The 47,243-nt window shown below is 49.1% G+C and carries 44 protein-coding genes and 1 tRNA gene (1 of these 45 only partly in view); 27 read left to right on the top strand and 18 right to left on the bottom strand.

Annotated features, from left to right (window positions below; translation table 11 throughout):
- The first annotated feature begins 574 nt into the window (after window positions 1–574).
- The 3 genes from IM638_18725 (at window position 575) to IM638_18715 (ending at window position 2,768) form a co-directional block, all read left to right on the top strand.
- On the top strand, window positions 575–1,090 hold the full coding sequence (locus IM638_18725) for a hypothetical protein (GenBank protein ID MCA6365072.1): 516 nt from the start codon (window positions 575–577) through the stop codon (window positions 1,088–1,090).
- An 83-nt stretch (window positions 1,091–1,173) separates the two neighbouring features.
- Window positions 1,174–1,614 carry a DUF2147 domain-containing protein gene (locus IM638_18720; GenBank protein ID MCA6365071.1) on the top strand — a complete coding sequence of 147 codons (441 nt, stop codon included), beginning with the start codon at window positions 1,174–1,176 and terminating at the stop codon, window positions 1,612–1,614.
- A gap of 2 nt (window positions 1,615–1,616) precedes the next feature.
- A complete protein-coding gene (locus IM638_18715; GenBank protein MCA6365070.1) occupies window positions 1,617–2,768 on the top strand; it encodes a hypothetical protein in 1,152 nt (383 codons plus the stop codon).
- A 234-nt stretch (window positions 2,769–3,002) separates the two neighbouring features.
- On the opposite strand, the gene IM638_18710 is transcribed toward IM638_18715, so the two are convergent.
- Window positions 3,003–3,075, bottom strand: a tRNA-Pro gene (locus tag IM638_18710).
- Between the two features lie 185 nt (window positions 3,076–3,260).
- Here IM638_18710 and IM638_18705 point away from each other — a divergent pair.
- From IM638_18705 to IM638_18655, 11 genes are all read left to right on the top strand, one after another.
- Window positions 3,261–5,639 carry a TonB-dependent receptor gene (locus IM638_18705; protein ID MCA6365069.1) on the top strand — a complete coding sequence of 793 codons (2,379 nt, stop codon included), beginning with the start codon at window positions 3,261–3,263 and terminating at the stop codon, window positions 5,637–5,639.
- Between the two features lie 5 nt (window positions 5,640–5,644).
- A complete protein-coding gene (locus IM638_18700) occupies window positions 5,645–6,514 on the top strand; it encodes a DUF4249 domain-containing protein (GenBank protein MCA6365068.1) in 870 nt (289 codons plus the stop codon).
- 146 nt (window positions 6,515–6,660) lie between these two features.
- Window positions 6,661–8,310 carry a T9SS type A sorting domain-containing protein gene (locus tag IM638_18695; GenBank protein ID MCA6365067.1) on the top strand — a complete coding sequence of 550 codons (1,650 nt, stop codon included), beginning with the start codon at window positions 6,661–6,663 and terminating at the stop codon, window positions 8,308–8,310.
- Between the two features lie 107 nt (window positions 8,311–8,417).
- Window positions 8,418–9,371, top strand: coding sequence for a thioredoxin-disulfide reductase (gene trxB / locus IM638_18690; GenBank protein MCA6365066.1), 954 nt, complete (start codon window positions 8,418–8,420; stop codon window positions 9,369–9,371).
- 90 nt (window positions 9,372–9,461) lie between these two features.
- Window positions 9,462–10,196 carry a hypothetical protein gene (locus tag IM638_18685; protein ID MCA6365065.1) on the top strand — a complete coding sequence of 245 codons (735 nt, stop codon included), beginning with the start codon at window positions 9,462–9,464 and terminating at the stop codon, window positions 10,194–10,196.
- A gap of 96 nt (window positions 10,197–10,292) precedes the next feature.
- A complete protein-coding gene (locus tag IM638_18680) occupies window positions 10,293–12,056 on the top strand; it encodes a hypothetical protein (protein MCA6365064.1) in 1,764 nt (587 codons plus the stop codon).
- A 50-nt stretch (window positions 12,057–12,106) separates the two neighbouring features.
- Window positions 12,107–12,607 (top strand): dihydrofolate reductase, encoded by a 501-nt coding sequence (locus IM638_18675; GenBank protein MCA6365063.1) that lies wholly within the window; start codon window positions 12,107–12,109, stop codon window positions 12,605–12,607.
- Window positions 12,594–13,739, top strand: a complete 1,146-nt coding sequence (locus tag IM638_18670) for a porin (GenBank protein ID MCA6365062.1) — start codon at window positions 12,594–12,596, stop codon at window positions 13,737–13,739. The genes IM638_18675 and IM638_18670 overlap by 14 nt, the downstream gene beginning before the upstream one ends.
- A gap of 62 nt (window positions 13,740–13,801) precedes the next feature.
- Window positions 13,802–14,017 (top strand): hypothetical protein, encoded by a 216-nt coding sequence (locus IM638_18665; protein ID MCA6365061.1) that lies wholly within the window; start codon window positions 13,802–13,804, stop codon window positions 14,015–14,017.
- Between the two features lie 228 nt (window positions 14,018–14,245).
- A complete protein-coding gene (locus tag IM638_18660) occupies window positions 14,246–15,739 on the top strand; it encodes a SpoIIE family protein phosphatase (GenBank protein MCA6365060.1) in 1,494 nt (497 codons plus the stop codon).
- A gap of 98 nt (window positions 15,740–15,837) precedes the next feature.
- A complete protein-coding gene (locus tag IM638_18655; GenBank protein ID MCA6365059.1) occupies window positions 15,838–16,821 on the top strand; it encodes a gliding motility-associated C-terminal domain-containing protein in 984 nt (327 codons plus the stop codon).
- 67 nt (window positions 16,822–16,888) lie between these two features.
- Here the strand turns inward: IM638_18655 and clpX are convergent, their stop codons facing one another.
- The 3 genes from clpX to tig all read right to left on the bottom strand — a co-directional run bounded on the left by clpX (window position 16,889) and on the right by tig (window position 20,396).
- Window positions 16,889–18,136: an ATP-dependent Clp protease ATP-binding subunit ClpX gene (gene clpX / locus IM638_18650; protein MCA6365058.1), complete on the bottom strand. Its 1,248-nt coding sequence runs from the start codon at window positions 18,134–18,136 to the stop codon at window positions 16,889–16,891.
- An 86-nt stretch (window positions 18,137–18,222) separates the two neighbouring features.
- Entirely contained in the window at window positions 18,223–18,912 is a 690-nt protein-coding gene (clpP, locus tag IM638_18645) for an ATP-dependent Clp endopeptidase proteolytic subunit ClpP (GenBank protein MCA6365057.1), read from the bottom strand.
- Between the two features lie 134 nt (window positions 18,913–19,046).
- On the bottom strand, window positions 19,047–20,396 hold the full coding sequence (gene tig, locus IM638_18640; GenBank protein MCA6365056.1) for a trigger factor: 1,350 nt from the start codon (window positions 20,394–20,396) through the stop codon (window positions 19,047–19,049).
- 242 nt (window positions 20,397–20,638) lie between these two features.
- On the opposite strand from tig, the gene IM638_18635 reads away from it, so the two are divergent.
- Window positions 20,639–21,058, top strand: coding sequence for a hypothetical protein (locus IM638_18635; protein MCA6365055.1), 420 nt, complete (start codon window positions 20,639–20,641; stop codon window positions 21,056–21,058).
- A gap of 65 nt (window positions 21,059–21,123) precedes the next feature.
- Here the strand turns inward: IM638_18635 and IM638_18630 are convergent, their stop codons facing one another.
- The 5 genes from IM638_18630 to IM638_18610 all read right to left on the bottom strand — a co-directional run bounded on the left by IM638_18630 (window position 21,124) and on the right by IM638_18610 (window position 27,476).
- Window positions 21,124–23,649 (bottom strand): TonB-dependent receptor, encoded by a 2,526-nt coding sequence (locus tag IM638_18630; protein MCA6365054.1) that lies wholly within the window; start codon window positions 23,647–23,649, stop codon window positions 21,124–21,126.
- Window positions 23,650–23,759: 110 nt separating this feature from the next.
- On the bottom strand, window positions 23,760–24,146 hold the full coding sequence (apaG, locus tag IM638_18625; protein MCA6365053.1) for a Co2+/Mg2+ efflux protein ApaG: 387 nt from the start codon (window positions 24,144–24,146) through the stop codon (window positions 23,760–23,762).
- A gap of 162 nt (window positions 24,147–24,308) precedes the next feature.
- Window positions 24,309–25,607 (bottom strand): DUF5103 domain-containing protein, encoded by a 1,299-nt coding sequence (locus IM638_18620; protein MCA6365052.1) that lies wholly within the window; start codon window positions 25,605–25,607, stop codon window positions 24,309–24,311.
- A 49-nt stretch (window positions 25,608–25,656) separates the two neighbouring features.
- Window positions 25,657–26,385: a DUF2807 domain-containing protein gene (locus tag IM638_18615; protein ID MCA6365051.1), complete on the bottom strand. Its 729-nt coding sequence runs from the start codon at window positions 26,383–26,385 to the stop codon at window positions 25,657–25,659.
- Window positions 26,385–27,476, bottom strand: a complete 1,092-nt coding sequence (locus IM638_18610) for an acyloxyacyl hydrolase (protein ID MCA6365050.1) — start codon at window positions 27,474–27,476, stop codon at window positions 26,385–26,387. The genes IM638_18615 and IM638_18610 overlap by 1 nt, the downstream gene beginning before the upstream one ends.
- Before the next feature lie 66 nt (window positions 27,477–27,542).
- On the opposite strand from IM638_18610, the gene mazG reads away from it, so the two are divergent.
- On the top strand, window positions 27,543–28,355 hold the full coding sequence (gene mazG / locus IM638_18605) for a nucleoside triphosphate pyrophosphohydrolase (protein ID MCA6365049.1): 813 nt from the start codon (window positions 27,543–27,545) through the stop codon (window positions 28,353–28,355).
- Here mazG and IM638_18600 read toward each other — a convergent pair.
- Window positions 28,345–28,788: a (4Fe-4S)-binding protein gene (locus tag IM638_18600; protein MCA6365048.1), complete on the bottom strand. Its 444-nt coding sequence runs from the start codon at window positions 28,786–28,788 to the stop codon at window positions 28,345–28,347. The genes mazG and IM638_18600 overlap by 11 nt on opposite strands.
- Window positions 28,789–28,910: 122 nt before the next feature.
- Between IM638_18600 and IM638_18595 the strand changes: the two genes are divergently transcribed.
- On the top strand, window positions 28,911–30,032 hold the full coding sequence (locus tag IM638_18595; protein ID MCA6365047.1) for an acyl-CoA desaturase: 1,122 nt from the start codon (window positions 28,911–28,913) through the stop codon (window positions 30,030–30,032).
- Between the two features lie 59 nt (window positions 30,033–30,091).
- Here IM638_18595 and IM638_18590 read toward each other — a convergent pair whose 3' ends face one another.
- On the bottom strand, window positions 30,092–30,469 hold the full coding sequence (locus IM638_18590; protein ID MCA6365046.1) for a hypothetical protein: 378 nt from the start codon (window positions 30,467–30,469) through the stop codon (window positions 30,092–30,094).
- A 112-nt stretch (window positions 30,470–30,581) separates the two neighbouring features.
- A complete protein-coding gene (locus tag IM638_18585; GenBank protein ID MCA6365045.1) occupies window positions 30,582–30,785 on the bottom strand; it encodes a hypothetical protein in 204 nt (67 codons plus the stop codon).
- Window positions 30,786–30,947: 162 nt separating this feature from the next.
- Between IM638_18585 and IM638_18580 the strand changes: the two genes are divergently transcribed.
- From IM638_18580 to IM638_18560, 5 genes are all read left to right on the top strand, one after another.
- Window positions 30,948–31,787 carry an arsenite methyltransferase gene (locus IM638_18580; GenBank protein ID MCA6365044.1) on the top strand — a complete coding sequence of 280 codons (840 nt, stop codon included), beginning with the start codon at window positions 30,948–30,950 and terminating at the stop codon, window positions 31,785–31,787.
- Window positions 31,788–31,843: 56 nt separating this feature from the next.
- Entirely contained in the window at window positions 31,844–33,292 is a 1,449-nt protein-coding gene (locus tag IM638_18575) for a hypothetical protein (protein MCA6365043.1), read from the top strand.
- A 105-nt stretch (window positions 33,293–33,397) separates the two neighbouring features.
- The gene (locus IM638_18570; protein MCA6365042.1) at window positions 33,398–34,741 is read left to right on the top strand and encodes a hypothetical protein; all 1,344 of its coding nucleotides are present in this window, start codon (window positions 33,398–33,400) and stop codon (window positions 34,739–34,741) included.
- 36 nt (window positions 34,742–34,777) lie between these two features.
- Window positions 34,778–35,155: a group III truncated hemoglobin gene (locus tag IM638_18565; protein ID MCA6365041.1), complete on the top strand. Its 378-nt coding sequence runs from the start codon at window positions 34,778–34,780 to the stop codon at window positions 35,153–35,155.
- 91 nt (window positions 35,156–35,246) lie between these two features.
- Window positions 35,247–35,720 (top strand): hypothetical protein, encoded by a 474-nt coding sequence (locus IM638_18560; GenBank protein MCA6365040.1) that lies wholly within the window; start codon window positions 35,247–35,249, stop codon window positions 35,718–35,720.
- Between the two features lie 40 nt (window positions 35,721–35,760).
- Here IM638_18560 and IM638_18555 read toward each other — a convergent pair whose 3' ends face one another.
- From IM638_18555 to IM638_18540, 4 genes are all read right to left on the bottom strand, one after another.
- The gene (locus tag IM638_18555) at window positions 35,761–36,465 is read right to left on the bottom strand and encodes an alpha/beta hydrolase (protein ID MCA6365039.1); all 705 of its coding nucleotides are present in this window, start codon (window positions 36,463–36,465) and stop codon (window positions 35,761–35,763) included.
- A 130-nt stretch (window positions 36,466–36,595) separates the two neighbouring features.
- On the bottom strand, window positions 36,596–38,728 hold the full coding sequence (locus IM638_18550) for a carboxy terminal-processing peptidase (GenBank protein ID MCA6365038.1): 2,133 nt from the start codon (window positions 38,726–38,728) through the stop codon (window positions 36,596–36,598).
- Between the two features lie 87 nt (window positions 38,729–38,815).
- A complete protein-coding gene (locus IM638_18545; GenBank protein MCA6365037.1) occupies window positions 38,816–39,316 on the bottom strand; it encodes a TlpA family protein disulfide reductase in 501 nt (166 codons plus the stop codon).
- Window positions 39,317–39,318: 2 nt separating this feature from the next.
- Window positions 39,319–41,406, bottom strand: a complete 2,088-nt coding sequence (locus IM638_18540; protein ID MCA6365036.1) for a tungsten formylmethanofuran dehydrogenase — start codon at window positions 41,404–41,406, stop codon at window positions 39,319–39,321.
- 148 nt (window positions 41,407–41,554) lie between these two features.
- Here IM638_18540 and IM638_18535 point away from each other — a divergent pair, with 148 nt between their 5' ends.
- Complete coding sequence (locus IM638_18535; GenBank protein MCA6365035.1) at window positions 41,555–41,893, top strand: carboxypeptidase-like regulatory domain-containing protein; 339 nt, start codon at window positions 41,555–41,557, stop codon at window positions 41,891–41,893.
- A 183-nt stretch (window positions 41,894–42,076) separates the two neighbouring features.
- The gene (locus tag IM638_18530; protein ID MCA6365034.1) at window positions 42,077–42,547 is read left to right on the top strand and encodes a toxin-antitoxin system YwqK family antitoxin; all 471 of its coding nucleotides are present in this window, start codon (window positions 42,077–42,079) and stop codon (window positions 42,545–42,547) included.
- Between the two features lie 60 nt (window positions 42,548–42,607).
- On the opposite strand, the gene IM638_18525 is transcribed toward IM638_18530, so the two are convergent.
- Window positions 42,608–44,251 (bottom strand): aldehyde dehydrogenase family protein, encoded by a 1,644-nt coding sequence (locus IM638_18525; protein MCA6365033.1) that lies wholly within the window; start codon window positions 44,249–44,251, stop codon window positions 42,608–42,610.
- 63 nt (window positions 44,252–44,314) lie between these two features.
- A complete protein-coding gene (locus IM638_18520; GenBank protein ID MCA6365032.1) occupies window positions 44,315–44,923 on the bottom strand; it encodes an NUDIX domain-containing protein in 609 nt (202 codons plus the stop codon).
- A gap of 7 nt (window positions 44,924–44,930) precedes the next feature.
- Here IM638_18520 and IM638_18515 point away from each other — a divergent pair, with 7 nt between their 5' ends.
- The 3 genes in view from IM638_18515 to pruA are tightly spaced (at most 32 nt apart) and all read left to right on the top strand, a layout consistent with a single transcriptional unit that may run on beyond the window.
- Window positions 44,931–45,572 (top strand): orotate phosphoribosyltransferase, encoded by a 642-nt coding sequence (locus IM638_18515; protein ID MCA6365031.1) that lies wholly within the window; start codon window positions 44,931–44,933, stop codon window positions 45,570–45,572.
- A 15-nt stretch (window positions 45,573–45,587) separates the two neighbouring features.
- Window positions 45,588–45,992 (top strand): hypothetical protein, encoded by a 405-nt coding sequence (locus IM638_18510; protein MCA6365030.1) that lies wholly within the window; start codon window positions 45,588–45,590, stop codon window positions 45,990–45,992.
- A gap of 32 nt (window positions 45,993–46,024) precedes the next feature.
- A protein-coding gene (pruA, locus tag IM638_18505; protein MCA6365029.1) for an L-glutamate gamma-semialdehyde dehydrogenase crosses the window boundary here: on the top strand, window positions 46,025–47,243 show its 5' portion. 407 nt of this gene lie beyond the right edge of the window; 1,219 of the gene's 1,626 nt are visible here — the first part of the coding sequence; it begins with the start codon at window positions 46,025–46,027; the stop codon falls past the right edge of the window.

Here is a 47,243-nt window from a genome sequence, read left to right as displayed (position 1 = left end):
TTGATTTTACAGGATTTTTTGGCCGATTGAGGCGCTTTTTGAGTCAATACCTGTCCCGACAGTATTGTCGGGATTGGCGAAAAAAGCAACGAAGAGCGGTCAAAAAAGACGCAAAATCATTAGTAAGAAAAAATCCTAACAAGCTCTGAATAAAGGTTGTTCGGAATGTAACAGGCAGAAAAATCAGCTCTGATTTCGCACGGGGCGGGGGCAAGTAAATGGAGAACTTGATCCAGCTGCACCTGCTAAGCAGGCCATGATGGCGGCCGTGAATACACTTACGCCCAAACGAAAGCTTGGCTTGAAGCTGTATAATCACTTGGGTAATGTGCCGGTGACGGTGTCCGATCGGAAGTTGGGTAAGCTGTTGGAGGCTACTCCCACGGTGCTTTTAGCGTTTGCCGGGCCGTTTTCTCCTTGCGTTCACCTTCCACCTTCGGTACATACTTGTAAAACGTACTTAGTACATTAAACAATTTCCCGGCCCGATGCAGTTGGAAAAATATCCTCAAAAGCGCATTAAAGCTATATTGAGTGTAGCATGATCATGTCCGGGATTTTAATATATTGCAGCATGAAAAAAATCGGTTACACCTTAATCTTGCTTTTTGCTGCTGTATTCGCTGGCTGCGGTGGTGGTGGTGAAAAAACAACATACAAAATTGAGAACGTTGAATTTACGCTGAGCGGACCTTTGTTTGAAGGTTCAAATCCTGCGCAATACACGTACGCAGTTGATTTAAAGTCTATTCTTGGCGACAAATACGCTGACGGTTCAGAAATTACCGGTGCCGTGCTCAAATCTGCTCAAATTACAGCTGCAGACTCTGCAAATTTTAATGGTATCAATTCTTTTGTAGTAAGTCTGGCAGGTGATAATCCAGAACTTAAAATGGTGGAATTGGCAGTGCTCAATCCCATTGCGCCGGGGTCAACGAAGGTAACTTTAATCCCTTCTTTGGAGGCAAATGCCGATGATTATTTTAAGGAAAAACAATTCTACATCGTGGTGGACGCAGGTCTGGCAGCGGATATGGAGGGTGACATCACCTTTAAGGGTACGTTCGAATTTGAACTTACTTACCACTAAACGAAATTTGGGAATACAATTTGTATAACGGATCTTATTCGTCAAACTAAAATCCAACAAGAATGAAAAAGTTTATTGTAGTCATGGTCCTTATTCTCTTCGGAGGATTGTTTTCGGGATTTGTACAAGACACGAAAGAAGGAGATCGTCTTTTAGGTGTTTGGGAACCCAGTAACGGACGTGCCCGTGTGAAAGTGGAAAAAATCGGTACGAAGTATTACGGGAAAATAGTGTGGCTAAAGGAACCAACCGATCCGGAAACCAAACAGCCCAAAACAGATAAAAACAACCCTGATCCGGGCTTGCGTAATGTGCCTTTGAAAGGTTATCGTATGCTGAAAGACTTCGTGTACAAAGGCAAAGACGAATGGGCTGACGGAACCATTTACGATCCGCTGAACGGCAGTACCTACAGTTGTACGATTAAAATGACCGACGAGAATACTTTGGAAATTCGCGGTTATATCGGTGTTTCAGCTTTGGGACGTACCGACATTTGGAAACGATTGGTCGTTAAGAAATAGTCATGATGTTAAAACGCTACTCAGTCCTCATCACGCGTACGTGGTGTGCCGCATTATTGGCATTGTCCTGCACTTCGCTTCATGCACAAGTTGATACTACTGCTGGTGCCGCGGACGATGAAGATTACGGTCAGTATGATAACGTTGGATTTGCCGACGATGGCGCAAAGCGTTTCTGCAGTCCGAAAATAGAAGGTTTGAGCCCGGCGAAATTAATTTCCGTTGGTTACGATTACCAAATGGGTTATCAAATGATCGCAGACTCTTTGCGGTCGCAGTCGCCCTTTGCTCCCTGGGGAAATTTTAATCCCGATACCGGCGAAGTAGCTTATTCGCATGGCTTGCGTTTAGCCTGCAACATACCGGTAGTTTCCAAAACAAGTCTGGTTTGGCAATTGGGCGCGAACTATTGGGAGCAGCAATACGAATTTAAAGATGGCAATTCGTTAAGCAATCCGATGTTGACGGCCTTGCGCGATAACGGCTTGCGCACCATGGGCATAAACACCACCGTATTTAAACCACTTAACGACAAACAGTTTTTGTTGTTTCAAGGATCTGCGGATATGAGCGGTGATTTTCAGTTATCGAAATTAATGCCTGCCAGATATTTAAAATATTCTGTTGCTGCGATTTGGGGAAAACGACCTACAGAGCGGAAGCAATGGGGGATTGGTGTATCCAGAACGTACCGGGTCGGGGAATTGAATTATATCCCGATTGTGTTATTCAACTGGACCGATGCTTCCAACAAATGGGGCACTGAAATTTTATTCCCGGCCCGTGCACATGTGCGCAGAACCATCAACAGTCGTAATATGGTGTTTGCAGGCTACGAACTGGAAGGACAGAGTTATCGTTTGTATCGCAATAATGACCCGTCAGCGAATTTCGATATGCGACGTGAAGATCTGGAAATTCGTCGCGGTGAAATTCGTTTACGTTTGGTGTATGAATTTTCCCTGAAAGGTTTCGTTTGGATGTCGGTGCAAGCCGGCTATCGCATCAACTATCGTTATGATGTGGATCGTTTAACAGACGGCGCTGAAATTTACCGTGGCTTTGGCCTTGTAAGCGACGCTCCTTACGTGATGGTGAACCAATTGACCAATCCGCTTTATTTTAATATCAGCTTGAATCTGGTAAGTCCCTAGTAACTGTCAGGGTTCTTCTTTTTTAAGCTTCTGTTTTTTAACCCGCTCTTCGTTTGCTTTTGCAGCTGATCCTCTTCAGGGATCAGCTGCTGAAGTTTTATTAATAGGGTAAAAAAACTTCAAAATCAAAGCAAAACAAAAAAGCTAAGAGGTTCTTACCAAAAGAAAGAAAGCAGATACCCTAAACCGGGGCTGGACAAAAAAAAGAAAGGCCCGTAAAGGCCTTTCTAAAAGTCGGGGTGGCGAGACTCGAACTCACGACCCCCAGCACCCCATGCTGGTACGCTACCAACTGCGCTACACCCCGATTTTAATTCCGCCAGCCTGTAAACATTTTACCGTTTCCAACGTCTTAGCGGGAGTGCAAATGTAAGAACTTTCTCTTTTCACACAACTTTAACACATTTTCACTACTATAAAAATGTGTAAAAAGAGAACAGCACATTGGCTTTCAGTAGCTTTGCAGCGCAAAAAAATGCCTAAAAAGGGGTTATGGTTAGATTTTTTCTGTTTCTATGCCTTTGTGCGGCCGGTTTTTCACTTTCGGCCCAAAATGCGCGTCCGCGGTGTACGCTAAGCGGCTACGTAAAGGAAAACGCTACAGGCGAGGCTATTATTGGTGCCACTGTTACCCTGCGCAACCCGCTGGCCGGCACAACTACCAATACTTACGGCTTTTACAGCATTACCGTTGATACGGGGACTTATACGCTTCAGGTGCAGTATCTCGGGCTTGAAACATACACGCAAACCCTGCGCCTTACACAGAATACCACACTCGATGTAAAGCTCAAGTCAAAGACCACCGACATGAAAGAGGTGGTGATTACCGACCAGAAAGCCGATGCCAATGTGCAGGACGGACAAATGAGTGCGGTAAAGCTGGATATGAAGCAGGTAAAGCAGATCCCGGCTTTTATGGGTGAAGTGGATATTCTGAAAACCATCCAGCTTACGCCCGGTGTAAAAGGTGCGGGCGAAGGAAATTCCGGCTTTTACGTGCGCGGTGGCGGGCCCGACCAGAACCTCATCCTGCTCGACGAGGCTACGGTATATAATGCCGGGCACCTGTTTGGCTTTTTCTCGGTGTTTAACGGCGATGCGGTAAAAGATCTCAACCTGATTAAAGGCGGTATGCCCGCGCAATACGGCAGCCGTTTGGCCAGTGTGCTCGATATTTCCATGAAAGACGGAAACAGCCAGCGGTTTGATGTGGACGGCGGCATTGGTGTAATTGCCTCGCGTCTGACCGTGCAGGGGCCGATTAAGAAAGACACTGCATCTTTCATCATCTCGGGCCGGCGAACTTATATTGATGTGCTGGCTGAACCATTCATTAAAGATGATTCGCCGTTTAAAGGCTCGGGCTATTATTTCTACGACCTGAATACGAAGGTAAACTGGAACATAAACAGCAAAAACCGGGTGTTTCTGAGTGGCTATTTCGGACGCGATGTGTTTACCTTTTCCAATGCGGAAGATGATTTCTCGGTGAATATTCCCTGGGGGAATGCCACCGGTTCACTGCGCTGGAATCACCTTTTCGGGCCACGGCTGTTTATGAATGCTACTTCGGTGTTCAGCGATTACAAGTTTTCGTTTGAGGCCGGGCAGGACGGGTTTGCCTTTAAACTCTTTTCGGGCATCCGCGATATTAACCAGAAGCTCGATTTCAGCTGGGTGCCCAATACCAAACATTATGTGCGTTTCGGTGCAAACTACACCTGGCACACATTTACACCCAACAACGCGTCTGCACGGCAGGATGATATTGAATTTGACCTCGGCGGACTCAAGCAGCAGTTTGCGCACGAAGCGGCCATTTACATCAACGACGACTGGAACATTACCGACCGCCTGCTTGTAAGCATCGGGCTGCGTTACTCGTATTTTGTGCAGGTGGGGCCGTTCGACAGGTTTGTGCAGGATGTAACGCAAACCATTGTGGATACCGTTACTTACGGACGCGGCAAAAAAGTGGCCGATTACGGCGGACTGGAACCCCGTGCTTCGCTGCGCTTTCTGATTAACGAAAAATCATCCATCAAGGCATCCTTCACGCAGAATTATCAGTACGTGCATCTTGCCACGCTTTCGCCCATTTCGCTTCCCACCGATATCTGGGTGCCCTGCTCTGATGTGGTGAAACCGCAGCTCGGCTACCAGTATGCCGCCGGATACTTCCGCAACTTCTATAAAAACATGTTCGAAGCTTCGGTGGAAGTGTATTACAAACAGATGTACAACCAGATTGAGTTTGCTCCGTCTGCTTTGCCCGAAGACAACGTAAATAACAATACCGATAACAACTTCGTATTCGGTACCGGCGAAGCTTACGGCGCTGAATTTTTCTTCAAAAAACGCGTGGGCAAACTTAATGGCTGGATTGGTTACACGCTTTCGTGGACCTGGCGCTATTTCCCCGACATCAGCGCCGAGCGTTTCCCGGCACGGTACGACCGCCGTCATGATCTTTCGGTAGTGCTGGTATATGATCTTAACGAACGTCTCAGCTTTGGCGGCGTGTTTGTGTATGGCACAGGCAATGCCATTACGCTGCCTGTGGCGCGTTACCTCATCGAAGGTATTATTGTAGATGAATACGGCCCGCGAAACAGCTTCCGCATGGCTCCCTATCACCGGGCCGATGTGTCGGTAACATACACCTGCCGCAAGAAAACATTGTTTGGCAAACTGCCTTACCAAAGCAACTGGAATTTTGCGGTGTATAATGTCTATAACCGCATGAATCCGTTCTTCATCTATTTCGATAATGAAGGAAGCATTCAGGAAGGCAATCTTGATATTTCGGCCAAACAGGTTTCGCTCTTTCCCATTCTTCCCTCCATTACATGGAACTTTAACTTCTAAGCGCGATGAATACACGTATTTTCCTCCCGCTCGTTTTTACAGCCGCTCTGTTTGCCGGCTGTACCAAAGAGATTACCATCGACCTGCCCGAAGTGCAATCGAAAATTGTGGTGGATGGCGGCATCTTTACCGGCGAATTTGCGCAGGTAACTCTCACCAACAGCGCCGGTTATTTTGATCCGGTTGACTCTGCTTCACTGGCCGGTTACCTCATTTCAAATGCCACCGTTACACTGACAGATGGCACACAGACCGATACACTCCGGCCGACGATTGATTTTACCATGCCCATTCCGTTTGTGTATCGCGGCTCGGTTATTCAGGGGCAGGTGGGCCGAACCTATACACTTACGGTGGTGGCCAACGGACAAACCGTAACCGCAGTTACTACTATTCCCCAGCCCGTTGCGCTGGATAGTTTGTGGTTTGAACTCGATGGCGGCAGCGACAGTCTGGGCTTTGTCTGGGCCAACCTCAATGAACCTGCCGGTTTGGGAAATGGCTACCGCTGGTTTGCCAAACGGGTGGGGCGCGACGATCGTTTCCTGCCGCCATTTGGCTCGGCATTTTTTGATAAGTTTATCGACGGGCAGGATTTTGATTTTGGCTACACCCGGGGCATGGAGCCCGGCAGCACTGCGCCTGATGATGATGGCCCTGAGCGCGGTCGCTTCAGGCTGGGCGATACGGTAGTGGTCAGGTTTTGCTCCATTGGTCCGGCAGAAGTGGAGTTTTTCCGCTCTTACGAAAGTATTGTAAGCAACCAGGGTAATCCGTTTGCCGCGCCGGGGGTGGTAGAAACCAATGTGCAGGGAGGGCTGGGTATATTCTGCGGCTATTCGCCTACGCTTGATACGCTGGTGCTGAGGCCGTAATTTTCATTCTACGAATTTACATTTATTGGCTTCGAATATCCGCTGAGCATAGCCGGATATCCATTCTTCATGCAATAGCTTTTCGGGTGAATTATATTTAGTAAACGTGCAGCTCATGCACAACACGTTTACTAAAATTTAAACCCATGAAACTACATTTTACACCCGCAAAAGCGGCCGGGCTGCTGATGGCGGCATCCATGCTGCTTTCTTTCATTGGCAACGCACAAACGTATAATAATTTCTACCCCGAATCGGCAGGGAATATGTGGAGTACAGGACAGGCCCGTTCGCTGGTTTCGCATAATGCGGCCTGCGCCATGACTAGCACCGGAACTGGGTTTGATCCGAATATGTCGGCCGATGTATTGCTCACACAAATAAAGCCAAGCGGACTTCACCATGCGTCGTGGCGGTTCGGGCAGGCAGGTGAAGACGAATACGGCAATAGTGTATGCCAAAGCATTGTAAATGCAAATGAGTTTATTATTTGCGGACGAAGTTCCAACTACCAGATGCTGGTAATGAAAGTAAACAGTTCGGGATCAGTAATCTGGTCGAAAGAAATTACTTTCCCTTACGCAATGGTAGAAGGTGTGGTGGTTGCCTCTTTCAATAATTCACCGTCGAACAATGGCTACATTATTTCGGGCTATGCCAATGCGTTAAACGGCAGCGCCGCACTGGTGGCTGTGCGTATATCTGAAAACGGAACTGTGGTGTGGAAATTTGAATACCCGGTTGCCGTAAAGGTAATTGTTACCGATGCTATTGTTCGTCATTACATGGGCGACCGCATATTCAGTATGACCGGTTACGAGAATACCGGGAATGTGTTTTATGTAAATATTTCCACAATAGACGGATTGCTTTTTTCGTATTGTCCGGGAGCACGTTATAATATTTCCACACCGGCCTCATTAGGGGCGGTGCGCATGACCGAGTATAAGAAAAATGGCATTCCCCAGCTTGCGTTTACGGTAGCGCGGGGATCGTTTCCAATGGCTGTGCTTGCATTTGGTGTAGATGATTCATACGCTTCGGTAACACCAATCTGGAGCTATACCTATGCTGCCAGCACACAATATGATTATCACGTATCAAGCATCATCAATTTGAGTTCATCACGCCTTTGCATTCTTGTAAACAGATCTCCTGCTTCTACAATCGGGAATGCGGTGGCCATGCTCATGGAACTTGATTACAGTGGTGGTTTACTTGGTGCAACCAGCTATAATGCTGCGCACGAAGTTACTTCTTCGCTTATCGAATCGTGCGGAACGGGTTATCCCACCTATTCAGCAGCCTATCTCACTCCGAATGGACGTTGGGTGCAACGTGTGGTGAAACGTTCGGGCGCTGCCCAGCCTGGTTGTGCTACTGCATTCAGTCTCACCGCAACCAGTGTAAACATGACTACGGCGCAGCTTTCCATTTCGCAGATTGTATCAGGTGTGGAAAGCAATTATCCGGTGCAGGCCACAAGTGTATCTGCTTCCGCATACAACTGTTTGGGCAACCCGCTGCGTTTGGCAGCTCCGCAAACCGGTGATGAAACGGAAGTGCCGGTTTCCGGTATTGCTTACCCCAATCCGGCCCACGACTTTGTAACCATTCAGGCCGGCAGCGAACCGGTAACTGTAGAGTTGTATGCCATAAACGGGCAGCTCCTTCTGAGCCGTCAGTTCACGGGTACATCGCAGCTTTCACTTGAAGATGCGGAGCCGGGCGTGTACATTTTGCGTAAAGTACATGCCAATGGCAGCGCGGAGGTTGAAAAACTTATTGTGGAGTAGGGTAAATACTTTTGTGGAGCGGGGCAAAGGTGACAGGTGTCACATACAGTTAAATACTTGTTTGTACCTTTGCCCCGCACAACACAAAACGAACATTACCACACTTTATGAGCAATACTCCCGAACACCACCGCTGCCTGATTATCGGTTCAGGCCCCGCCGGTTACACGGCAGCAATTTACAGCGCCCGTGCCGATATGAAACCTGTAATGTACATGGGCCCGGAGCCTGGCGGACAACTTACTATTACCACCGAAGTTGAAAATTATCCCGGGTACCCCAAAGGCATTCAGGGGCCTGAAATGATGGAGCTGTTCAAAGCACAGGCTGAGCGATTCAATACCGATATCCGCTACGGCTGGGTATCAAAAGTTGATTTCAGCGGTCCGGTGCATAAAGTGTGGGTGGATGACGGCAAAACCGAAATTCATGCCGATACGGTGATTGTGGCTACCGGTGCTTCGGCCAAGTGGCTGGGCATTGAGTCGGAGCAGAAATTCCGCAGCATTGGCGGCGTTTCGGCCTGTGCCGTGTGCGATGGATTCTTTTACCGTGGTAAAGACGTAGCCATTGTGGGCGCCGGCGATACTGCCTGTGAGGAAGCTCATTACCTCTCCAAACTTTGCCGGAAAGTATATATGATTGTGCGCCGTGGCGAAATGCGTGCCTCAAAAGCCATGCAGCACCGTGTAGAAAATACCCCCAACATTGAAATTCTCTGGCATTCAGAAACCAAAGAAATTCTCGGTGATGACAGCGGGGTAAATGGCGCCATTATTCTCAATAGCCAGACAGGCGAGGAGCGCAAAATTGATATTTACGGTTTCTTCGTGGCAATCGGGCACAAGCCCAATACCGATGTGTTTAAAGGCTGGCTGGATATGGATGATCAGGGCTACATTGTTACCACTCCCGGCACCAGCAAAACCAATATTGAAGGGGTGTTTGCCGTGGGCGATGCGCAGGATAAAACCTACCGTCAGGCCGTTACGGCTGCCGGCAGCGGCTGCATGGGCGCACTCGATGCCGAGCGTTACCTTACTGCTAAAGGCATTCACTAAGAAGCTGTTCATTTTTATTGAAAAGACAGCCACAGCCGGAGCAACCTCCGGCTGTGGCTTTTCGTACAAAAGCCCAAACCGGAATAGTTCATGCGCCCACTGTTAATTGCCGTTTTACTTTTGCCACTGCATTTGTTTGCCCAGCTCGGTAAACAAAAAAATACCAAACTGTATTACACCCAGGCACAGGTCTATGATTCCACACTGGGCATAGCCATTTACGAAAAACTCAATGCGGCGCTCGGCGGCGATTCTGTACGCAACGGCTTATCCGGCTATGCGGCCACAAACTGGTGGCAGGATTTTTATACCAACGGCCAGCTCCTGCACGAAGGCTTTTACATGGAAGGACAGCTGCGCATTTACAAAAACTACTTCGAAAGCGGCAAACTCGAACGCCATTTCCGTCATACCGACAATAATCACTGCCAGATGACCATTTACTACGAAAATGGTCAGATCCGCTCCGATATTATCTATTATCAGGGTGAACCTGAAACCACCTACGAATACTTTGAAGACGGAAGCCCGGAGTTTATTGAGGAAAATGCAAAAAAGAATGAATATCCGGTAATCCGCAAATTCTATTACGGCAAAGACCGTCCGCAAAGCCTGCTTGAACTCACCGATAAAAAGAAACTCCGCTACACCTATGTGTCGTATTTCGAAAACGGAAAAGTAGAAGAAGAAGGCCCCATGCAGTATAACGCCGAAGTGAGTGATGTAATGAAAGAAGGCACCTGGAAAATTTACGACGAACAGGGCAAGCTTATTGCCGTTCGCGAGTTTGTGCGCGGGCAAATGGTGGAAGAAAAGAAAATGTAAACCGTAATTTACCGGCTTATGATACAGCTATTTCCAGCTACACAATACGGCATCTGACGTATTGTTTTTCTTGTCGTAAAAGCGGTAATTTATCGTATGAAATCCTTTTTGTTTTCCCTGCTGTTTTTGTTTACAGGCCATTTTTGTATGGCACAGGCCACCACCGCACAACGCCTTGAGTATGCGGTAAAAATGTACAACCGTATGCGTGATACGGTAGATACGTTTAAGCCGAAAACGTTAAGTGAGAATCAGATTGCCTATGTAGAGCAACGTACTGCTGCGGGCGTTATCGTTTTGGACTCGCTCATGCGGGTGCTTCCTGAAAGCAGCGAAGAACGCCGTGTTGCCCGCTATTTCAGAGCCAATTTCTATTATCAGCAGGCTTTCGTGTACGGGATGAAAGGGCGCAACGAGGATGCCTATAAAATTATGACGGATATCGAGAATGATTTCGACTACTTTGGTAATCCCTCGATTTTTCCGTTGAGATATGTATATGACGGAAAAAACTACTCCATCAAATATGATAATTTTCAAGGCACATATATCGAATTTTATACCGGTTTTGGTGAAGTGTGTGCCAATACAAGCCGTTCAGAAAAATCGCTTGCCTGTTCGCGTAAAACGGTGCAGATGACGCAGGGGAATTCATCTTACAGCTGGTACCGCTATATTGCCATTACAAAAGTGATCGGCGAGAAGAAAAAACTCAATCAGCTTGATAAGGAAATGCTCGAAATGGCTTATCAGCTTGCGGTGGAATATTCGCAACTGGATTCCAGTTATCGCCGCACCATCAAAGAGAATAATTACCCTACAATTATTACTGCTTACAACCGCATCAACGATGTGTTTGCGGCAAACCCTTCGCTCATTGGTAATGGAGAAATTTATGCGAAAGCGGCTGCCGTTTTTCAAAAGGAAAATGACTTGGGTAAAGCAGAGGAATATTACACAAATGCCTTTCGTTACAATTATCCCTACACCAAATCCGAACTTGAAAAAGTAGTCGCATTGGCCGACAGGCGCGGCAATAAATCGCTTGGTCTGGATGCGGCCATTGCGTATCAAAAACTTCTTTCTGCCTCAGATTGTGAGGGCTGGCGTACTGTGGCGCGTTATTTCGAGATGTTTGATGATAACGCCCGCAAGAATACAGCCCTTGAGCAAGCCAAAAGTTGCGATAAAGCCCGCGCAGAAGAACAACGCCGACGCGAAAAAAACGACCGCCGCCGGAGCGGGGGATTCATGATTTATGCGGCCACTTATCCGCTTACACTCATCACCCGATACAACGATTATCGTGATTACGGACTGGCTGTGGGAGTGGGCAATAACCGCTTTCAGATTGAAGCTTCGTACAAAAAGATAAACCGCAATCTTGTGCTGCAGGAAGATCTTGCATTCCGCAGTATAGATAATGAAGATGGCAATCTGTTCTGGGATGGTTACCGGGCTCATGTGTCGCTGCGGTTTATCTCAAAGGCGCAGTCTTCTTCGTCGCCGTTTTATGTTGGGCCGACTTTCGAAATCGTAAACCGTAATCTCTTGCCGGTTTGGGCCAATGTAAACAATGCGGCCGGGCAGTTTGTGGCTTCTGAATATCGCTTCAGTCCTACGGATAAAGCCTATACGGCTTATCTGAACTACGGCGTGTTTTCGGCCAGGAAGTTTTTGTATTTCGATTTTTTTACCGGCGTTGGTTTGTATTACGCACAGTTCAGCACGGGAACGCCGCAGTATGAGGGCGATGAGTATGTGATTATGCATTCGCTGCTCGAAAGCCGCAAAGCCACACGTTTTGGTCCGGCGGTGCGCATGGGCATCACACTTGGTTTCAGCACCCGCCGCCACTAACTGTATTTGGTTTGTGGCCGGAGTGTGGCGGAGGCTTATCTTTGCTTCGTATGTACATCACACACATTGTAGCAGTGGCCGAAAACGGGGCCATTGGTAAAGATAACCGCCTGCTCTGGCGCCTGCCCGATGATATGAAGTTTTTCAAGGAACAAACTTCCGGGCATTGCGTGGTTACCGGGCGTCGCAATTACGAATCCATTCCGGTAAATTTCAGGCCTTTACCCGGTCGCACCAATATTGTGGTTACGCGGCAGCAGGATTATCCGGCCCCCGGGGCGCATGTGGTGCAAAGCATTGAGGCGGCGGTAGAACTTGCCCGTTCGCTGGGCGAAACTGAGCTTTTCATTATCGGCGGCGGCGAAATTTATGCGCAAACACAGCATATCGCCAATCGCATCTGGCTTACCCGCGTTCATGCAGCACTGGAAGCCGATACTTTTTATCCCGCACCCGACGAAACACACTGGAAAAAAGTATCCGCGTTGTATCATCCAACCGATGAAAAGCATGCCTACGCCTTTACATTTATCTGTTATGAAAAAGTATAGTCTTGTGTTTGCCCTGCTGGCCTCGTTTTCACTGGCCGCACAAAGCTTTTCGCCCGGATTTTCTTTTTACGCCGAGGCTTATGCCGGTTTTGATCCTGATCAGCCGCTTTCGCGCGTGCGTGCGCCGTTCATGTATAACCACCACCGCCTCAACGAAGCTTCGTTAAATCTTGTGCAGGCTGAGTTTGCCCATCTTTCGGCCGAAGGGCGGGTACGTGCCAAAATCGGGCTGCAGGCCGGTACCTATGTGGAGCGGAACCTGGCCGCCGAACCGCCCGCACTCCGATACCTCAGCGAATCCTTTGTGGGCTTTTGTACACCCAAACAAAAACTCTGGATTGACATGGGCATTTTCAATTCGCATATCGGATTTGAAGGTGTAAAAGGCATCGATAATGATATGCTTACCCGAACACTCATGGCCGAAAACTCGCCCTACTACGAAGCCGGTGCGCGTGCATTGTACAAAGGCTCCAAAGTGGATCTCGGCCTTTATTTACTCAACGGCTGGCAGCAAATCCGCAACAACGGTGCAGTGCGCACGGGGCCTTCAATTGGTACGCAGCTGCAATGGAAAGCCGGCCGACTAACATTCAATTCATCCGCATTTGCCGGCATTCTCGCTCCGCGTCCGGTATTTATTTACCGCATCTTTCATAATTTCTGGATGAATTATACTTCGGCCAGCCAGAAACATAAGCTCACATTTGCATTCGACGCCGGCTATCAGGTGTTTGAAAATGCCTTTATTACACGTACCGCTTTCTGGAATGTGCAATCGCTTGTGTACCGGTGGAATGTATCACAACACTGGTCGGCCACGGCCCGTATTGAACATTTTCACGATCCCGAAGGGGTATTTATTACCCAGCCGGTCAATTTTGCCTTTGGCGGACGTGTACTGGTGGGGGCATTGGGGGCCGAATACCGTGTTCACGATGATTTCTGCGTCCGCGCCGAAGCCCGTTACATGAAAGCCGATGAAAAGTTCTTCGAACACTCATCGCCGGGCTCAGCAACCACCCTGCCCCTTGTCCGTTATGCCGATCATTCTATTTCCGGCGTTTTTGCCATTTGCTACCGTATTCCGCCCATTCAGGTAGTGAAAGAAAAGCAGGTACCACAGCAATAATTTCTCCCTTTTTAACAACCGCTTCATCCGGCTTTACGTACCTTTACTCAAACTCATTTCACATGAACCGTCTCCTCATCACTTCATTCCTCGTATTCGTGGCGCTGGCTGGCAGCATTACCGCCATGGCATACACCGGCAGCAAAGCCGAATGCAAAGAAACCGGCTCCTGCTGTAAGAAAGAAGCTGCCGTTTCCGGCAATAATAATTCATGCCACAGCAATGCAGAAATGCAGGCAGGCACAGGCGAAGCAAAGCCCTGCTGCAAAAAGAAATAATTCAGCCTTTAAAGGTTTGAATACACACCGCAGACTGTTCCGAAAACCGGAACAGTCTTTTTTTATGTCTTTCCGTTCACTGATTTACGGGTTTATACCGGTGAAGATTTAGCGAAGTATATTTAGTGTAAGTGATTAACTTTAAAAAGATTAAAGCTTTTTAATTCTATTGCCAAATCCAATCAGCCAGTTTGTCGTATATAAATTGAAAATCCTTGAATTCCCGGTATGAGTAGTTTGTTGCGATTAGCATTCCGAAACGCCACCACACGTGTGCTTATTCTTGTATTCGGTGCAGGAATACTGCTTGTGATTTATTTCCTTGTTAATTCCTATTTCAGCTTACTCAATGCGTATGAAGAAGGCGAACTCAATAAACTCAAAGGCATTATTTACACACTGTCGCCCCGCATCAGCGGCGATTATCACGAGTGGCTTACCAATACCTATCATCATAAAGATGATTTGAAAAGGGCCGAAGATGACTCTGTCTATCTCGCTATGCAGAATCAGATGAAAGAAGTTGTGCAGTCGAACATGCTTCCGGCCGATGCGATTTATACCATGATGTATGATTCCATAAAAAAGGAATTTGAATTTGTGGTTTTTTCAAGCGGCTGCTACTGGCTGCATAAATGGGAAAAATTTCATCCCGAGCATGTAAAGCTTTATTCAACCGGCGGCGTTGTACCTACCTATACCGATGAAAATGGCACCTGGCTTTCGGCATTTGTTCCTATCCGCAACCGGACTGGAAAACAGGTGGGAATTATTCAGGTTGATTCACGGTTTGATGGTTTTATTGCGCGCACACGCAAGACAATTTTCTACAATTCGCTCATTACCATTTCTGTGGTGTTGTTAATTGGGATCTTTCTCTGGTTCACCATCCGCAACTTGCTGCTGGCCGAAGAAAAAGCAGCTTTTGAATTGCGCGAGGCCCTGCAAAAAGTAGAAACCAGTAACCGCGAAACACTGGAAAGTATAGAATATGCGCGGCGCATTCAGGATGCCATTCTGCCCGGCACGCGCAGGCTCTCGCAGGTATTCCCGCAAAGTTTCGTACTCTACCATCCGCGCGATATTGTGAGCGGTGATTTCTTCTGGATGGCCGAAGAAAATGGCTGGGCCTACATTGCAGCGGTTGACTGCACCGGCCATGGTGTGCCCGGTGCGTTCATGAGTATCATCGGCAGCACGTTCCTTGCCGAAATCACGGGGAGCGAACACCGTCAGACACCTTCGCAGATTCTCGACAAACTGGAAAAGAAAATTACTGCGGCCATGAACAAAGACGGTAATTTTAACCGCGATGGCATGGACATCGGGCTTGCTGCTGTGTGCCTTTCCACGCGGGAAATAGAATTTGCAGGCGCACTCCGCCCCATGGTGATTACCGGCCAATCCGAATTACAGGAAATACGGGCCAATCGTTTCCCCATCGGAGGAGGTACCGACATTCCCAAGTCCGGGTTCACCAATCACAGCATACAGCTCAATTCCGGCGACTCCTTTTATCTTTTTACCGATGGCTATGCCGACCAGATTGGTGAGACCAAAGGAAAACGTATGGGGACCAAACGGCTTAAGCAGGAGTTACAATACATTGCATCTATGTCGCCCGCCGAAGGCAAAGTACATCTCGAAAAGTTCTGGCAGGACTGGCGCGGCAATACTGAGCAAATGGATGATGTATTGCTGATCGGGGTGAGGGTGAGTTGATCTTATCAAGTTGGAAAAATGAGCTATATTCGGCCTCAAAATTATAATGTGGCTAATGCGTAAATGCGTGTTATTTGATAATATATTGCTGACTTCCAATGAAAAAAGCCTGTACTCTTCTACTTATCCTGTTTACACAAATCGCTTATTCCCAGAATTTGGTTGTAAATCCCGGATTTGAAGATTACAACCAATGTCCCTTCACTTATGGTGAACTTTATCAGTGTGTCGGCTGGTTCCAAACCACAAGTGGCTCGTCAGACTACCTGAACACCTGCATGGTTACACTTGCACCAGCCAACTTATGGGGCTATCGTTGGCCCAGAACCGGTAATGGTTATGCCGGTTTTTATACATATGCCAACTATAATTTAAATTACCGTGAATATATTTCCGGGCAGTTGTCACAACCCTTAGCTGCGGGCCAATTATACTGTTTCGGATTTTATTTGTCGTTAGCAGATTCAAGCAATGTTTCTACCAGTCACATCGGTATTTATTTTTCGAATACTTCCCCACTTTTATTGACGGACAGCCTAGGGAATTTAATGGAGTCAAATTTGCCGCATATTCCTCAATATGAAGAATTGCAAGCGGTTACCAACCGACCGGGTTGGTTTTTTGTAACGGGAGCATTTATCGCCTCGGGTGGTGAGGCTTATCTGACCATTGGCAATTTTCGTGATTCGGTGAATTCAGTATTGGATACATCAGGATCCCCATTATCCTGGCCCTCTCAATATATATCCTATTATTATATAGATGATGTTTTTGTTGAGGCTTGCCTTACACCTCCATATAAAGGCTCTTTCGTAAATGTTCCCAATGTATTTACTCCTAACGGAGATGGTGTTAATGATCTTTTTGTTGTTGAAAGTCAGCAAATAAAAACGTTTGAGTTAACGATTTACAATCGCTGGGGGAACAAAGTATTCAGCTCACAATCGGCAACAACGCACTGGGACGGACTTGATGAGTCAGGTAAGGACTGTATGGATGGGAATTATTACTATACAATCAGTGCGGAAGGGAACGATAATCAGGTGTATCGAGTAAGCGGGTATCTGATGTTAATCCATTAAGGTTAACACAAAAAAAGCAGAGAAGCGATTACCACTTCTCTGCTTTTTAAATTTAGTCCGGTGCAAATTACGCCACGCGCAAATTATCCATCTTGGCCTTGCTCAGTTTTTCCTGTGCGTAATCAAGTGTAATGTTGAGGCGGCGGATGGTGTTGTCGGAAGGAATTTCAAACATGGCATCAATCATAATGGCTTCGCAAATGGAGCGGAGGCCGCGTGCACCGAGTTTGTATTCCATGGCTTTGTCCACAATGTGCTCAAACACGCCGTCGTCAAAGCTTAGCTTTACATTATCCATTTCAAACAGGCGCAGATACTGTTTAATGAGTGCGTTTTTGGGCTCGGTAAGGATGCTGCGCAGTGCCTGACGGTCGAGCGGATTGAGGTGCGCCAGTACGGGCAAACGGCCGATGAGTTCGGGAATAAGTCCGAAGCTCTTCAGGTCTTGCGGTACTATATACTGAAGCATATTATCCTTGTCGAGCTCGGCGTTTTGCTGTCCGGCCGTGTAGCCAATGGTTTGCGACTGCAGACGGCGTGCAATTTTACGGTCGATACCATCAAACGCACCGCCGCAAATGAACAGGATGTTTCGTGTATTCACCTGAATCATTTTCTGCTCAGGATGTTTGCGGCCACCCTGAGGCGGCACATTCACCACATTGCCTTCGAGCATTTTCAGCAACGCCTGCTGTACACCCTCGCCCGATACATCGCGCGTAATTGACGGATTGTCGCTCTTGCGGGCAATCTTGTCAATCTCGTCAATAAACACAATGCCGCGCTCGGCAGCATTCACATCGTAATCGGCAGCCTGAAGCAAACGAACGAGGATGCTTTCCACGTCTTCCCCCACGTAACCGGCTTCAGTGAGCACAGTAGCATCGGCAATGCAGAAAGGTACATTGAGAAGTTTGGCAATGGAGCGGGCCAGCAGCGTTTTGCCGGTTCCTGTTTCGCCTACAAGGATAATGTTGGATTTCTCCACGTCAATATCCTCTGTTTTGCGTGCGGCAGGTTTCTGGGCAATTCGCTTGTAGTGGTTGTAAACCGCCACGGAAAGCACTTTCTTGGCCTGATCCTGACCAATTACATACTCATCCAGATGACGTTTTATTTCCATCGGTTTGAGCAGCGTCAGCGCCGTGCTCACATCCTGTGATTTGCGCGAATCCTGTTCTTCCTTTACAATACGATATGCCTGCTGTATGCACTGGTCGCAGATATGCCCCTGAATGCCGGCGATCAGCACCAGTGTATCCTGTTTATCGCGTCCGCAAAATGAGCAGTGAATGTGCGGTTCTTTGTTTGCCATTGAAATAGATTGTCAAAACTGACAAAAAAGCATTCCGTAACGCTACGGAATGCTTTTCAAATGTAGGTAAAATATACGTGGAAAGCTTACTTACTGCCTTTGCCTGAAAGGATTTCGTCAATCATTCCATACTCCTTGGCTTCGGCGGCAGTCATCCAGTAATCGCGGTCGCTGTCGGCCCAAACCTTTTCATACGTCTGGCCGCTGTGTTTGGCAATGATTTCATACAGCTCTTTTTTGAGCTTCTGAATCTCACGGGCGGTGATTTCGATGTCAGATGCCTGACCTTCGGCTCCACCAAGCGGCTGGTGAATCATGATGCGTGAGTGGGGCAGAGCGGTACGTTTGCCTTTTGCACCGGCGCACTGAAGTACGGCACCCATTGAAGCGGCAATACCCGTACAAATTGTAGCCACATCAGGCTGCACAATCTGCATGGTGTCGTAAATGCCTAAACCGGCATACACTGAACCTCCGGGAGAGTTCATGTAGATCTGAATATCCTTCTTCGAATCCACTGATTCGAGGAAGAGAAGCTGCGCCTGCACAATATTGGCCACCTGATCGTTGATGCCTGTGCCGAGGAAGATGATGCGATCCATCATCAAACGCGAAAACACGTCCATTACGGCAATGTTCATCTGGCGCTCTTCAATGATGTTGGGGGTGAGTCCACGGGGCATTGACGTAATTGACGAGGCGTAGCTGTCGAACGTCATGCTGTTGATTCCGTGGTGTTTCACGGCATATTTGCGGAATTCGTTGTGATCGAACATACGTTAGCTGTTTTATACGTTGAGGTTGATTCTTTTCAAGATCAGTGCCAGCTTTTTCAGGCTGTCAGTTTGGCATTAGGCCGCTAACACAAACCGCCGTTCAATTCAATGACGGCGGTTTGCGAACAGGTCGTTTATTTCACTCCGGCCAGGAAATCATCATAGCTCACTTCCTTCGAAGTAATGCTGCAGGCCGTGCGGTAAAGTGTCATCAGTTTTTGCTGGTAGAGGTTTTCAAACACCTTGCGTGCTTCTTCCTCTTTGCCCAGTAAACGCTGTGCATTGGCGGTGAGTTCCGCATCAGGCACTTCATCGGGATTCATGCCGTACTGGCGGTAGTTGTTACGGAGCAATTCCTTTACATGCTCGGTAGCTTCTTCGGCTGTAACCTGAATGTTATTGTCTTTGATGATCTTGTTTTCGATAAGCTGCCAGCGGAGCTGACGGGCATAAAGATCATATTCGGCATCTACCTGCTCGGGTGTGATGGGCTTTTCGTTGGCGGTAAGCAGCCAGCGTTTCAGGAATGCATCGGGCAGGCTGAGGTTGGTGCGGCCAATGAGTTCAGTGGCGATATCGTTTTGCAAACGCTTTTCGGTATCGTTGCTGAACATGCCGCTGAGTTCGGTGGCAATGCGTGCGCGGAATTCATCCACTGAGTTGACAGCCCCCGGGCCATAAATTTTATCGAAAAATTCCTGGTTCAGCTCGGCGGGCTGCAGGCGGCTTACCTGTGTAACGGTAAACTGGAAGCTGCTGTTCAGGCTTTCTGCGGCCTGGGGTTCAATGCCCAGTTTCTGTGCCAGTGCAGTCTTGTCGCTGTCAATCTGAGCCGCAGTAAGCACGATTTTATCATCCACTTTGGCACCTTCGAGCGATTTGTGCTCGTCGCGCACCGGAGTGTCGAGGAACATGGTGGATGATTTGAAAATGCCGCCGGGCAGAATTTCTCCGTTGGCATCCAGTTCTACAAAAGTACCATAGAGAAGATCACCGGCCTGAGCACTTTCCGAAGGAGCAATGCTGCCATAACGACGGGTAAGGTCGCTCACATAACCGTCAATGAGCTTTTCGTCAATAGCTACTTTGTATTCGGTAAACTGCATGTCGCCGCCCAGTTTCAGGTCAAACTTGGGAGCAAGTGCCATGTCAAAGCCAAACTCAAATTCCGACTGTGTTTCAATGTCCACATTGTCGTTTTGAGGCTGGGGCAGGGGATTACCCAATACGTCGAGTTCTTCGGCGCGGATGTATTTGTAAAGTTCGTCGGAAAGAATCTTATTGAGTTCTTCGGCCAGAACCGATTTGCCGTACATTTTCTTCACCAGCGAGGCGGGCACTTTACCCGGACGGAAACCGGGCATGCTTACCTGCTTCTGGTAGTTGCGCAGGGTCTTTTCTACGCGGTCGGCATAATCATCCGGACCGATTTTAACTTTCACAACGGCGTTAAGCTCGTCAATGTGCTCTTTGGAAATGTTCATGATGCTTAGTCAGCTTTTCAGGAGCCCGTTTTGCCCGGGCTCCGGCTTTTTGTAAAACGGATGGCAAAGATAAGTCAAAATCAGCCTTTTCCGACGAAAAACACGGGTAAAAATGAAATACCGCCTGTCGGATTAAACCGCCCGCCTGTATAGCCGGAAGCGCACCCTGCGTATATGATTGTTCACAGGCTGATTTGCAGCATTACTTTTGCATTACCCCTTGAAACAAACTGCATCGGCTGATGCATATTTACATGGCAAAAGAAGCGTTAACATCCACCATTCGACTTGAATACCGGGAAGACCGGATTTTGCGTATTACTATTTTACCTAATTCACGTATTGATATTCAGCAGGCCCGCCAGAACTGGGAAACCGCTGCACGCCTGATCGGAAGTATCCGCGTAGCTGTACTTGTAGATGCCACGGCCGATCACCAGCTTACCCGCCTTGCACAGGAATACGCTTCCGAACAGTCGCACCACCGTGTGGCTATGGCGGTGGTTACCCAAAGCACCATTACCCGCCTGCTTACCACACTTTATGTGGCCATTTTTCGTCCGGCCGTTCCCGTAAAGCTCTTCTCCAGCATTGCCGCCGCCGAAAACTGGCTTTCGCAGCAATTGCTTGATGAAGAGATGCAGCAGCGTATTGCCGGATAGGTTTTCCGCCTTTTCCTTTTCTTCTCACCCGATTTCACTGATGGCGCTGCATGCGCGGGTTTGGGTTAAAACATTCCGCCACCACCGCCATCATCCATGCTTTGCTGCTGACGGTTGTTGCGGCGCTGCTGGGGATTTTCGTCGGCTTTGCCGAAACGCCAGGTAAACGTAATCATCAGAATACGGCTTTCGCGTTTGCGGCGGGCGGTAAGTTCATAGCCGGTTAGTTTGTTGGTAAGGCGGAATTCTTTGGTGTCGAAAATGTCGCTCACGTTTGCAGTAAACTGTCCACGGCCTTTAAATACATCCTGCCGCACACCGATGTCGAAACCGCCTACCATCATAAACTGCCCGGCCGGCTGAATAAACGGCGAGTTGTAAAAACCGGTGAGCTGGAGGTTGGTGCCCGGAAGTACGCGGTAGTTCACGGTTAAACGTCCTGACCAGTTCAGCGCCTCACTTTGCAGTCCGGCTTCAATGTTATCGCCGTTTATCTGGTTTCGGAAGCCGTTCATGGTGAGCATGATATTGCCACGGCGTTTGGGCAGCGGCATACGGAATACGCCTTCAATACCCAGGTTGTTGCCCGAGGTATAGTTGATGGGGCGTACGAGCGCAATGCCGGTGCTTATGTTGTAAATACGCACCATCGAAATCAGGTCGGTAGTGTAGCGGAAATAGGCCGTACCGCTTATGCTGATGCCGTTTTCAAAAGCGCGCGCAAGGTTGAGTTCGGCCGAGTTGATGTATTCGGGGCGGAGAAACGGATTGCCCGAACGGAGGTTGATGGAGTCGCTGATGTCCACAAACGGGTTCAGCTGGCCGTTTCCCGGCCGGTTGAGGCGGCGGCTGTAGCTTACCTGCCATTCATAGCCTGGTTTTACCGTGTAGCGAACCGATACGCTGGGGAAAATGCCGAGGTAGTTATTTTTAAAATCGGCTGTAGTCGAGCTTGAGGTGCCGGTAAGCTGCGTCTGTTCCGCACGCACGCCGGCCTGCATATCGAATTTTCCTCTGTGCATTGCGGCCTGCACGTAAGCCGCATAAATATTTTCGTTGAAAATGAAATTGTCGCTGTAGCGCGTATCCGTGATAAAGCCGCCATATCCGTCGGTAAAAAGCACCGCCTGGTTGTTGTCGTAATTACGAAGCGAATATTTAAGACCGGTTTCAAAGCGCAAACTATCGTTTACCGGATGGTTATAGTCGATTTGTGCCACGCCGGTGGCAAATACATTGTCGGCATTGTTTTTCTGGTAGGGCGCTTCATCGGCCAGCGAATTACGGAACTCGTTGCGGTCCTGCCGGTCGATATAGGACAGCGAAGCAGAAGCGGTGAGTTTGCGCTGGCTGCCGGGGAATGCTTTGGCGAAATCAAGCGCCAGGTCGCTGCCAAGTGTTTTCTGCCGTTCGGCCACAATACGGTCAAAGCCGCTGTAAAACGTCCGGTCAGCATCGAGGAAAGCGTAGCTGATGCTGTCGGCATTCCGGCTGGTGCGGTAGTTAAAGCCGCCCGAAAGCGAAAGCGTGTTATAGGCATTGAGGTAAAAATCGGCGCCAATTTTGCCAAAGTGTGAAGCATCGTTGCTAAGGCCGCGCCCGCCTGTGAGAAAGTAAAAGTTGGTATCGGCGGTAAGCGTGTGCTGTTCGCCCTGGCGGGTAAACCAACGGTCTTCGGTGCGCCAGTTGTAGTTGGCAAACAGGTTTACTTTCTTCATGCGGTTGTTGAGGTTTACCGCGCCGTTGTATTTTCCGTTGGAGCCCTGTCCGAGCGTAACCGAACCGTTCAGTCCCTGTTTCGCGTCTTTTTTGGTAATGATGTTGATGATTCCCGCCATGCCCTGCGCATCATAACGCGCCGAAGGATTGGTGATTACCTCAATGCGGTCGATAATGCTGGCGGGCACCTGCTGAAGCGCCGCCTGCCTGTCGCTTCCGGTAATACCCGATGGACGGCCGTCAATGAGAATAGTCACGTTTTCCGAGCCGCGTAAACTCACTTTCCCGTCCATATCTACCGCCACCGACGGAATGTTTTGCAGAATATCCGTGGCTGTGCCGCCTGCGTTGGTGATGTTCTGGTTTACGTCGTACACCTTTTTGTCGATGCTGTTGGTGTAGTCGGCACGGGCGTCTGATACTTCAACCGTGTTCAGCTGCTGAGCGCCGGTGCTCAGGTAAATGCGGCCCAGATCGGCCTGTGTGGCCTGCGGGGTAACCGCAAAACTTTTCGTGAAACGGGTATTGTAGCCGATAAATGAAACACGCAGGTAAAAACGCCCGGCCGGAAGCGGTATCTGAAACTGTCCGTTTTTATCGGTTATGCCACCGCCGGAAAACATGCTGTCGGGCAAACTGTAGGCGGTAAGTGTAACGTATTCCAGCATTTGTCCGTTTGCGGTATCCATTACAATACCGATCACTTTACCAATTTGCGGTTTAGCCTGCTGAGTCTTTGCTGCAGGCGGCTTTGCTGCAGGCGGTTTTGCCGCAGGCGGTTTGCTGCGCGCAGTATCAACCCGTGTTGGTGTTTGTGCAATTGCCGCCACGTTCAGAAGCAGCAAAGCGGTAATAAGTAATGTGAAACGCATTTCGGCTGAATACAGATTTAGGGCGCAAATTTACCTTAAATCTGTGGCTAATGCGGTTTTAATGTGCCCGATCCACGTTAATAAAGGTGAATGCAGCAGAATGAACCGGCTCAGTTGAGGCGATGCGTGGCAATGAGTTCAAATTTGGGAATCTGCACTTCAAACAGATAGCCGTCCACTTCGCGCCGGAAAAGATAAGCGCCGTGCATGGTGCCCATTTCGCTGGTCAGGTTACAGGCTGAGTCGTATGAATAGGATTCACCCGGTTCCAGCACAGGCTGCTGACCAATTACACCTTCACCTTCCACCTCGTGCCGCATTCCGGCCGAATCGAAGATAAACCAGTGGCGACGCAGCAACTGTACGGTGTATTCACCATTGTTTTCAATACCAATCTGGTAGGAGAAAAAGAAATGCTGCTGGCCCGGGCGCGAATGCGCTTCTTCATAGCGACTTTGCACCGAAATTTTTATGCCGTGAGTAACGCGGGTAATCATGCGGCCTTGGGTTTAGTTCAACAAGTTTACAAAACTGTTAACCATATAAACAAGAAATCTGCACAAAGGTTACATTATTTAACACTATCAACCAGTTAAATACTGGTTAATACCTGATTGTGAAACATTTCTGTTGAAAACCGGGCGGGTTTTTCCACAAGATTATTGCGGACGCGAGGAATAGCGCTTTATACCTACCAGTCTGTCGTAACGTGCCCCCGGTTTGCGCTGATAGACGTAGATTACGTAGGTGTTTTCAGTTTCCTGGTGCATGCCTTCCACAAAATAATCGTCGGCTGCGGGTGTATTGTCGCGGCGCAGTACAAACTCATAATTGTAATAGCCTTGTTTGAGCAGGATGCGGGCCTCGTAACCGCGGCGTTCGTAATTGTATGTCATTTTCATTTCCGGCTTAAACTGCCAGTCGCTGAGTGCGCCAAACACATACACATCGCCTTCATCGGTAGGTAATTCCCATTTCAGGAAAAAATGCACATATACATAATCCGCTTCGGTGATGCTGTCGCCACCATCGTACGAATTAATCATGAAACGTCCGTTCAGATCAGGATTATTCAGGTAACGTTTGTAAGTACGCTTTTCATCGGTAATCAGATACACATGTTTGCGTCCGTCTTCACCCATTTCAATCTGCTGCACACGTTCCGACTGTAGTCGCAAGGTGCGTGTATCAAACCACCTGAATTCATTACCTCCTTTAAATACATTCACATCCTCATAATCATACGTAATCTCGCTGCCGTTTACAAACTGGGGTTGAAGATTTAGTACCGCATTATCCCAGCGACCGTTTTGGCGGATGATTGGTTTTAGTTCGGTAAACGGATTGCTCACTGCCGATCCCGTATTGATTTTGAAATCCACTTCCTGCTTAAAGTTGCGGTCGCCCACAATGGTGGCCGGATGCACACTTCCATTAATACTTACTAATTCTTCTGTAACAATAAACCGGCGTGTAATAATCAGTTTTTCGGGATCATTATCGCGATAAATTTTCAGCAGGTAATTGCCCGAGAGCAGCAGCTTGAAGTTATCGTGCGGGAAACTGGCCCGGTAATTTGTAAACTTCTGGAGTGTGTTGCGCGAAAAACGGTAATCCGTAATCGGCTGATCCATGAACCCGTCAAGAAAATCGCCGGTAGAAAGGTTGTTGCTGGGCTGCCAGTCGTAGGTGCAGTGCTGCACGGTGTAGCTGTAGTTTTTAAAATCCCCGTCCAGGTCATCAAACAACAGGTAAAGCACATCGTCGGTACCGAGCCGTATGGTGGCGTCGCTCAGCGAGCCGGGGTTGCTGCTTAAAATAACAGTGTGTATGGAGGGTTCGTAAATATGATCCTCGTAGCGAATGGATTTATCGGAAAAATAATCAATGGTAGTATCTGGTGCAGCCGCCTGGGAAAAAAGAGGGAGCAGGAGAAACAGAAACAAGAGTTTTTTCATCAGTTAAAAATCAGATTTAAAGGACGTAAGCACAAACATAATGCCTTATTTATTGTACGCGGAGAATCTGGCCCGATCCGGTCACTTTATCGCGCACTAACGCAGGATTTCCGTAATACATAATATTTCCAATGCTGGTGAGGCTGTAAATGATCTGCTGGCGCGCGTTAAGCACACAGTCGTTTTGCGAGCCGTTGTCGGCAATGGCAAACTCCGCCTGCAGGTCTGAGGCATCCACACGGGCCAGCCCGGCATTCCAGAATTTAAGTTCGTTTACCTGCCCGTGCAGCACAAGTTGTCCGCCCACCGGATTGTTCCAGTAATAAAATACGGTGCAGTTCAGTTTCAGATCCACATCCATGGTGCGAGCCTTGTTTACAACGCCGATTTCGTAACCGGTAAGCGGTTCGGGGGTGCGGATGCTGCACGTTTCATACACGTTGATGAGTTTGATAGCCGTAACGTGTATGTACAGGCGGGTATTGGCTTCACGCGGGTGAAACATTTGTCCGTTGCCGCGTGTGTCGATGATTATTTTTCCGTCTTCGGTTTTCAGATCAGTTTTGTTTACCACCCGTTCAGGACCGTTTACCACAATTTTGTTGACGGTGTCCTGAATGAGGATGATTTCATAGACACCTTCAATTTGCAGTGTGTCGATGCTGGCATAATCGTACGTTTTGCTCACGAATCCTTCATACGGATCGCCTTTGCGGCAGGCCGAAAGTATGGTGAGCAGGGCGATACAGAGCAGTGGCAGTAACTGTTTGGTGCGCATTATCGGAACGTATAGCCTACACCGATTTCAGGAAAATCGAGAATGTAGAGGTGAGATTTCATGGATGCGTTTACAAAGAATGCGGGCGTAATATGCCAGCGCACCATGGCCCGGTTGTACATGAAATAGTTGTTCAGCTTATCACGCAGGCCAATGTAAAAGCCTTCCTGCACGAGCAGCGAAAACCTGTTGTAAATAAATTCCTGCGTGAAGTGTATGCCGGTCATAAATGCATACTGCGATTTGTATTCGCGGTTCTGCCGCACCATCTGATCTTCTACCGAAGCATCGTAGAAGAAGTCGGCACCGGCGCCAAAGGCAAATTTATGACCGGTGCGGCGGCTTGCGTTAAACGAAACCGAGAAAGCGGGGTATTTAAACGATTCAAACGTGCGGGTGTGCTTTACGCCGCCGGTAACCATTACATGGTAATTCATTTCGGGCTTAAATGCAGGAATGCTGTCGCGGCGGAAGGTTTTCTGCTGGCCCACAGACCAGGTCAGGCCAGTGTAAGCGGTAGCGAAGTTCAGGCCCACATTGGGTTCGCCGAGGTTGGCGTTTGAAATGTGGTTAAATGCCAGGCCTGCATTGGCGCCCAGTCTGCCGGTGAGATTTACATGCAGCAGCAGGTCGGCGTGATAGTGTATGTTGAGGTGTGTGGCAATAGCCACGTTCATGAAGTTGTTATCCTCATTGTAAGTGCGTGTGGCGTAGGAGAGGCCCACACCCATCTGATAGCTGAGGTTTACACGCCGCCGGCCGGCAATGTGCAGGCGGTAATACGGATAAATTGTGTACTGATCGCCAAACTGCGAGGCGCTGCCCATGCTGCTGTAAAAAAAAGCTACGCCCCAGGCCGGGTAGCGGTAAAGCTGCTGCCACATATTTTCGCCTGTGGTCTGATGCAGAATATTGATTTCCGCGCCACGTATATAATCGTCGGCAATGTAATTCATAAAGCCGTACTCAGGCAGCAGCAGCCCGTAATGCGCATTGGCGCGCACAGTCCACGGATAGGTAGTGCGCGGGTCGAATGCGCGGGCATTGTGCACGAAGCCGCAGAGCAGACAAAACAGCAGCAGTTTTTTCATAGCGTTCAGCGTGTATAAAGATAGCAGTTCGGCCGGGGATTCGCATTAACTTTGCATGATATGAACATGGCTAATTCTACTCCCGAGCAAAAGCAGCAGGCTTTCGGCCGTTTGCTTACCATTATGGACGAACTGCGTGCGCAATGCCCGTGGGACAAAAAGCAAACCATGGAAACCCTGCGGCACCTTACCATTGAAGAGATGTACGAGCTGGCCGATGCGATACTCACCGGCAACCTGCAGGGCGTAAAAAAAGAACTGGGCGATGTGCTGCTGCATATTGTATTCTACGCCAAAATCGGCAGCGAAACCGGCGATTTCGATATTGCTGATGTGATTCATGCACAGTGTGACAAGCTCATTTCACGCCACCCACATATTTACGGCGACGTAAAAGCCGAAACCGAAGAGCAGGTGAAGGAAAACTGGGAGAAAATAAAACTCAGGGAAAAAGACAGCATCACCGGCGACGGTTTCCGCTCGGTGCTGGCGGGTGTGCCGCTCGGGCTGCCGGCGGTGGTGAAAGCCACCCGCATTCAGGAAAAAGCGCGTGCCGTAGGTTTCGACTGGGAAGAGCCGCAGCAGGTTTGGGATAAAGTGCTGGAAGAACTTAATGAATTTAAAACCGAGTGCGACCACAAAGCTGAAAAAGCAAGGCTGGAAGATGAATTTGGCGATGTAATGTTTGCACTCATCAACTATGCCCGCTTTCTGGGCATCAATCCCGAAGATGCGCTCGAAAAAACAAACCGCAAATTCATAGCCCGCTTCCAGTATCTCGAACGCGAATCACAAAAAGATGGCCGCAAACTCGAAGAAATGAGCCTGGCCGAGATGGATGAATACTGGAACCGCGCCAAAAAACTGGCTAACCCGTAAAACCCGCACTACGATGCGATCCGTCGCAGTAAGGCTTATTACCCGATGCTCCGCAGCGGCAAAAAGCAGTGATATTGCTCTTACGCACCTCATTGCCTTCGGCATCCTTCACAATAATTTCGCCCCGCACCAGCAACGGCCCATTGGGCGATACTTCAGCCACACACAATTCGTAGGCCTGCTTTTCTTCTTCTGCCTTATTGTTCATCGTATAACTTATTGCGCCCGAAGGGCATTTCTTTACCTGGGCAATAATTTCTTCAGCTGTGGCTCCCTCCACATTGATCCACGGACGTTTTGTGGGATCAAACACATTGCGCAGCTGAGTCCAGCAAATTCTTGAGTGAATACACACTTCCGGTTTCCAGTGAACCGTAATTTCGTCGGTTGAATATTTTTTCTCCATTTGTGGAATTAAAGTTAAACAAAACATCAATCTGCAAGTTATCTGACGAGAATCATCTGTGTTTGGTCGAAAAATGAGTGTTAATAGTTGCTCATCAGGTACGAGGAGGAGGAATAAACCGTAACTTGCAGCCACATTAAAAGGAACGAATGGAACTGAACCAAATCCGATTTAACAATCGCCTCAACGCAGATTTTGTAAAGGAACTTCGCCTCGCTGTCGATCAATACTTCACCACCCGTAACATTTCCACATACGCCAACACGGCAATGGTTATTAAAACCATTTGCATGGTTGCACTGTACGTGGTGCCCTACATTCTTATCATGTCCGGTAATTTCGGTGCATGGGCATCGTTGGGACTGGCACTACTTATGGGGTTGGGTGCTACCGGTATTGGCTTCTCCGTGGCGCATGATGCTTTGCATAATGCCTACTCAAAGAACCCGCTGATCAATAAACTTATCGGCGTGTCATTCAATTTTCTGGGAGCCAATGATTATTTCTGGAAAATTAAACACAATGTGCGCCACCACACCTTCACCAATATTCACGAAAAAGACGAAGATATTGATGCTCCGGTAAATATTCTCCGCCTTACCCCGCAGGTGCAATGGAAGCGTGTGCACCGTCTGCAGCCCTGGCTGGCTCTTCCGCTTTATTCGATGCTTTCGCTGAGCTGGGTGTTTTATACCGATTTCAACAAGTTGTTTACCTATAACGGAAACGGAAGTCCTAATCCCGAAATTAAACACCCGTTGAAAGAAGTGATACGCCTGTTTGTGTACAAGTTTATCTATCTCTTCCTCACCATTGCGCTGCCCATTATGGTGCTGCCTTTTGCCTGGTGGCAAATTCTTATCGGATTTGTAGCCATGCATATGCTTATGGGTATTATCCTCTCAGTTGTTTTTCAGCTGGCACACATTGTAGAAGAAACTGAGTTTCCTGCACCAACTGAAAAAGGTAATATCGAAAATTCATTTGTAGTTCATCAGCTTACTACTACTGCCAATTTTGCAGTACGCAACCCGGTTATTACCTGGTTTGTGGGCGGGTTGAATTTTCAGGTTGAACACCATTTGTTTCCGCACATCTGCAGCATACACTATTACAAGTTAAGCCGTGTGGTGGAAGCAAAGGCACGTGAGTTTGGTATTACCTACCACAACCATCACTCACTCATTTCTGCAATTCGTTCGCATTTCCGGACCCTGCAACAGTTCAGCCGGCCCGACGATTTAAGTACTTCTGCAAACGCCGCAGCATAACCAGTATGCATAAAAAAAACGCCGGAATAGATTCCGGCGTTTTTTTTATGCTGTAACTTTTATTCAGTAATCGAAAGATCTTCTTTCTGGACTTCTTTCCGGTCTGTCCATTTTATTTTTACCGGCATTCCGCCTTTCACGGGTTCATTTACTGAACTGTCGAATCCTACGCCGTATATGTAGTAATGGCCATAGCGTAAATCAGGAATTTCGGCATAGCCGCTGGCGTTTGCAGTTACCGATGCATCATATTTCGAGACATCTTCGCCCGGAAAATCTTTTGCACCGTATTTAATGTAAATGCGCGTACCCGGAATTGTTGCCCCGTGATGTTTTGCCGTAATGCCTAGTGCGGCGTCGCCGCCGGTACCGTCTTTATTGCAGCCTGTAAGCCAAATACTTCCTGCAAGCAGTGTAATGGTCAGAATAGGTTTCATTTGCCTGAATGATTTACATAAAGGTACAATGCGTTGGTTGGATACATCAAAAAAATAAACAACCGGACAGGTTTATTCCATATCCGGTTGTTTTGATGTATTGAACAGGCTCTTAGTGATCCAGATTTTTGTAAATCCAGTAAGTCAGGCCACCCAGCATCAGCATCGCCACTCCCAGAATAGCGGCTTCGAAATTATGCCCTGATGTAACGCAATAAGTAAGCCCGCTGAGGTAAACAACCAGTGCTCCGCTGGCAAATAAACGAAGTGCGCGGCGACTGATTCTTAAAGGTTGGTGCTGATTGTTGATTTCCATGTTGAAGTGATTTATGAAGTCCAAAAGTCGGCCAACGGCAAACGGAAGTGCAGGAGCAATGTCATTTTATTAGCTGATATTCATCAGATTAATAAAATAAGGGTGTTGTGATTTGTTTTTTGAGTTCGATATTATCGTAATATTGCGATAAATCAAACTCACATGCAAAATTCAGACGAACTCAAGGCGCTGGTCCGGGAGAAATACAGCGAAATTGCTTTACAGGATAAGAGCACCAACGCCTCATCCTGCTGCGGAGCCACCACAAGCTGCGGCGATCCGGTTTACAGCATCATGTCAGACCAGTATGATGCCCTCAAGGGATACCAGCCCGAAGCTGATCTGGGACTTGGGTGCGGACTTCCCACGGAGTTTGCCAAAATCAGGCCCGGGGATGTAGTCATTGATCTGGGCAGCGGAGCCGGTAACGATTGTTTTGTAGCCCGTCACGAAACCGGTGCTACGGGTAAGGTAATCGGCATCGACTTTACGCCGGCCATGATTGAGCGGGCCCGTGCCAATGCCGAAAAACTTGGTTTTCACAACGTGGAGTTCAGGCAGGGCGATATTGAAAAAATGCCCGTTACGGCTGGCATTGCCGATGTAGTGGTGAGTAACTGTGTGCTCAATCTGGTTCCGGATAAAGCCGCTGTATTTGCTGAAATCAATCGTGTGCTTAAGCCCGGCGGGCATTTCAGTATTTCCGATATCGTGCTTGAAGGGCACCTCACCAACAGTGTGCGCAAAACGGCTGAACTGTATGCCGGCTGTATTTCAGGAGCCATACAGAAAAGTGAATACCTGGGATTGATTGAAAAGGCCGGTTTTACAAACATTACCGTGCAGAAACAGAAAACCATTGAGGTGCCGGAAGAAATACTCAGCAGCTACCTGAGCGCGGAGGAAATTAATGCCTTTCGCGAATCGGGCACTGGTATTTACAGTATTACGGTGTTTGGCGTGAAAGACAGTAGTTGCACTCCCGGTTCGGGATGCTGCTAACTTATTTGCCCGGATGTGCGTAAAAGGCTAATTTGCACCCCAACGCAAGGCCTTTTATGCACATCCGTTTTATTGCTCTGTTTGTTCTGGCCTCTTCTTTAAAAGGGCTTTCCCAGGATTTTCCCGGATACAGCGCCTCCCCGTATGCAGGTGCTGCCGGGCTTTGGTTTAACCCGGCTACAGCGGCTGATAACAATTACAGTCTTGATATCCTGCTGGCAGGCGCCAGTGTGGAAGCGGGCAACAATTATGCAGGTATCCGCAGGGCTGATATTCGTAAGCCAACGCTTGGTCTTGAAGACCTGAAGCTGCGCAACATCAATACAAAAAAAGCGGCTTTTGTGCGCGGCACAGTGCTCGGCCCCGGCATCATGCGGTCAAACGAAAAGTCGGGCTGGGGCATTAACCTGAACATGCGCAATTATGTGAATGTGGATGGTGTTAACCGCGATCTGGCCCGTCTGATTGCCTATGGCTTTGATAATCCGCCGCAGTTTAATGCGAACTACACCAATAACCGGTTAAGTGTAAATGCCATGAGCTGGGCCGAGGTGGCTTTTACCTATGCCGCGGTGCTTCGCAATGGTGCCGAGCATTACCTTGCTGCCGGTGTGCGGCCTAAGTTGCTTTTCGGGCTGGCGGCCGTGCATGTGGATTTGAGCGATGCCAACTATACGGTGCCCAACGACAGTGTGATTCAGCTGTATCGTGGCGATCTGCGTTTTATGCACAGCGACCAGATTACATTTAACAGTGCGCTCACCCCTTCGTGGGGCTTTCGTACCAGTCCGGGACTGGGCCTCGATGCCGGTCTCATTTACGAATTCCGCCCCGAAGTGATGCAGAAAAAGCCCGACCAGCGCCGCGTGTGGCCCGGACTGCGTGGCGAGCGGGCAATGTATAAATACCGCATTGGTCTGGCGCTGCTCGATGCCGGAATTATTCGTTTTCGTCGCGGCGAACTGAGCGATGAATATGCGGTGAGCGCCGGCTACTGGAACACCAACGGCGAACCCATTAACCAAACAGCCCCGGCACCGGTGTACGGCACATTCGAGCTGCGCAACGGTGGTGCCGATGCAGGCAATGCCATGTGGATGCGTTTGCCGCTGGCACTTAACCTGCACGGCGATTATCAGTTCCGTCAGGGCTTGTTTGTGGGCGGCAATGTGTATTCGGCGGTTTACCTGCGCGGCTCACGTATGGCGCGTGTACACGAGCTTACCCGCGTAAGCATAACCCCGCGCTACGAAAACGAGTGGTTTGGTGTGTGGGCCCCCGTGTCGTTTTCGCGGCTGGGTGTGGCGGCGGTGGGCGGCGGCGTAAGGCTGGGGCCGCTTTCGCTGGGAACCAATGATATTCTCGGTTTACTTTTCCCGCGCAAGTATAACTTTAGCGCCGATGCGTATTTCGTGCTCAAACTCCCGCTTTTCCCCCTTCCGCATCGTGCCGGAAAAGCCGGTAAAGCACAAAAAGGCGGCAAAGTGGACGAGTGTGCCGACTGATTTTTTGCCTCCGGTACAACATGGCACTGATCTTGCACGTTAACTCATAAACCACCATCAAGAAGTTTATGAAACACGCATACACTCACCAATTCCTCAGTAAGTATGCGTTACGTGGTTTTCCTTCTGCTTCTGGCTTTTCCCGCCGCGCTGTCTGGCGTTGAATACACCGCTGTGTACACCATTAAAAACGGCAACAGCTCGTTGCGTGTGCTTCGTTTGCGAAGCGATAAGGTGTATGAATACCTCTCCTACACAAAGAAAAAAGCCACACGCGATACGGGTATGTACGAACTCAACGGACGCAAGCTCGAACTGAAAACAACCATGAAACGGCACGGGCCCAACCCCATGCTGCGCAAAACATTTTTTGTTTCGCCGAAAGGGCTCTACGAAAAACGCCGTGATGTGTGGTTGGGACGCCGTCCGAAAATGGCCGCCGCCGCCAACGATGCCAGCCTTACCCAGCACTGGCTGGTAAACCCGCTCACCCGCGAAACATTAACGGCCAACGGTTTTACAGCTGTGCCCGAACTGAAAAAGCCTGCCGTAAAGCCCAAACCTTCTTCGGCCACGTATGTGCAGCCCGCCAATGCCGGTGATCTTGCAAAGCGGTTTTACATTCAGACTGCCAGCCGATACACAAAAGGCTACGACAACATACTTTCCCAAAGCTATTGCGGCCCCGACTGCTATTACCATGTAATAAATGATTCGCTTGTAAAACCGGTAATCGATACGGCCGAAGCAAAGTTGTTCTCCGATTTTGAAACCGTGATACATGAATCGGTGCACATGCACAACAAAGGCGGCTACCTCATCATTCCGGGAATTTATATTGATGTGCCGCGCACAAGGGCTTACAAAACAAGTTTATTTACTCCGGTTGTCCCTGCAGATGCACGCGAGAAAATTTTCCGCTACAAAACCTATGTCGATTCCTCTTCGCATGTAAGTGCAAATATATCGGGCATTTATGGTTTGCTCGACGAATATTCGGCCTATTTTAATGGTGTACACGCTTGTCTGCAGGGCGCAAAACAAGCACTCAAAGACGGCGATACCACACGCGCGGCAAAGTTTATGAGTATGGCTTCGGGCACTGCGCAGGCGCACTACGAATTCAGACTTTTTATTGCCTGGTATGTGCATTATGCCAGCCTGAAGGAAAAAGAGGCGTATGAAGGTATGATGGGAAACCAGAACCTGCGTGTGGTGTTTACACTGCTTGATAATGAATTCAGAAACACACTTACTGAGCTGAATAAACTGAGTAAAATAAAAGGACTGGGCTTCTACAGCAGTTTTGATATATCGTATTATGGTGAAGCACCATCAGATAATTATCTTTTCAATAATCTGAAAAAAGAGGAGCAATGGCTTGCCAAACTCAAGATTGATAACGTGACCACGGCTAATTATCAGCAATTTCTGAAGCCGAAAAAATAAGCAGGTGTTTCAGACTGAAAAGCGGAACTTTGCGCTATGGCCGAATTTAAACCCGATCTTGTTTCCGATCACGATATTGAACAGCTGTTGCTGTCGTTTTATGAGAAGGTACTGGCTGATGAACAACTTGCCCGTTTTTTTGCCGGTACCGATATGCAGGCCCATCTGCCTCGGATTGTAAGCTTTTGGTCTGGTTTGTTGTTTAATACCGGTGGATTTTCAGGAAACCTGATGGAGGCGCATATGCATTTGCATGAAAAATATACGCTTTCAGAAGCTGATTTTGGACGTTGGCTGGAGCTGTTTTTTGCTGAAGTTGACAGTAAATTCGCGGGTATCAAGGCAGAAGAGGCTAAAAGCCGTGCCCGGTCAATTGCCAGTGTATTGAGTTACAGAATAACGGGGCAAGTTTGAATTATTTCTGTAAAAGTTATCACAAGATTTGGTTTTTTGCTTGCGGACTTAGGTGGTGTGTTGTAGTTTAACGGCGTCAACCCTACACTCCATGACCTCCAACTCCACACAATTTAATCGTGTTCGAGCGTCTGATGTTATTGCAGCATTTCGCTTTGCCTCTGAAGCACTTGTAAAGGATCCTTCCGATACGCTTTTGCTGAACGAGGTACTTGCTGCTGCCGAAAATGAAGAAATGCAGGACAAGGCTCCGGCCGAAATCTGTCTGCTGGCCGATACCGTGTTTAGCCTCACGATATCGCCGGCCATGAAAAACCGTTTTGCGCTGGCTGCAGTGGCCGCTTCATTTCTGCATACTCCTGATCAGGCGTGGAAATTCTTAATGCATGCTTTTGATGCTGACCCCGCTCAACTGACCAATTTAGACTGGGCTCGCAGGCTGGCGGCCAATAGTAAAATCCCCGATCTGCGCCATTCACTTGAGCTTTTTGCCCAACGCGCCGAAACCGGCGATTTCCCCGCAGATATTTACATGGAACTTAACGACATAGTGTACACCACCTGACAGCCCCTGAGGCTTAGAAGTGTTAAACACATGTTTGTGTTTAATACATAAACCGGCGCAGAAGTTCTTCAATGCGCTGCAAATCGGCCTGCTCTACGGGGTGGGTGGTGTTGGGCAGCACGGCCAGCTGTGCGTTTGGCAGTTTACGGTAAATGCCGGCGGTTTCTTCAATGCTTACCATCGTATCCCGGTCGCCCACACTGAGCAGCACCGGGTGTGCAATTTGTGCAAAGTCTTCGTCGCTCAGTTCGGGTGTTTCGCCCAGGTTGTGCATGAGTGCGGCGGTGGCGTGCAGCACATCTTTCCAGTGTTGCGGTGCATGCCGTTCTTCAAGGGTGCGGGCAAAGTGGGGGACTTTCTGCTCAATTGTTTCGGGATGCAGCAGCCTTACTTCGCGTGCGGATACATCGGGGCTCCATGCAAACTTTGTAGCCAGTGTGCAAATACGCCCCACGCGTGAGGGATAATGCCGAGCCAAATAAAGCGCCACGTATCCGCCCATGCTGTAGCCGAAAATATCAACACGCTCCAGGCCTTCTTCATTCATATAGTCAATGGCGCTTTCCGCAAACTGCTTTATGCTGAATGGCAACACCGGCATGCTCCGGCCGCCGTGACCCGGGAAATCAAGCGTGCGTATCTGTCCGCAATGCGTTTCTAATATATGCTTTAACGGAGTTAGCTGCCGGGCCGCTCCGATAGCTCCATGCAGCATGAGCATTGGCGGACGATGTAACACGGTCATAGATGTGATTGGTTGAACGATTGCGTTATCAAGTTACAAAACAATGCCTCAACCGGCAAATGACCAAACGCATTTTGTTATAAAAAAAGAGCCGCAGCATGCGCTGCGGCTCTTACCAGGGAAGCAAATGTTAATTGCCTTTCATGTCATGTACAATGTGTGCGGCTTCGCTCAAATACACGTCTTTGCCAAGTTTTTCAAGCCAGTCGGTTTTGCGGGCGGTGCGGGAAGTATCGCCTGCAATCATTTCCATGTCTGTTTTCAGTCCGATCGGTTTCATCCCGGCAATTGGTTCTTCAAGAGCCTTGAGTGCTTTGTTTTCTTCTTCCAGTTTCTTGCGCTGAGCCATATAGTCAGTGAGCAACAGCGATTCAAGCGTCATGTCTTTTTCGCGTTTCAGTTGCTCGGCTTTGCTGCTTATAATCTGGAAGCCTTTGTTTTCAGCCACACGCTTGCGGCTCATGTCATTCAGCGCACTGAACTTCGGTGCATTGCTCCAGAGCGTATAATCTTCCTTGCGGATCTGATCCCAGGCAAGCGGATTGTCGAGATCTTTCTCGCCGGTTTCAATAAGGCTGTAAATTCCAGGCAATGAAATATCCGGTGATACACCTTTAAGTTGTGTCGAACTTCCATCAATGCGGTAAAACTTCTGGATGGTCACTTTCACCGCGCCCAGCGGATCGTCGAAACGTTTACCATCACTGTTCACCTGGTCCAGATCGTAGAAGTTTTGTACAGTACCTTTCCCGAACGAGTTGCTGCCTACTATTACGCCGCGTTTGTAATCCTGAATGGCTGCGGCAAGAATTTCAGAAGCAGATGCACTGTTCTCATTTATCATTACCACCAGCGGGCCCTCATACACGATGTTTCCACGGTCGGGATCAACGTACGGACGGGCGCCGTTTCTGCGTGAGCTTACTTGTACCACCGGACCTTCCTTAATAAACAGGCCCACCATTTTCACCACTTCCTGCAGCGAACCGCCGCCATTATCCCGAAGATCAAGGATAAGGCCATCTATGTTTTCGGCTTTGAGTTTTTCAATTTCACGCTTCACATCATCAGCAGCATAGCGGGCGGCTGTTTTACCCTTAGTGAAATCAGCATAAAACGAAGGCAGTTTGATGTAACCTACTTTACCGTTTTGCTCAATCACTGCACTTTGTGCAAAGGTTTCTTCAAGCACCACAATGTCACGGATAATCGAAATAACTGTGGTTTGCCCGTCAGGCTTTTTTACCGTCAAGCGCACTTCCGTGCCTTTTTTACCACGAATCAGTTTCACCGCATCACCCACCTGCATACCTACAATGTCCACAGGGTCTTTGTCGCCCTGTGCCACTTTCAGAATAAGATCGCCGGCTTTGAGTTGCCCCTGTTTTGAAGAAGGACTTCCGGGCATAATGCTGATTACTTTAATATAGCCGTCTTTCTCTTGCAGCGTGGCTCCAATGCCTTCCAGCTGTCCCGACATGCGGATGTCGAAATCTTCTTTATCGTTGGGCGGATAAAATTCGGTATGCGGATCATACACACCGGTAAGTACATTTACAAATGAAGCCATGCGGTCAGCACGATCAACCTTTGCCAGACGATCAAAAATTTCGTCTTCCGTTTTTTTCACTTTCTCTCGCGCTTCGGATTCAAGTTCGGCATCCGACTTTACCACAAAATCTTCCTTCTTGGTTTCTAGTTTTTTATCCTGCTCTTCCTTCAGATCCACAAAACGCACCAATACCTGATATTTCAGGAATTTACGCCAGGCTTCGCGCATTTCGGTTTTATTTTTTGCGTAGGCTAGTTTTTCAGGATCAAGCTCCACCGATTCTTTCACCGTAAAATCAAAAGGCTTGGAAAGAATTTCGGTGTAGTAAGTCCGGTCTTCAGCAATGCGCTTGTTGAGTATTTCCACTGTTTTGTCGAAGAAATCGAGCGAGCCGGCTTTCGACTGGTCGTCGATTTTGTCGTAATGTTTTTTCAGTTCATCCACATCCGACTGCAACAGGATTTTTTTGTTGTAGTCAGAGCGTTCAAGGAACATGTCGAATACCTTATGGGAGAAATCGTTGTTGATATCTACCGGACTGTAATGTTCAATACCGAGCAATTCGATGGTGCGTGAAAGTATGGCCTGTTCTTTCGGACTGGCGTTGGGGGCATTTAAAGCAGCCGCACAACTCGAACCAATAATGGCAAATGCAGAAAGTCCCAGTACAACGGGCAGGGACACAAGAATGAATCTGAATTTTTTTGTCATATGTATTAAAGAGGATGTAACAGACGAATTTACGCAAAAACCGCGCCGGAAGATCGTTAAGTTGTGTTAAGCGGCCATAGGGCTGTGTTAGCGGGCCAGTGCGCGAATGCGGTTTATCTGGTCCGGCTCGTTCCAGGCGGTGGAACCCATTACACTGTAGGCTACTTTGCCGGTACGGTCAATTATGTAGGTGCAGGGCAGTGCGTGAATGCCGTTGCTTTTATGTGTTTGTGCGCTGCGTAAAAACACAAACGGGTAATTGTGTGAGCTTAGAAAGCGTTGCAGGCGTTCGTCGGTTTCGTCGGTAATGCACACAAAGGCTACATTTTCGCCGGCCAGCTGTTGCTGCGCATCTGCCATCGAAGGCATTTCCCGTAAACAGTCGGCGCACCACGATGCCCAGAAGTTGAGCACTACCACTTTGCCTGCATATTCGTTGAGTGATGCGGGCTTACCCGCCGCTGTATGCAGTGTGAGATTGCCGAATGCAATGTCGGGCGGTACGCGGTAGCGGTTGTAGAGAATAATGGGTGCGGCAATAAGCCCGATTATCAGACCAATTTTAGCACCTGTTCCGGGCCTTATCATAGTCAATAATTCAGCAAACGCTCCAGTGCAGCCGCCACCTTATCGGCATTGGGCAGCATGGTTGCTTCGAGTGTGGAGTTGAGCGGAATAGCCGGAAGATTCTCCGCACCAATCAGTTCAACCGGGGCGTCAAGTGCCTCAAAGCATGCACGCTGAATACGGCCGGTAAGCGCCTGTCCAAAACCATTGTTGGCGGGCTCCTCGGTAACTACCAGACAGCGGCTGTGCTTGCGTACCGATGCAAATACAGTTTCTTCATCGAGCGGTACAATTGTACGCAGATCCACAATTTCTACCCGGTTCCCAAAGGCTTTTGCCGCGTTTTTGGTCCAGTACACGCCCATACCGTAGGTAATTACCGTAACGGTTGTAGCGTCTTTCTGCACCGGCGCTTCCTGCACCATGCGGGCTTTGCCAAAGGGGATGATGTACTCTTCATCCGGCTCAATGGTTTTTGCATCTTCGGTGCCTTTTATTTTCGACCAGTAAAGACCTTTGTGTTCCAGCATCACAACGGGATTCGGATCGTAGTAAGCTGCTTTCATCAGGCCTTTCAAATCGGCACCGGTAGAAGGATACGCGATTTTGATGCCGCGGATATTGGCCAGCACGGATTCAACGCTTGAAGAGTGGTAGGGGCCACCGCTTCCGTAGGCGCCAATAGGCACACGGATTACACAACTTACCGGCCATTTGCCGTCGGAAAGGTAACACGAGCGGCTCACCTCGGTGAAAAGCTGATTCAGGCCCGGCCAGATGTAATCGGCAAACTGTACTTCCACAATGGGTTTGCAGCCTGCAGCCGACATGCCCACCGTGCTGCCAATGATAAAGGCTTCCTGAATGGGCGTGTTAAATACACGGTTGTCGCCAAATTTCTGAGCCAGTGTAGCGGCTTCGCGGAACACGCCGCCAAGCCGGCCGCCCACATCCTGGCCGTAGAGCAGGGCTTCGGGATGTTTGGCCATAATTTCCTGCACGGCAAACAGGGCCGAGTCCACCATTACAGTTTTCTCTTTACCTGCGGGCTCGCGCACACCGCGCTCTTCCGTTACAGGCGTGGGCGCAAAATCATGTGTAAACAGGTCTTCCGGGCGCGGATCTTCGGCCTGAAGGGCTTTGGCATAATCGGCAGCCACGCGTTCTTTGGCGCGGGCTTCAATGGCTTCAAGTTCTTTGCTGTCGATGCCGTTTACCAGCAACTGGTTGCGCAAACGCGGAAACGGATCGCGCTTGGCGGCTTCTTCCAGATCGTCGCGATACCACTCTTTACGCACACCCGAAGTGTGGTGGTTGAGCAGCGGCACTTTGGCATGTACCAGAAACGGACGGCGTTCCTTGCGTATCAGACCAATTACTTCACGCAGGGTTTCATAGCTGCGGAAAAAGTCGGTACCGTCAATGGTGCGCGTTTCAAGGCCTTTGAAGCCTTTGGCATATTCGCTGGCATCCTGCGCACGGATTTCTTTCGCGGTGGCCGAAATGTCCCATTCATTGTCCTGCACGAGATAAAGAATGGGCAGCTTTTTAAGCACAGCCATCTGAAAGGCTTCGGCCACTTCGCCTTCGGTAATGCAGGCATCGCCCAGCGAACAGGCCATTATGGGAAGTTTATCGCCAAAGTCGGCCGCCAGTTTTTGCTGTTCGAGGTATTTTAAACCCATAGCCACACCGGTGCTCGGAATGGCCTGCATGCCCGTGGCCGAGCTTTGCATAGGTATTTTGGGCATGTTATCGCGGCGCAAACTCGGGTGGCTGTAATACGTACGCCCGCCCGAAAACGGATCGTCGCGCTTGGCCATGAGCTGCAGCATGAGTTCGTATGGTGTAATGCCAATGCCGAGCAGAATGCTGTCGTCGCGGTAATACGCGGAGAGAAAATCCTGCGGCAACAGCTGCAGCCCCAGCGCCAGCTGTATGGCTTCGTGGCCGCGTGAGGTAGCATGCACATATTTGGAAGTGACTTCGCGGTTGGCTTCATAAATTTCAGCCATAGCCACGGCAGTACACATCAGTTCATACGCTTCAAGCGAAACAGTAACAGGAACGGCGCCTGTTTTTCCTTTTGTTTCCGTAATAGATCCCGCCATCGGTTCAGATAATCTTTTCGCCTCCGAAGGTACGCCTTTTCCGGCCATCGCATTCAGAAGTGTGTTAACATAAACATCATATAAGCATCATTATTCATAAACCTGCTTTTTCACCGGGTTAAGATAGTTTTGCATCAGCATTCAGCCAATGAAAAAATACCTGTTTATATTCTTCTTTACTCTTCAGGCCGTTCTGGTTTCGGCTACTGTGCCCGGCACGCAGCCCGTATTTCTCAGTGGTACAGTTTCAGATGCCGCCACCGGTGAAACACTTGCCGGTGTGGAAATTCACATCAAAGGTTCGTCGCAGGTTATCTTTACCGATCTGGAAGGCCGGTTTACGCTGGCTGATTTACCCGAAGGTGAAGTTGTGCTTGAGTTTCACAGCCAGTTCTACGAAGTAAAAAATGTGTCCGTGAACGTAAACGCTAACGAAACATCTTCTTTCCAGCAGGAGGCTCTTACCATACAGCTTCAAGGCCGCTGATTCTTAACGAAAAGTTTACAAATCCTCCGGAAAGTTATTTTTTCGGAGGATTTTTCAATTTTATTGCACTGATAATCATGGTCTTATCTGTTTGTAAATTCAATGTTATGAAATGATGATGCGAATGTAGCCGGTTGATCTACTTTTGATAGTGAACAATTATCCAACGAAAGGAGCACCGCTATGAAAACCTTATTTCTTGTTTTTGCCTTTGTAGCTTCCCTGGCGCTTAACGCGCAGCAGATTAATCTGGTAAACGGACTTTACACCTCGGCCGACGGTAAGTTGTACACCGGTACGGTGACCGAGTTTTATGAAAACGGACAAAAGAAATTTACCGCTGAAGTGGTGCTTGGTAAAATGGAAGGCACAGCCGTGTATTTCCATCACTCAGGTTCACGCATGGAGGCCGGAAATTATGTAAACGGACTTCGCCATGGTATTTGGGAAAGCTGGAACGAGGGTGGACTCAAAACAGGTGAAGCCAGTTATCTGATGGGCGCAAAAAATGGCCGCTGGCTGGTTTGGGATTCAAACGGAAAACTTCGTACCGAAATGCATTATGCCAACGGTGCAAAAACCGGTATCTGGAAAATGTGGGATGAAAACGGTGTACTCACCGGCGAGAAAAACTACAGCTCACAGGCTCAGTAAACAACTTTGATTATATGATGAAAAGAAAGGCGACCCTTGCGGTCGCCTTTCTTTTGGTGTTTACACGGCTTTGCGGTGACTAAGCCACACAAAGCGCCGGTTTACAAAATCAGGATTGCTGAAGGTGGCGTTTCCGGCAGGGTTGCCGCCGGTAACGTGTAAGTCGGAAAAAGCGGCGTGCTGGTTTACCCAGATGTGGCCGGTGAGGTTTACCGAAACCTGTACAAAAGCCGATTCGAGATGCAGAAGGGCTTTTTTCTCGAAGGCGGCATCGGTAGTATAAAGCGCACAGGTAATGGCACCCTGCTTGCGGGCTAGCTGGGTAATCAGTTGCAGGGCTTCGTCGCGATCGGTAGTTACCACCACAATGCTGATGGGCCCGAACAGTTCGGAAGCATATATCGCTTCTTCCGAAGCTGTTGTTTTCAACAGCACCGGCGAAATGCTGAGTGCCTGCGGAAAATCGGGCTGGGCAACGGAGGCGGAGGGAAGCAGCACCTCGGCGCCGAGATTGGATGAATTGGCTACACGTTGGAGTGTGCGTTCGTTTTGCAACGTGGCAAGGGTGCCGGCACCGGTTTTCGGATTTTCGGTAAGTGCTTTTATGGCGTCGGCAAGGCGTGTGGCTACCTCGCTGGCCGGAATGTGTTTTTCGCCATCCCACACACCCTGAGCAGGAACAAAGAAGTTTTGCGGCGCCGTACACATCTGTCCGGAGTACAGGCACACTGAAAATGCAAGGTTTTGAAGCACCTCATCGAGGTTTTTCACTGATTCGATGAGCACGCTGTTTACACCGGCTTTTTCGGTAAACACGGTTTTGCCGGGCAAACTTTCGAGCGTTTGTCCAAAACTGCTGCCGCCGGTGTAGTCGATTATCTGCACAAGGGGATGTTGTGCCAGTAAAAAAGCCAACGGCTCGGCAGCGGTATCGGGAGCAAGCTGCAAGGCCATCGCATCGGAACCTGCGGCGGCAAAAGCGTCCTGAATGCAGCTTGCCGCAATAGCCGCAGGCAAAACAGCACCCGGATGTGGTTTCCAGATAACGGGGTTGCCGCACATGAGGTTGGCAAAAATGCCCGGCAGCGAATTCCACGTCGGAAAAGTGGAGCAGCCTATGCTCAGCGCAATGCCTCGCCCCACGGCTTTGTAGGTTTTTTCGAGTTTTACACTGGTTTTACCCAACGGTTTTTCCCACCACACACTGGCCGGGAAGTAAGTAATAGCCTCGTAAGCCGATGCCAGTGCCTCCAGCGCGCGGTCGGCAGTGTGCGGGCCCGAAGCCTGAAAAGCCATCATAAACGATTGGCCCGAAGTGTGCTGCGTGGCAAAAGCCAGTTCGAAAAAACGGGCTCGCATAAGTTCGAGTGCATCAATAAGTATGGATGCCCGCTTTTCGGGCGTAAGGTCGCTCAGGCTGTGCCGGGCCGTTCGGGCGCGCAACAACAGTGCCCCGGCATCAAAAACCGGGTAGGTAATACCTAGTGGCTGCATGGTCCAGGGCGAACGTTCTTCGCCCGCCCATTGCAGTGTGCCGGGTTGAAGCAAATCTGCAAACGGTTTATTCAGATGTTGTTCGAAAGCGGCAAGCCCCAGACTTTTTTCGGTTTCGGCATAAGCGCCGGGATGTTCAGGATAGGCGGTGAAAAAAATCCGGCTTCGCAGTGCCGAAAGAGCCTGATGCAGGTCAGGGCGTGTAATCATAGCGCGGGTTGGTTAAGGCAGTGTCACTGTAACGCAGGGCAGGGCATGCGGGTTTCAATGGCATCAGGGCTGACCAATAATTTCGGTCACCGAACGGTAGGTGTTTTTCATGGCCTGATAAAGGCCTACATCATCAAGCCACTCGGCCTGCGTAATTCCTTCCTCCAGTTGCGGCACGAGTTTGCGTGTATCCGTGCAATGCATCAGATACCAGTATGTTTTTTTTATAATGGGTTCGTTGCCATGCATGTAGGTATGCCAGGTAGTTTGAAGCTGTTTTTCAATCTGCAGTCCCGAAATACCGCATTCTTCTTCCACTTCGCGCAGGGCTGCCTGTTCAGGTGTTTCGCCGGGGTCTATTTTACCTTTGGGCAGATCCCACCTGCCGCTGCGAAAAATCATCAGCGTGTGGCCTTTTTTATTCAACACCCTGCCACCTGCTGCTTCAATAACTGTACAGGAGTTTTCAAAATCGGCAAGCAGCGTATTCACATTTCCGTGAACAAGCAGTACCTCCGGAAAATTTTCGCCCGATGCGTGGGCCTGAAGGATGATTTCACGTAAAAGCGCCGGCGCATCATAGCGTATGTAAAGCATGCCTTGTTTGTAGCTGCCAACAAAGGGCGCCTGAGCAAGTATGAGCGGACGGTTGTTGATGAAAACTTTATACATTTGCAGCATGGTCACGAACACCGAGACCGCTTCTAAAGTTGCGGAATTTCTCCTACAAATTAAAGCAATTAAGCTTCAGCCTGCACAACCCTTTACCTGGGCCTCTGGCTGGAAATCGCCTATTTACTGCGATAACCGTAAAACGCTCTCGTACCCCAAAGTACGTACTTTTATACGTCAGCAGTTTGTTCAGCTTATCCACGCGCATTTTCCCCGTCCCGATGTAATTGCCGGTGTTGCCACCGGAGCCATTGCACAGGGTGCACTGGTGGCCGAAGAAATGGGGCTGCCTTTTGTATATGTGCGTCCTGAGCCCAAAAAGCACGGACTGGGCAACATGATTGAGGGCGAAATTGCCTCCGGACAATCGGTGGTGGTTATTGAAGACCTGATTTCTACTGGCGGCAGCAGCCTTAAAGCTGTAGAAGCCCTTCGCGATGCAGGCTGCGAAGTAAAAGGCATGGCGGCTATTTTCACCTACGGGTTTCCGGATGCCGAAAAGAATTTTGCTGCAGCAGGTGTCGAACTCATTACGCTGAGCAATTACCCTTCGCTCATCCGACAGGCATTACACGATAATTATATTACCGAACAAGATCTCGAAACACTCGAAGCCTGGAGGAAAAATCCCTCGGGGTGGGGAGTATAATACATATACCGCTTTATGACGCGCATCGAAACCGAAACCGTTACCACAGCAAAGTCGCAGGAAGAAGTATTTGCCTTCCTCACCAATCTCAATAACCTCGAAAAGCTGATGCCGTCGCAGGTTACCAACTGGAAATCAACCAACGAAACCTGTTCGTTTACTTTGGGCGGTATGGCCACGGTGGGTATGCGCATTGCTTCGAGCACACCGCACAGCCTCATTAATCTGGTTTCCGACGGAGGTAAAATCCCATTCTCCTTTACACTCGATATTCACATTGCTGCGGCAGCCACGGGCAGCGGAAGTACCGGCAAGCTTTTGTTTCAGGCCGATATTAATCCGTTTCTGCGCCCCATGGTGGAGCCGCCGCTGCGCAACTTTTTCAATATGCTCATCGGTAAGCTGAAAGATCTGCCTTAACCGATTGCTTCACACACATTCACACACCACACATGGCAACAGGATTTTTTAATGTACCTCAGCCGGTAAACGAACCGGTGAAAAGTTATGCCCCCGGCAGCGCCGAACGTGCCGAATTGCAGCAAATGCTGGCTACCCTGCGCAGTCAGGAACTGGATATTCCCATGTACATTGGCGGACATGAAGTGCGCAGCGGCAATCTCAGCCGTCTTGCCCCGCCGCACGATCACAAGCATACACTCGGGCATTTTCACAAGAGCGATAAAACGCATGTGCAGCAGGCAATTGATGCGGCACTTGCCGCACGCGAAAAATGGGTGAACCTGAGCTGGGAACACCGCGCCAGCATTTTCCTGAAAGCTGCCGATCTGATTGCCGGCCCGTACCGCGCCAAACTCAATGCCGCCACCATGCTCGGCCAGTCGAAAAACGCTTTCCAGGCCGAAATCGACTCTGCCTGCGAAATCATCGACTTCCTGCGCTTCAACGTGCAGTTTATGACCGAGATTTACCGCCAGCAGCCCCACTCGGCGCCCGGCATGTGGAACCGCATGGAATGGCGTCCGCTCGAAGGATTTATTTATGCGCTTACACCGTTTAACTTCACCGCCATTGCCGGCAACCTGCCCAGCTCATGTGCCCTGATGGGTAATGTAGTGGTGTGGAAGCCCAGCAACACACAGGTGTATGCCGCCAATGTGCTTATGGAAATTTTCATCCGCGCGGGCGTGCCGGCCGGTGTAATCAATCTGGTGTATCCTTCAGGCCCGGATGCGGCGGATGTTATTTTTGCACACCCCGATTTTGCCGGCATTCACTTCACCGGTTCTACGGGTGTGTTTCAGGACATCTGGAAAACCATTGGTCAAAACATACACCGCTATAAATCGTACCCGCGCATTGTGGGCGAAACCGGCGGTAAGGATTTTGTAATGGTGCATCGTTCGGCCGAAGCGCCTGCAGTAATCACCGCACTTTCACGCGGTGCTTTTGAATATCAGGGGCAAAAATGTTCTGCAGCTTCCCGCGCCTACATTCCGTCAAATATCTGGGACGAAGTGAAAGCCGGTTTGCAGCGCGATCTTGCTTCGTTCAAGATGGGCCCCACCGAAGATTTCTCAAATTTCATCAATGCCGTAATCGACGAGAAATCGTTCGATAAGCTGGCATCGTTTATTGATGCAGCCAAGAACGATCCGAACGTGGAAATTGTGGCTGGCGGCACTTACGATAAATCAAAAGGCTGGTACA

Source organism: Bacteroidota bacterium, assembly GCA_020402865.1.
Classification (GTDB): Bacteria; Bacteroidota; Bacteroidia; order Palsa-965; family Palsa-965.
The sequence above is the reverse complement of the archived record's forward strand: the minus strand, read 5'-3'. Positions and strand labels throughout refer to the sequence as shown.

Excerpts from the sequence above, each read along its gene's own strand:
- IM638_18725 (MCA6365072.1), top strand. The coding sequence starts at position 575 with ATGAAAAAAATCGGTTACACCTTAATCTTGCTTTTTGCTGCTGTATTC.
- IM638_18720 (MCA6365071.1), top strand. The coding sequence starts at position 1,174 with ATGGTCCTTATTCTCTTCGGAGGATTGTTTTCGGGATTTGTACAAGAC.
- IM638_18715 (MCA6365070.1), top strand. The coding sequence starts at position 1,617 with ATGATGTTAAAACGCTACTCAGTCCTCATCACGCGTACGTGGTGTGCC.
- IM638_18705 (MCA6365069.1), top strand. The coding sequence starts at position 3,261 with ATGGTTAGATTTTTTCTGTTTCTATGCCTTTGTGCGGCCGGTTTTTCA.
- IM638_18700 (MCA6365068.1), top strand. The coding sequence starts at position 5,645 with ATGAATACACGTATTTTCCTCCCGCTCGTTTTTACAGCCGCTCTGTTT.
- IM638_18695 (MCA6365067.1), top strand. The coding sequence starts at position 6,661 with ATGAAACTACATTTTACACCCGCAAAAGCGGCCGGGCTGCTGATGGCG.
- trxB (MCA6365066.1), top strand. The coding sequence starts at position 8,418 with ATGAGCAATACTCCCGAACACCACCGCTGCCTGATTATCGGTTCAGGC.
- IM638_18685 (MCA6365065.1), top strand. The coding sequence starts at position 9,462 with ATGCGCCCACTGTTAATTGCCGTTTTACTTTTGCCACTGCATTTGTTT.
- IM638_18680 (MCA6365064.1), top strand. The coding sequence starts at position 10,293 with ATGAAATCCTTTTTGTTTTCCCTGCTGTTTTTGTTTACAGGCCATTTT.
- IM638_18675 (MCA6365063.1), top strand. The coding sequence starts at position 12,107 with ATGTACATCACACACATTGTAGCAGTGGCCGAAAACGGGGCCATTGGT.
- IM638_18670 (MCA6365062.1), top strand. The coding sequence starts at position 12,594 with ATGAAAAAGTATAGTCTTGTGTTTGCCCTGCTGGCCTCGTTTTCACTG.
- IM638_18665 (MCA6365061.1), top strand. The coding sequence starts at position 13,802 with ATGAACCGTCTCCTCATCACTTCATTCCTCGTATTCGTGGCGCTGGCT.
- IM638_18660 (MCA6365060.1), top strand. The coding sequence starts at position 14,246 with ATGAGTAGTTTGTTGCGATTAGCATTCCGAAACGCCACCACACGTGTG.
- IM638_18655 (MCA6365059.1), top strand. The coding sequence starts at position 15,838 with ATGAAAAAAGCCTGTACTCTTCTACTTATCCTGTTTACACAAATCGCT.
- clpX (MCA6365058.1), bottom strand. The coding sequence starts at position 18,136 with ATGGCAAACAAAGAACCGCACATTCACTGCTCATTTTGCGGACGCGAT.
- clpP (MCA6365057.1), bottom strand. The coding sequence starts at position 18,912 with ATGTTCGATCACAACGAATTCCGCAAATATGCCGTGAAACACCACGGA.
- tig (MCA6365056.1), bottom strand. The coding sequence starts at position 20,396 with ATGAACATTTCCAAAGAGCACATTGACGAGCTTAACGCCGTTGTGAAA.
- IM638_18635 (MCA6365055.1), top strand. The coding sequence starts at position 20,639 with ATGCATATTTACATGGCAAAAGAAGCGTTAACATCCACCATTCGACTT.
- IM638_18630 (MCA6365054.1), bottom strand. The coding sequence starts at position 23,649 with ATGCGTTTCACATTACTTATTACCGCTTTGCTGCTTCTGAACGTGGCG.
- apaG (MCA6365053.1), bottom strand. The coding sequence starts at position 24,146 with ATGATTACCCGCGTTACTCACGGCATAAAAATTTCGGTGCAAAGTCGC.
- IM638_18620 (MCA6365052.1), bottom strand. The coding sequence starts at position 25,607 with ATGAAAAAACTCTTGTTTCTGTTTCTCCTGCTCCCTCTTTTTTCCCAG.
- IM638_18615 (MCA6365051.1), bottom strand. The coding sequence starts at position 26,385 with ATGCGCACCAAACAGTTACTGCCACTGCTCTGTATCGCCCTGCTCACC.
- IM638_18610 (MCA6365050.1), bottom strand. The coding sequence starts at position 27,476 with ATGAAAAAACTGCTGCTGTTTTGTCTGCTCTGCGGCTTCGTGCACAAT.
- mazG (MCA6365049.1), top strand. The coding sequence starts at position 27,543 with ATGGCTAATTCTACTCCCGAGCAAAAGCAGCAGGCTTTCGGCCGTTTG.
- IM638_18600 (MCA6365048.1), bottom strand. The coding sequence starts at position 28,788 with ATGTTTTGTTTAACTTTAATTCCACAAATGGAGAAAAAATATTCAACC.
- IM638_18595 (MCA6365047.1), top strand. The coding sequence starts at position 28,911 with ATGGAACTGAACCAAATCCGATTTAACAATCGCCTCAACGCAGATTTT.
- IM638_18590 (MCA6365046.1), bottom strand. The coding sequence starts at position 30,469 with ATGAAACCTATTCTGACCATTACACTGCTTGCAGGAAGTATTTGGCTT.
- IM638_18585 (MCA6365045.1), bottom strand. The coding sequence starts at position 30,785 with ATGGAAATCAACAATCAGCACCAACCTTTAAGAATCAGTCGCCGCGCA.
- IM638_18580 (MCA6365044.1), top strand. The coding sequence starts at position 30,948 with ATGCAAAATTCAGACGAACTCAAGGCGCTGGTCCGGGAGAAATACAGC.
- IM638_18575 (MCA6365043.1), top strand. The coding sequence starts at position 31,844 with ATGCACATCCGTTTTATTGCTCTGTTTGTTCTGGCCTCTTCTTTAAAA.
- IM638_18570 (MCA6365042.1), top strand. The coding sequence starts at position 33,398 with ATGCGTTACGTGGTTTTCCTTCTGCTTCTGGCTTTTCCCGCCGCGCTG.
- IM638_18565 (MCA6365041.1), top strand. The coding sequence starts at position 34,778 with ATGGCCGAATTTAAACCCGATCTTGTTTCCGATCACGATATTGAACAG.
- IM638_18560 (MCA6365040.1), top strand. The coding sequence starts at position 35,247 with ATGACCTCCAACTCCACACAATTTAATCGTGTTCGAGCGTCTGATGTT.
- IM638_18555 (MCA6365039.1), bottom strand. The coding sequence starts at position 36,465 with ATGACCGTGTTACATCGTCCGCCAATGCTCATGCTGCATGGAGCTATC.
- IM638_18550 (MCA6365038.1), bottom strand. The coding sequence starts at position 38,728 with ATGACAAAAAAATTCAGATTCATTCTTGTGTCCCTGCCCGTTGTACTG.
- IM638_18545 (MCA6365037.1), bottom strand. The coding sequence starts at position 39,316 with ATGATAAGGCCCGGAACAGGTGCTAAAATTGGTCTGATAATCGGGCTT.
- IM638_18540 (MCA6365036.1), bottom strand. The coding sequence starts at position 41,406 with ATGGCGGGATCTATTACGGAAACAAAAGGAAAAACAGGCGCCGTTCCT.
- IM638_18535 (MCA6365035.1), top strand. The coding sequence starts at position 41,555 with ATGAAAAAATACCTGTTTATATTCTTCTTTACTCTTCAGGCCGTTCTG.
- IM638_18530 (MCA6365034.1), top strand. The coding sequence starts at position 42,077 with ATGAAAACCTTATTTCTTGTTTTTGCCTTTGTAGCTTCCCTGGCGCTT.
- IM638_18525 (MCA6365033.1), bottom strand. The coding sequence starts at position 44,251 with ATGATTACACGCCCTGACCTGCATCAGGCTCTTTCGGCACTGCGAAGC.
- IM638_18520 (MCA6365032.1), bottom strand. The coding sequence starts at position 44,923 with ATGTATAAAGTTTTCATCAACAACCGTCCGCTCATACTTGCTCAGGCG.
- IM638_18515 (MCA6365031.1), top strand. The coding sequence starts at position 44,931 with ATGGTCACGAACACCGAGACCGCTTCTAAAGTTGCGGAATTTCTCCTA.
- IM638_18510 (MCA6365030.1), top strand. The coding sequence starts at position 45,588 with ATGACGCGCATCGAAACCGAAACCGTTACCACAGCAAAGTCGCAGGAA.